The organism is Arthrobacter sp. TMP15, from assembly GCF_039529835.1.
GTDB lineage: Bacteria > Actinomycetota > Actinomycetes > Actinomycetales > Micrococcaceae > Specibacter.
In genome coordinates this window covers 1495944-1552315 of record NZ_CP154262.1, presented here as the reverse complement: position 1 = coordinate 1552315, position 56372 = coordinate 1495944, and the positions used below count along the sequence as shown (strand labels likewise).

Genomic DNA, 56372 nt, shown 5'->3' with positions numbered 1-56372 from the left:
AAACGACGCGAAACAACTACCTGGAAAACTTCACCTTCAACAATGGCTGCCTTGGCTAGGTCAAGGGCCTTCAAATAGTCGTTGCGGTCCCATTGTTCCTGCACACTCTGAGCAAAACTGGCTGCTGGGACGTCCACCACGGAAATGGGCTGAACTAGCGGTTTGCGTAGCTGATCCACCATGGCGTGAACACGGGACACGGCGTCATGCCACGCGCCGTCAACGTTGTCATCAGTGCCATTGGCGTTGATGGCATTGGCAATCAATAGCACCGTGCCCTCGTTATTGTCATGGACCGCCATGTCGGCCACAAGGTTCAAGGCAACCTCGGGCAGGTGCAGGTCATCAACTGCCGGATTGGGCAGCTTTTCCCAGTGTCGGACAGCTTCCCACCCAACAAACCCCACCAGGCCTGAAGTGAAGGGCGGGAGCCCAACAAATCGCTCGGTAGCAAGTAGTTTCAGAGTTGCTTCCATGGCGTCCACAGGGTTGCCTGTCAGGGGAACGCCCACCGGTGGCTCCCCTTGCCAGAACGCCACGCCGTCCTCCGTAGTCAAAGTGGCGCTTGAACGCACGCCAATGAACGAGTAGCGCGACCACACACCACCCACGGCGGCCGATTCCATCAAGAACGTACCGGGTGCCTCAGCGGCAAGTGACCGGTATAGGCCAATCGGCGTTTGCGCGTCGGCGAGGACCTTCAGATGGACAGGAACAACCCTGCGAGTCCGGGCAAGTTCCCGAAACTCCCCCAGAGTGGGGCTGATGACACCTAAATCTTGCATATAATGTATAGCTTTCTTGAGTCAGGCGAGAAGAAAAAGTACACCGTGTGCTGGCCTATTCTCCGCGGCTGCCCACAACTGCGCTGAGCTGTCGGGCATCGAAACATGTGTGCGTCCCTGTGTGGCAGGCTGCACCGACCTGGTCCACATTTATTAACAATGCGTCCCCATCACAGTCCAGGGCCACAGACTTCACATACTGAAAATGTCCTGAAGTGTCGCCCTTACGCCAATACTCTTGGCGTGAGCGGGAGTAAAAGGTGACCCTGCCTGAGCTGAGCGTGCGGCGAAGGGCCTCATTGTCCATCCATCCGAGCATCAGCACTTCTTGGGAGTCGAACTGCTGGATGATGGCGGCGACCAATCCGGCCCCATCATGAGTAAGTCTCGCGGCGATATCCGCCGGCAACTCAAGAGACGGCTCACCTGGGGAAGGCACTGGCGCGAACTGGGGTACTGGGCTTTGCTGCATCACAGCCAATTCTAGTGCCAGAAAAAAATCTAGGGGGCCACTGGACGTGTAGTGGCAGGGACATCATGTAACCCGAACTAACGTCTCCTGCTCCCTGAAGCAGGGAATCTGAGGGCAGCTAAGGCAATCTAATGCAATCTAATGCAATAAGGCGTCGACATGCGGCGGTTCCTGGTGACGCCCGCCAGGAATACATGCTAATTTCACAAGTGATGCAATTTGTAGAACCTTCCCGTGAATTTCTCGCCGAGACCCTGCTGGCAGCCGGTCCGGGAGCTGACACGCTTTGTGATGGATGGCGAACCCAGGAACTGGCTGCGCACCTCTACCTGCGTGAACATAATCCCGGCGTAGGCCTGGGGATGGTTCTCAAGCCTTGGAAAAAGGCCACAGACAAGGCCATCGCTAAGCTGGCGGAGGAATCAAGCAGCCCCGGAACTTTCGCAGCCCTCGTGGAGAAGTTTCGCGCTGGACCGCCCAAAATGTCACCCTTTGCGCTTAAGACAGTAGATAAAAATGCGAACCTGACCGAGTTCTTCGTGCACACCGAGGATGTCAGGCGCGCTACGGACCGGTGGGCTCCGAGGGCACTGGACGCAGGCTACTCCGAAGCGCTCTGGGCCGATCTCATTAAACGAGCAGCGATCATGTACCGCAGCGTGGATTTGGGGATAGTACTCGTCAACCCCAACGGCCCACGCCACGTGGCCAAGCGCGCGCCCGTCTCGGTGGCCATCATTGGAGCCCCTGGCGAACTGCTGATGCACGCCAATGGCCGCACAGGCCATGCCTTGGTTTCTTTTGAGGGCCAGCCCGACGCCGTCGCTCTGCTGCAAACCGCCGAAGTGGGACTCTAACCCCTCGAGAGTGTCGGGGGGTTAGCGGACCTCATAGCCGGCTTCGCGGATGGCCTTCTTTACGTCCGCAATGGCGCTGTCTGGCCCAAAGTGGAAAACAGATGCGGCCAGCACCGCGTTAGCTCCCGCCGCGACTGCCGGTGGGAAATGTTCGGGCTTCCCCGCCCCACCTGAAGCGATAATGGGGATACGCACAGCCGCACGCACAAGACGAATGAGTTCCAAGTCGAAGCCTTCCTTGGTGCCGTCGGCATCGATGGAGTTCAACAAGATCTCGCCCACGCCCCGATCCGCAGCCTCCCTGGCCCATTCAATGGCATCCATGCCGGTGCCATTGCGGCCACCATGGGTGGTCACTTCAAAGCCGGAGGGCGTGATTCCGCCCTGGGTGCGGCGTGCGTCAACGCTGAGCACCAGAACTTGTGAACCGAACCGGCGGGTGATCTCATCGATCACCGCCGGGCGCGCTATGGCCGCAGTATTAATGGAGGCCTTATCAGCACCGTAACGCAAGAGCTTATCTACATCAGATACCTCGCGGACTCCTCCACCTACTGTCAGTGGAATGAAAATCTGCTCGGCAGCCCGGGAAACAACATCAAAGGTTGTCTCCCGGTTTCCGGAAGAAGCAGTGACGTCCAGGAACGTCAGCTCATCTGCCCCGGCGCGGTCGTAACGCTGAGCCAACTCAACGGGATCTCCGGCGTCGCGCAGATTCTGGAACTTCACACCTTTGACCACCCTGCCGGCGTCAACGTCCAGGCAGGGAATTACTCTAATGGCAACACTCATGGCCTATACCTTCTTTGTCTTTAGTTTTGAAAGGCAGCCATGGATTAGATGCGGCAGGCGTGGATGCTGCTGACCAGGATTGCACGGGCACCGAGCTCATAGAGCTCATCCATGATGCGGTTGGTGTCCTTGGCAGCAACCATGGAGCGCACAGCTACCCAGTCGGTGTCACGCAGAGGGGAAACTGTGGGTGATTCCAGTCCCGGGGTCAGGGCGGTGGCCTCATCCATGAGTGTCTTGGGCACATCGTAATCAAGGAGTACGTATTGGCGTGCAACCAAAACGCTGTGCAGACGCCGAATCAATACTTCGACGCCGGGAGGTGGGGTGACCCCGCGGCGACCAATGAGCAGTGCTTCCGAGTTCAGAATAGGCTCACCGAAAATTTCCATGCCAGCAGCTTTGAGCGTGCTTCCGGTTTCCACGACGTCGGCAATAGCGTCAGCAACGCCTAAACGGACAGAGGATTCAACGGCGCCATCGAGCCGCACCACTTGGGCGTTAATGCCCAATTCAGCCAAATATTCGCGCAGCAACACATCGTAACTGGTTGCTAGGCGCTTGCCCTCAAGCTCGGCGGCACTGCTGAAGTGGCCCACCGGACCGGCGAAGCGGAAGGTTGAGATGGCAAAACCAAGGGGTAGGAGTTCATCGGCATCAACCTGGGCATCCATCAAAAGGTCTCGGCCTGTGATGCCCACATCCAAGGTGCCGGCGCCCACGTAAACAGCAATGTCACGGGGACGCAGGAAAAAGAATTCAACGTTGTTCTCAGGGTCAACCATGACCAGCTCACGCGAGTCACGGCGCTGACGGTAACCAGCCTCCGCCAACATCGCTGAAGCGGCTTCAGACAGGGCACCCTTGTTGGGGACGGCAACACGCAGCATAGGAAATATCCTTCAGATCAGATCAAAAACAGGTTTTCAGCATTGGACTCAATGCCATTTCAGGGACGAGCGAGCAGCCACGGCAGGTGGCTAGAGATGCTTGTAAACGTCCTGAAGACTCAAACCCTTGGCGATCATCATGACCTGCAGGTGGTAGAACAGCTGGGAAATCTCTTCGGCGCAGGCTTCATCCGACTCGTATTCGGCGGCCATCCACACCTCAGCAGCTTCCTCAACCACTTTCTTGCCGATACCGTGAATGCCAGACTCAAGTTCGGCTACGGTACGGGAGCCAGCGGGCCGGGCTGCGGCTTTCGCACTGAGCTCATCAAAAAGGGATTCGAAGGTCTTCACGGCTTACACCCTACTTGGTTCAAACTCTCTTCGCAGTTTCTCAGACGGAGTGTGTCCAGCATGTGAGCAAAAACTCTGCGGCAAACCTTCAGCGCACAACGGGAGCTAGACACCGAGTTGAGCCAGTGTCACTGCTGTGGCCAAGGCGGCTGTTACTGCCTCATGTCCTTTATCCTCAACCGAACCGGGTAATCCGGCGCGGGCAAGACCCTGCTCTTCGGTGTCGCAGGTGAGGACGCCGAAGCCAACAGGGACGCCCGTGCGAACGCTCACCTCGCTCAGGCCCATGGTCGCCGCCTGGCAGACGTACTCAAAATGCGGTGTGCCGCCGCGGATAACAACGCCCAACGCCACCACGGCGTCAAACTTAGCTGCCAGCCGGGCAACAGCTACGGGAAGCTCAAAACTTCCCGGCACTCGCACAAGCGTTGGGTTCGCTATGCCCGCATCCGATGCTCCACGCAAGGCACCGGCCACCAACCCAGCCATAATTTCGGTGTGCCAGCTGGCCGCTACAATGGCCAAACGCAGGGATCCTGTGTGTGCTTTTTCCTCAGAGTTAAAGGCAATGCTGGGTGCTCCGTGGCCGCTCATGTGGCGAGTCCTTCCGTCGTGGGGTTGCTGATGGAGAGCGCATGATGCATGCGATCCCGTTTGGTTTGCAGGTAGCGCAGGTTCTCGGCACGGGCAGGGACTTGCGTGGGTACCACGTGCACCACCTCAATGCCGCGTCGAGTTAGATCCTCGTGTTTGAGCGGGTTATTGCTCAGTAAGTCAATACGTACCAGCCCCAATGCATGCAAGATCCCTGCCGCGGCGCCGTAATCACGACCATCGACGGGCAGTCCCAGCTGTTCATTGGCTTCCACCGTGTCCGCGCCTGCTTCCTGGAGACTGTAGGCGCGCATTTTGTTCGCCAACCCAATCCCCCGCCCCTCATGACCACGCAGGTACACAAGTGTGCCGCCGCGCCGGTGAATCAGCTCCATTGCGTAGTCCAGTTGTTCACCACAATCGCAACGGTAGGAACCAAAAACATCACCTGTGAGACATTCCGAATGCAACCGCACAAGAGGTACGACGCGCTCACCTAAGTTCTGCGTCAAAACCTCACCTTGCGAGCTGGCCAAGGGTGCGCTGGCCAAGTGTGCGCTGTCGAATGGCATGCTGGCGAATGGCACGATGGCTAAGTCACCCGGTGCGCTAAGACTCAGGTGTTCGGCACCGGTTTCCCCATCCACCCATGCTTGCGCGGCGAAGGTCCCAAACCGGGTGGGCAGTGCCACTACCGGCCCACCGCTCACCAGTGACTGAGCCGCAGGCGCTTGCTCGTTACTCACGTCAGGCTTCCTTGCACGGCATCCGCACCGGGTTCGGCGGCACCAGCAAGCGCTAGGAACACCACCAGATCGGCGATCGAGATCAAAATAAGGTTATTCTGGTTGGCAAATTCACGCAGTCCGGTGAGTCTGACCATCTCTCCACCGTCATCAACAACCTCGGCAATGATGGCTACCGTTTCGCAGGCTGCCAGCCGGCACAACTCAACAGCAGCTTCAGTATGTCCTGGCCGCTGGCGCACTCCCCCAGCAACGGCGCGAAGGGGGAACATGTGCCCGGGCCGGGTGACGGCGTCGTGCATGGCAGTTGGATTGGCCAACACGGTGGCGGTCAGCGACCTGTCAGTGGCGCTAATCCCCGTGGAGACCCCCGCGGCCGCGTCACAACTGACGGTGTATGCGGTGCCCTTGGCGTCCTGGTTGTTGCGCACCATGGGCGGCAGGGCCAAACGGTCAGCGTGGGCAGTGTCCATCGGCACGCAGATGACACCAGAGCTGTGCCGAATGGTCCAGCCCATCAGTGCGGGTGTGCTGTGCTGAGCGGCAAAAATAATGTCGCCTTCGTTTTCACGGTCTTCGTCATCAACCACCAGCACAGCTTCGCCACGCGCGATGGCCGCGATTGCCAACGCCACCGGGTCCAAGAGAGTTACCGGATTTGTTGCCTCACTCATGATGTTGCTCCCTTGAACATGCTGAATTCAAGCAGGCGCTGGGCATACTTAGCCAGCACATCCACTTCCAGATTAACGGTGCCGCCCACCGTTTTCTTTCCTAATCCGGTGTTAGCCAATGTCACGGGGATAAGGCCCACCTCAAACCATTGCTCGAACACGCTGGCGGGGCTGACGGCGGTCACAGTGAGCGAAACACCGTCGATGGCAATGGAGCCTTTTTCTGCGATGTACTGGGAGAGCTCCCGCGGCACCGAAAAGCGCAATCTATCCCACTTGCCAAGACTCTCCCGCTCTAGCAGCGCGCCTACTCCATCAACATGGCCCTGGACAACATGCCCATCCAGACGCCCACCGGCAATCACGCAGCGCTCAAGATTCACCCGTTCGCCGCTTCGCAACCGCCCCGTTGTGGTGCGCAGCAGGGTCTCCCCCATCACATCAACTTCAACCGTGCCAGGGCCAAGCTGCACGGCTGTTAGACATACCCCGTTGATGGCGATCGAGCCGCCAAGATCCAAGCCAGCCAGTGCCTCTCCTGCTTCAATAACAAGCACTGCGCTGTCTGATTCTGGTCGTTGCTCCAGCGTGAGAACTATGCCGCGGCCTTCAATAATTCCTGTAAACATCTCACATTCCTTCATCGCTGGCGGCCGCTTTGGCTGGCATCAGCGTCAATTTCAAGTCGGGGCCAAGCACTTGGACGGGACCAGTGGTGGTGGCATCCCATTCCCAGCGCTGGGCCTCCCCGAGGGTGCCGATGCCCAGATCAGATAGTGCGGGTATGCCCGAGCCCAACAGGGTCGGAGCGAGGTACACGATGAGCTCGTCCACGAGTCCGCGAGCTAAGAAGGCCGCGTTAATTTTGGCACCGCCTTCGATCATGAGGTGACCAACCCCGCGCTCCTGTAGTTCACGGACCACGGCGGCAGGATCGTGGGTGTGCAGGGCCAGGAAACCTTCGTGGCCCAAGAAGTCGGGGCTGGTTTTGAGATTGTCTCCGGCTTTCAGCTCGGCACTAGTTTTCGGGCGAGTGCTGACCCGCGATGCGGAATCATCTGATGCTGTTGCTCGGCCCCGGACAGCGGCATCTTCCGGCACCTCGCGCATTCCCATGACAACACGCAGCGGCTGTTTGGCCGCATCAGTGTCGTCGGCTGCTCGGGCGGTTAGCCGCGGGTTATCTGCGATCACCGTTTCGGTGCCCACAACGATGGCATCTACCCTGGCCCGCAGCTCGTGCGAATCTTGGCGTGATTCCTGTGAAGTGATCCACTGGCTGGTGCCATCAATGGCAGCGATTCGCCCATCGACCGTCTGCGCCAACCTGGCAGTAATAAAGGGGCGGTTTTGACGCACAGCCACGAACCATTGCCGGTTGAGATCTTCGGCTTCCGCAGCCATCAGGCCCATTCGGACGTTGATGCCTTCCTTATGGAGCACATCGGCGCCGCCGGATGCGGGCTGGTGGGGGTCTCGGAGAGCAAAAACCACATTGCCAATACCGGCGTCCAGGATTGCTTGGGAGCATGGTCCGGTGAGGCCAACATGATTGCAGGGTTCGAGCGTAACGATGAGCGTAGCTGCTGACAAGTCCCGTTTCACGCCAGTGCCCAGAAGCCGGTTAATCACATCTGTTTCGGCGTGCGCAGTGCCCGCGCCACGGTGGTGGCCAATCGCTAAGAAGGTCCCATCAGCGTCAATAATCACCGCTCCCACTAGCGGATTCGCGCCACGTACGCCCTGCCGTGCAGCCGAGAGAGCCGTTTCCATGCCGAGAATTTCGGCACCGGTGAAGTGCTCCGGCTCTGTGATGTGGGGATCCTGGCTGAAGGAACCGCGGTTCAAATTACTGAAGTTCATGGTTTGGCCTCTCTGGTGCCCACAGTGATGTCGGGGAAGGTGGTGTCAACTGATACTTTGCGAGCTTGTGCATCACTGTTATGCCGCACCCTCCACCATACGAAGAATCCGGTCAGGGTGAATGCACCGTAGAAGATGTACATGAAAGCTGAGGCGTAGTAGCCGGCACTGAAAAGCAGTGGCACACCCACGAGGTCCACAACCACCCAGATGAGCCAAAACTCTACCCAGCCCTTGGCCATCCCGTAAGTGGCCAGTAGCGAACCCATAAAGATCCATGCGTCCGCCCAAACAGGCTCATAGGAGCCCATGGCTTTGAAGATGGGGGTCAGGATTGCGGTTCCTGCGATCATGGTGCCAACGAGTATCCATCGCACGCGCGTTCCGGCCCAGCGGGGCTCGACGGCTTCGCCAACGTGAGCTCCGGCGTCATTCTTCATGTCCTTGCTTTGTTGCCAGCGGCGCCAGCCATAAACGGAGACGGCGATGAACATGATTTGCCGGCCTGCCTGGCCCAAAAGATTCACGTGTTCTGGGGAGCCAAAGACTGAACCCATGAAGACAGTGAAGAGTAGGACGTTGCCGACAATGCCCACTGGCCATGCCCAGATTTTACGGCGCATACCGCCGAGGGCGCTGGCGAGCCCAAAAAGATTGCCTATGACTTCACGCCACAGCAGGAAACCGCCGCCGGCGAATTCAAGTTTGGCGTCAAAGAGCCACCGCAGAAAGTCCATCGTTACCTTGCCCTTTCGAGACCGCGATGGCTCCGGGGGTAACGCGCAGTTTGGCACACAGGTACAGGGACTGTGGCAGCTTTGAAAAAGCTACCAACACACCCCTGACCTGACGGCCAAAACTGTTCGTGCTTCTCCCATCCAGACTTTAACTGTCGGTTCCGGAATTTCACCAGATCAACCGTGCACTGCTTACTGTTGCCAGCTTGCGGCGCACGGGTCGCGGACTATAACCGCCGGTTCGGAATTACACCGACCCCGGAGCACGTAATTTTTCTTTAAATACCCACAAGTGTGGACATCTATAACCATTATGGCACTTTTCTGTGCCTCCTTGCCACAGGTGCAAGGCCTTGGTGATAAGTGTTGACGGTGCCCGTCTGTTCGCAAAAACTATGGGCTCCGCGCTAGCTCCAAGAGCTAGCCAAAAGCGAGTTGTCCCTTGGCCCGCAGAGAGTCGATGGCTTCAGCGGGTGAGGGCTGCCCGTAGACTGCCGAACCTGCCACGAAAATGTTCGCTCCAGCTTCAGCAGCACGGGTGATCGTCTCTTCCGTGATGCCCCCATCAACTTGGATGGCTACGTTGATGGAGCTGCCTTCCACAGCTGCCCGGGCGCGGCGGATCTTTGGCAATGTCAGCTCCAAAAAGGCTTGCCCACCAAATCCTGGCTCAACTGTCATGATCAGCAGCATGTCCAGCTCGCTCAGCATGTCCAGGTACGGTTCAACTGGAGTTGCCGGGCGCAGCGCCATGCCAGCTTTAGCTCCCCTGGCCCGCAGTTCGCGAGCCAGCTTAATGGGTGCAGCTGAGGCTTCCACGTGAAAAGTCACTGAATCTAGACCAGCATCCGCATACAGCGGCGCCCAGCGGTCAACCTCGGAAATCATCAGATGCGCATCAAGAGGAACAGTGCTGATCTGCTGGATCCGCTCAACCACGGGCAGCCCGATGGTTAGATTCGGGACAAAATGATTGTCCATGACGTCCACATGAACCGCGTCCGCATTGGAGATCCTGGCCAATTCAGCTTGGAGGTTAACGAAGTCGGCGGACAGGATGCTGGGGTTGATGCAACATTTCAGCGAACGGCTGCTCACGAAAGAACCTCATCTTCTGGGTAGGCACTGGTGCTGGCAGCACTGACATCAATCAGGCTGTTTCCGGTGGATTAGTTTTTACGGATTAATGCCAGGAACATGGCATCGCTTTGGTGGATGTGTGGCCATAGTTGGGCCATCTTTTGATGCGACGGCAGTGGTGAGCTTGAATTCCCTGCGCCCAGGTTGCCTCCCAAGCTGACAGCGTCAAGGGCGGCACCGGCGTCGAGAAGTTCAAGATCATCGCGTTTGCGCATGGCGTCCTCAACGACGGCGATAGTCTCAGCCATGTGGGGGGAACAGGTCACGTAGGCGACAACTCCCCCAGGCTTGACGGCCGCCAGTGCGGAATTTAGCAGCTCGCGCTGGAGCGGACCAAGCTCGGTGACATCGGAGAGCTTGCGACGCCAGCGCGATTCGGGTCGGCGACGCAGCGCACCCAAGCCTGTGCAGGGCGCATCAACGAGGATTCGATCGAATGCCTCCGGGTGTTCCTTCCCAATGTCGCGTCCATCACCAGTGCGCACAGTCCAGCTATCCTGCGGCACTGCTTCGAGTGCTTGGGAGACCAGTTTGGCCCGGTGCACAGACGGTTCATTGGCAAGTATCCAGGCATCTTTCTGACCAGCCAGGGCTGCTAACAAAGCTGCTTTTCCGCCCGGTCCGGCGCACATGTCAAGCCACCGTTCCTCGCCACCGCCCAGCTCGGAAGTGATCTGAACAGCTGCCAGCGCCCGGGCCACCAGCTGCGAGCCGGCGTCTTGGACGCGGACAGAACCATCCCGAACGCTGTCCAGACGGCTGAGATCCCCGCCGGATGACAGCGCGGAATCTACTACGAGTTCCCCTGGTGTGAAACCTGCGTCAAAGGCCTCGGACAGGTCTCCCAGACCTGGCAGCGCAACGAGGTTCACAACGGGGGCCGCATTATCAGCCTCCAGCAAGGCGGTGATCTCAGAAACGTCGCGCCCGTGTGCCACGAGCGCTTGTCGCATGGCCCGGACAATCCATTCGGGGTGGGAATGTTCAATCGAGGCGATCTTCACATCATCGCTGAGGCCCTTGGTGAGCTCGGTCAACCATTCGGGCAACTCCTTGGCCGCAACCTTGCGCAGGACAGCATTAACCAAACCGGATGGGCCTGCGCCAATGGCGGCGCGCGCCAAGCCCACGGTCTCATCCAGAGCCGCGTGTGTGGGTACCCGCATGGCCATCAGCTGGTGGGTGCCAATGCGCAGAGCATCCAAAATCGCCGGGTCCAGTTCACTCAGCGGACGGTCAACACACGTCGCAAGGATGGCGTCATACGTGCCCTGCGCTCGCAATGCGCCGTAAGTGAGTTCGGTGGCGAAACCGGCATCCCGGCGATCAAGACCGTGGCGGCGGATACGCGTTGGCAGTACCAGGTTCGCATAGGCATCGTCCGCAGAGACAGCGCGCAACACTTCAAAAGCCACCAGTCGGGCAGAATCGGCAACGCGTGTGCGCTGACCGGGTGCCGTTTCTGTTCGGTTGCGGGTGGTACTGCGGTTGCGTTCTCGCCCAGCGTCATCTCTACGTTTGACACCGCCGGAGCCTGATTGGCTGCCCTGCCCCGAACTGTTGTTGCGGTGGCTCGAACGTCCGCCTTGCTCGCTGGTCATTCAAACACCACATCTTCCTTGTTGGCCAGGCCTCGGGCCCAGTCGGTTGCTTTCATAAGTTTTTTCCCCGCAGGCTGTACATCCACAAGCTCCACAGCATGCGATCCGGTGCCGACAAGCACACACTTGGCTTCAATCCGCAACTGTGCCGGAGTCAAGTCTGTGACCTCCGGACGCAGCAGCACCGGGCCCACCTTGAAGCGCTGGCCGGACATCATGGTCCATGCACCAGGCTCGGTAGTGACACCACGGATTCGACGGCTGATGGCTAAAGCAGGATCGCCCCACACCACATGGCCATCTTCAAGCGTCAGTTTAGGCGCCAACGAAATTTCGCCCTGTTGTTCCACACCGCCAAGTACTCCGGCCGCAATCCCGTCCATGGTCTGCGCCAGCAGCATGGCACCGCTATGGGAGAGCCGCTCCAACAGCGCGGCGCTGGTATCTGTGGGTTTGATGGCTTCAGTCATAGTGCCATAAACGGGCCCGGTGTCTAGACCCTTTTCTAGTAGGAAAGTAGAGGCACCGGTCACCTCATCGCCGTTGATAACAGAGTGCTGTACGGGCGCCGCCCCGCGCCAGGCAGGGAGCAGGGAGAAGTGTAGATTGATCCAGCCGTGCTCTGGGATAACAAGCGCATGTTCCGGAATCAGTGCGCCGTAGGCAACAATCGCCGCCACCTCGGGTGCGGTCGCTGCGATGGCGGCGGCAGCCTCGGCGTCGATCTTGTCCGTCTTGATGACGGGCAGTCCCAGCTCTGCTGCTCGGGAGGCAACGGCCGACGGCGTCATGACCCGTTTGCGGCCAAGCGGGGCATCCGGGCGGGTCAACACGGCAACGATCTCATGCCCAGCACTGCGCAACGCTTCAAGGGAGGGCAACGCTACGGCTGGTGTCCCTGCAAAAAGTACTCTCATTCGGCAGCGCCTGCACCAAACGATGAGCCCACTGTGCGTGCACGGCTGGCAATGGTTTGCGCAGTCACCTCATGGTAGTTGGCCATACGGATAGCGCGGAGGGCTTCTTTACGGTCCTCACCTTCCAACCTGTCAACATAAAGTTTGCCGTCAAGGTGATCGCATTCATGCTGGAAGCACTTAGCCAAGGTACCTGTGGCTTCCAGGTCGATCGGTTGGCCATACATATCAACGCCGGTCACTCTTACCCAGCGGTGTCGGGCAACTGTGAAGCCTAAACCGGGCACAGACAAACAGCCTTCGGGTTCCGCCGGTGCCATGTCATCACTGGCAACAAGAACGGGGTTGATCACGTAGCCCTCTTCTCCGTCCACGGAGTAGGTGAAGATCCGCTTGTTCACACCGATCTGTGGTGCCGCTAGGCCTGCCCCGCGAACATCGATCATTGTCTGGCGCATATCCTCGATGAGTTTCTCCAGCTCAGGGCCGAAGGTGCTCACTTCTTCGGTGCTTGTCCTTAGGACAGGATCGCCAATGATGCGAATGCTCAGGATGGCCATGGGAGGGCACCTCACTTTGGAATTGATACGAACCGAGTCTGGTCCGGAAAGCGGCTAGTCTCTCCAGTCTAGTTGGCTGTTAGCACCCAGGTGGCGCAATATCGAGCAAAGGCTCACCGGCGGCCGCAGCATCCAATGAGGTTTGCCACACGCGTCGCAATGAGGCGAACTTAAACCAATGTGCCTTCAGAACCTCAGGGTTGGCGCGGAGTGTGCGAACCTCCGTCTCGCCAATGGCAACACCCAACAGGATGGGATCCGCAGAGTACTTCCATGCTTCCCAAGTGCCGGCAGCCTCGTCGATGATGGATTCCTCCGCTTTCATCCCTGCCACCAGCTGCATAACAACCTTTGCATCGAGACTCTTGACCTGGCCATTGCGGTCAGTGCCTTTTGTCTTGTAGTCAATGATGCACAATTTCCCGCCAATTGTGGCCACCAGATCAAGAGTGCCGGCGTAGCCTACGGTTTCATTCCACACAGTAATTTCAGGAGCCAACGGTTTAACTTCGTAGTCCTCCCACCACGCATCAAAACGTAGTGCAAAGTTTTCTTCGCCATTTTCACCCAGAGCTGCAAGCGCCTCAGCCACCTGATGCGGGCGGTCAAGGGCCCGCAACGCCACTTGCTCGCAATAGTTGTGCACACGATCTCCGCGGGCCGCGGCGGCATCGCGGAATTGTTCAGCTGCATTTGAACTGTCACGGACCACAGTGCGTAATTGTCCGGGATTGCCTACGGCTGTGCCTAAATCCGGGTGCTTCGCTACCGCTGTGGCAGCCATGTAACCGATCCACCCGTCAAGGGAGGTGGACTGCTGACCAATAACCGTGGTGATGGAGGGGACCTTGGGTGGGTCCTGCAGGGAACGGGCGTACATACGCCCCAATTCTGTGCTGTGTGCCAATGCTGGTGAGCTCATGCTTCTACTATTCCATGAGCACCCCACACTGTCCCGCACCCCGTGCCAATGCTGTGGATAAACCTCACCGGGAAACTCAACGCTCGGAGGGTGTTCTCGATTTTCGCCGGTGGTGTGCCACCCGCGAAAATCGAGGAGGCCCGCGGAATTCTAAATTGTGGTGGGCGATACTGGGATCGAACCAGTGACCTCTTCCGTGTCAGGGAAGCGCGCTACCGCTGCGCCAATCGCCCAAGTTTGTTCGCTGCCCCACACGCTGGGTCCGCAGATAACAACCCAGATTACACAAAACTGCCGGAACCCAAGGGTTCCGGCAGTTTTGTGTTTATTCCGAGCGGTCGACGAGATTCGAACTCGCGACATCCACCTTGGCAAGGTGGTGCTCTACCAGCTGAGCTACGACCGCACTTACTTTCATCCCAATTTTCACTGGGTGAATGAACATGTTCATTCGTGGGCGATACTGGGATCGAACCAGTGACCTCTTCCGTGTCAGGGAAGCGCGCTACCGCTGCGCCAATCGCCCAAATGCATCCCGCTGAACTATACAGCAAAATACTTTTGGTTCAGCCAAAATGGAGGTGGGAACGGGATTCGAACCCGTGTACACGGCTTTGCAGGCCGTTGCCTCGCCTCTCGGCCACCCCACCGTGAAAACTGAACGGTGTCATGCGAGCGGTTGACGAGATTCGAACTCGCGACATCCACCTTGGCAAGGTGGTGCTCTACCAGCTGAGCTACAACCGCAAAACCAACATTTTCGCACCGTTTGCGTTTCCGCTTCGGTAGTCCGTGTTGCTGCGGTGAAAACATTACCTGAGCCCTTTCCCAAACACCAAATCGGGAACCCCCTGGCAAACACAATTCAACTACCCAAGTATCCAGATCCTTGAATTAACGGCGTTTTTTACAAGATACTCGAATTACAAGCCTGTCATTCAATGGCACAACTTTGCCCTTTCCACGCCACTTTGCGCTCTATTTACGTTCCAGGATCCAGAAAACCCAGTGAGATGCTACTCACACTATTAACAACAGAACTCCCCAGGCTGAGACTCGCTGGCACTGAATCTGGCTTAGTTACGTGTTGCCACGAAGGGCAGTGAGCAAGATTATGAGCACGAGAAAGATTGGGCTATTGTTTTGAACGCACGAGGAACAACGAAGGAACCACTTGCTCGAACATGTTGGAACCTGTTGGACCAGGCTGTTGATTTTGGGCGATTGGCGCAGTGGTAGCGCGTTCCGTTCACACCGGAGAGGTCACTGGTTCGAACCCAGTATCGCCCACCAAAAGAAAAGCCCCTCTGACCAGGACAAACTCTGGTCTGAGGGGCTTTTTCGTGCCACAAAACTGGAATCAAAATACGCAACGTGCCACACGGGCAAGAACACTAGTGCGCGAGTTTCAAACCCACGATGCATCCCACCAGCCCCAACAGAAGCAGGACCTTGATAACTGAGACCGCCTCAGCTCCAGTGAACATGGCATATGCCACTGTCAGGGTTGCACCAACACCTACCCACACGGCATATGAGGTGCCCACCGGCAGAGTCCGCATGGCCCATGCCAAACCAGCCATGCTGGCGACCAGCGAGAGTATAAAAATAATGCTGGGGCCAAGTTTGGAAAAGCCTTCGCTCTTCCCAAGGGCGGTTGCCCAAACCGCTTCCAATACTCCAGAGAAGATTAAAATCAGCCACGCCATGGAACATCTCCTTGACGCCGTCTTGTCGCTGGCCGGGTACGGCGCACCTCGTCCGGGTGCCATCTGGCGAACCTATTTTGACACACACTCCCGCGCGAGCACCACTATCTGAACACGCGGCCATTGGCTAGCATCACAGCTCACTCAGCGGATAAAGCTTTGACAAAGTGTTGTAGCACACTAAAATGGAACGACTTGGGGCGCCAATGGCCCCTTAGAGCGAAGGAGGTGCCGATTGTCTATTTTTGACGATATGAAGGGCAAAGCTGATGGTCTGATCAGTGGCCACGAGGATGCTATCAAGGACGGCGTTGAGAAATCTGGCGACTTTGTCGACAGTAAGACCGGCGATAAGTTCAAAGATCACGTGGACACGGCTCAGAGGGCTGCATCCGACTACGTAGACGGATCAGATAAATAACCTAGGCTCTTCGCCCTTTACGTGGCGTCAAGGAAGGCGCCGGTTCCGTCGAGAGACGAGACCGGCGCTTTTTATTTTAAGAGACAGTTGCTTGCGAACAGTTACTCTGCACGGAGCAGGCAACCTCAGAGATGGCAGTAATGCTAGGAAACAGACTGCGGGGCGCTGGCTTCCTGTGCTTCCCGGGCCAAGGCCGTCAAACGTGAAACGGCGCGGAAATACTTCTTCTGGTACCCGCCTGTCATCATTTCGGGGGTGAACAGCTGATCCAAGCGTGCCCCGCTGGCCAGGATTGGCACATCCTTGTCATAGAGCCGGTCCGCGAGCACCACAAAACGCAAGGCCACCGACTGCTCGGTGATGGTGTGGACGTTGCGCCACACCACGGCGTCGATCCCTTCAAGCATTTGCCTATACCTTGACGGGTGCACCCCCGCTAGATGGTCAATGAGTGTGCCAAAGTCATCAAGAGCCACACTTTGACCGTCAAAGTCACGGCGCATGTGTGCGTCCAGGTCGCTGTTCGGGACGGGCTCCGGTGGGGTAGGCAGTCCCCGGTGGCGGAAGTCCTCGCCATCAATATGCAATATTTCGAACTGATCCGCCAGCACCTGAATCTCGCGCTGGAAATCAACGGCAGCAAAACGTCCGTCGCCTAGAGAACCCGGCAGGGTGTTGGAAGTTGCCGCCAACTTCACACCGGCGTCGGCCAATTCACGCATCAGCCGCGACATCAACACGGTGTCCCCCGGATCATCAAGCTCAAACTCGTCAATACAGACAAGCTTGTATTCACTCAGTGCCTCTACTGTTTTGCGGAAAGAAAGGGCTCCGACAAGGTTGGTGTACTCCACAAAGGTGCCAATAGCCTTTGGACCTTGAACCTCATGCCAAAGCGAAGACAAAAGGTGCGTCTTACCGACCCCAAAGCCTCCGTCAAGGTAAATACCGGCGCGCTTTCCCGCCCCGTTGGCGCCAGCGGCCTTGGGCTTGACGCCAAATAGTTTACGAAGGCCCGTGGCTGGCTTCACTGCGGCACCCGCGGCGAACTCCTTCAACAAAGTCACGGCTTGTGTTTGCGAAGGTTGCGCTGGATCCGGGCGGTAAGTGTCAAAGGAAACCTCACCAAATCTCGGTGACGGGACGAACCCCTTCAGCAGTTCCTCCACCGAAACTGCTGGACGGCGGGTGGAAAGTTGTTCAACTTGTACCAAGGACGATTCCGATCATCAAAAAAATTTCAGCCGACATGCTGTGCACGGGCCACGGCTCATGCCTACAAGAATACCCACCACATATTGCGTTTCGTTAACGCAGGGGAAGTAAACAGCGCGCTAACTGGTTACGGTTAGAAAGATCAATAGCTGCTGCACGCATGTTCGCAGTGGCACACTATTTAGTACCTCATGGCCACGGAACGGTTCCGGAATTTTCTGGGACGGCGCCGGCGTGAGCAGTTTATAAGAAGGGGCACCATGCCTGTTGCAGTTGAATCAAACGAGAAGTTCGCAAGCTATGCCCACCCGGAACGCCTAGTATCTACCGAGTGGCTTGCCAATGCCATGGCCAGTGCCGCCACGCAGGACGGCAGCCTTGTTGTGGTTGAATCCGACGAGGATGTACTCCTGTACGAGACCGGGCACATCCCCGGCGCCGTCAAGATTGACTGGCACACTGACCTGAACGACGACGTTACCCGCGACTACATCGATGGCAAGGCTTTCGCTGTGCTCGCCGCTGCTAAGGGAATCTCCCGCGACACAACAGTTGTTGTCTACGGCGATAACTCCAACTGGTGGGCGGCTTACGCTCTCTGGGTTTTCAGCTTGTTTGGCCACGAAGACGTTCGCCTGCTCGACGGCGGTCGCGATAAGTGGATTGCCGAGGGCCGTGAACTGACTACCGACGCCACGGCAGTCACCCCGTCCGCAGGCTACCCAGTTGTAGAGCGCAACGACGCTCCCATTCGCGCCTACAAGGATGACGTTCTGGCGCACCTGGGCAAGCCTTTGATAGATGTTCGGTCAACCGAGGAATACACCGGGGAACGCACTCACATGCCTGCCTACCCCCAGGAAGGAACACTGCGAGGTGGCCATATCCCTACAGCAGCGTCCATCCCGTGGTCACGTGCGGCCGCAGAGGATGGCACCTACCGAAGCCGTGAGGAGCTCGAAGCCCTTTATCTAGGTGAGGCAGGACTTGTGCCAGGGGATGACGTGGTTGCCTACTGCCGGATTGGCGAGCGTTCTAGCCATACTTGGTTTGCTTTGAAGTACCTATTAGGTTTTGAGACCGTGCGCAACTACGACGGTTCATGGACCGAGTGGGGCAATGCTGTCCGCGTTCCCATTGCCGTCGGTAAAGAGCGCGGTGAACTGCCAACTGCGATCTAATCAGTGGCGTTCCATGGTGTTGGCTCGTGACCGGGTCAACACCGTGGTGTACCAAGGCAGAGAATCGTCATTGATTTTTCACACTCACAAGAAAAGAAACGTACGCTTTAGTAGATGACTACTTCACAAGCACTTCCCCCAGCGTTGGCCGAGATCGTCACAGACTTCCAAGAATTGGAAGAACGCGATCGCCTCACGCTGCTTTTGGAATTCTCCCGAACCCTTCCGGCTTTGCCGGAACGCCTGCGCGACCATCCCGAGTTGTTGGAACAGGTGGTGGAATGCCAGTCGCCACTGTTTCTTACCGTTGAATCGGAGAAAACGGACAACGGCGACGTCATCCGTTTGTACTTCCAAGCTCCCCCGGAAGCTCCCACCACTCGTGGCTTTGCATCGGTCCTGTGCGAAGGCCTTGATGGGTTGACGGCCGAGGAGATCCTGGCTGTTCCAGATGACATGCCCGAACAGCTTGGTCTGACCCGAGCCATCTCCCCGCTGCGTATGCGCGGCATGTCCGCCATGTTGGGACGAGTCAAGCGCAAGATTCGCAACGGTGTGCGACCAGCCCTCTAGGCGCGTACCACCGAGAACCAAACACAGGAAATCTGCGCCCACAACCGTCTTGTCCGGGATGCTGAGTACACGGCTGGCATAATTGGCCTATGGCCAAGAAAACCTCCTCAACCAGCGCTGGCACCCTCGCGACTGTCGCCTTAAAGGCCGCCGGTGTGCCTTTTACTGCACACAGTTACACCCATGATCCGGAGAATACAAATTTCGGACTCGAAGCCGCGACCTTAATGGGTGTTGCACCAGAGCGCGTTTTTAAGACACTCATGGCGGAGGTTGGTGACAGCCTTGTGGTGGCGGTTGTACCCGTAAATGGCAGCTTGGACCTGAAAGCCCTCGCCCAAGCGCTGGGTCACAAGAAGGCCGCTATGGCCGATCCAGCCACGGCCCAACGTCGAAGCGGCTATGTCCTAGGCGGTATCTCACCCTTGGGCCAGCGCCACCATAGCCCCACCATAGTGGATGAATCAGCACTGCAGTACGCAACCATTTATGTTTCCGGCGGGCGCAGAGGTTTCGACGTTGAACTCTCACCCACGTGCCTCATCACGCTGACACAAGCTATAACAGCGAAGATCGGCCACCCCGTCTGAGCCAACAGCCCCCAGCCCGCGTGTGCGATTCGTGGTCGGCGATATCAAAGCAGACAGGACGGCCGCAAGTTTTTTTACGATCGTATGGACAGGCACGGTTGCCCACAGTGGAAAGAAACTTTTCAATGAAACAGTCCCAAGATATTTGGCATTGACCAATCGCATCCGATTGATAATATTCCCCATTTCTCAACCAACGCCGGGCCGCGTCCAAACACCTGTCACACACTTAGGCGGAAATTGATATGTTTCTTGAGGATACTGTCCATCAACATTCGTTGCAGCGGCGAGCGGCGCCCTCGTCATGGGTTCGGTGGTCTCGGCAGATATGCCTGCATCGGGGCGGCAACGGGAACCAACCTGAAGTTCCACCTCAGCCGCAGCATTGGACATGGATGTCGCATGCGATTCCCCCGGTCCAGTTGTCTTTCACATTGGGCCCGCGGACAACAATCTCGCCACCATTTGCACTGTAAATCAATTTGCAGATGTGCAATGGCAAACCGGAGCAAAACCGCATCATGTATAACCACTCGGCTTCTCTGCGTAAAGAGAAATCGTATTCTATAATTCGAGTGGAATCCAAGCCTGTTGCGATTATCGCAGTACGCCGATTTGTTGCAGTCAGGGGCACTGACCAATACCGCTGTGTAAATTTGTAAAGCTCTTGAGTACGAACAGCTCTTGGGTGAGCAGGAACGGCACGTCTCGATCGGCATGGGGATGTTCCGTGCGCACCCACGAAAGCTGTTGGCCGGTAGGAGTCCTGGGCGCATCCGTCAGCGGTGCCGGAGTTTCAGGCATGTCAGGAACGGGTTACAACTCTCGAGGCAGGGCGTGCTTGCCCAAACGCGGACGCAGCCAACTTTCAACAACGTTCTCCCAGCGTGCAGGGTCAACATTCCATTCTTTGGTGTGCAACGCCTTGCTGAATGGCTCAAAGGTGACCATCTCCGGATTCCGCCGCGCCAATTCCGCTGTGGGCTCGTAGGGCACAAAGTCATCGTCAATACTGTGCAGGATCAACGACGGTGTTCTGAGCTCAACGGCTCGACTGACCCAGTCCATGCTCTTGAAGTCCACCGGTGCCGCCAGCCCTGTCAGGCGCCTGCCCAGCGGATGCGTCAACATGAGTTCGGCATAGTTGCCAATGTAGTTGGGGATTCTATTTAGTGCAGCCTGATGCGCCAGCACGTTGACCCAGTTGATAACAGGGGCATCCAAAACCAAAGCTAGTATGTGTTTCCGGTTTCGGGCCACATCTGCAGTTTGCAAACTAATGGCCCCTCCCATTGAGTAGCCGAACAACACAACGTCCTTGGCACCCCGAGAGATGGCAAAATCAATGGCCACCTCAACATCCGCCCATTCCGTGACGCCCAGGCCATATCTGCCATCCGGAGCTTTGGGGGCGTCGCCGTCGTTCCTGTAAGACATCAGCAAAGCGTTCATGCCAAGTCGGTGCGCAGTGGGGACCGCACGCAGTCCCTCGTTGCGGGTGGCGCCACGTCCGTGCACCATGATGGCCCATGTGGGACCGGGATCAAGTGCGGGAAGGAGCCAGGCCGGTCCCGGTCCGCCGGGAAGGTCCAAGGTAACGTCCTCGCACTCCAACCCCATCTCCTCCGGGTGGGCGTGCAGGCTTCCTGACCACCAGCCCGACGTGGCACTGCGCAGTTCCCCGCCAAGGACAGCAATGACTTCGCGGGTGACACTGCCTTCGCGTGGCACATAAGAAATGATGGGGCCAATAATTGCGTGGGCGCGGCCCTTGTCAAAGAAAAGCCCATAGTTGCCTTCAACAATGGTGTCGGGCTGGGCTTCCAACACGACCTGCAGTGTGGGTCCGTCAGTAATCACAGCCAAGATGGCGACATCGTCAACTCGTTGTTTTTCGGGAGTAATGATGCGCCGGGCAAAGTAAGCGGCAAGTCCAGATGTAGCGGTGACAACCGTTACCGCTCCGATCCCTGCTGCAGCGGCGCCCAAGGCACCCCATTTAAGCCATGCACTTGACTGCTGTTCTGAGGTAGCCATGCCTCCATTCTGCCCACGGCCGCGGGGCTGCGTCGAGCGGCGCACCGTGAGCAAGCCCAACTTTCTTGGCACACGGCGGGCGCCCTGCATTGTTTATCCTGTGCGGAAGCCTAAGCTGGTGCAATGACCGAGACGATCATCATCCTGACCGAAGAACCACTAACTGCCGTGGACGTAGCGAACATCACCGATCTTTACAGCGCCGAGGACGACGTTGAACTGGTGCTGATAGTCCCTGCTGACACACGGCGTAATTTGTTTGTCGATGTCATCGACCAGCTGACAATGCTTGACCTTCCGGGCGCTCTGCGCGAGTTCCGCGAGAAGCCAGATGCAGAAACCGTCATGACCGAGGCCAAGGATATTCTTTCAATGTCCATGCATGCTCTGCACGCCGCCGGAGCCAAGGCAACAGGCAGTGTTGACGAGGGCGACGCCGTTGCCTCCTTGGTTGCCAAAGTCACCGAACTCGGTGCACGCCAAGCAGTGGTTGTCACCCGGCCACATGCGGTTGCCGACACCTTCCGGCAGGACTGGGCCAACCAGGCTCAGCGCAAATTGGGACTTCCCGTTTTGCATCTGTACTCCGGTTCGGGATTTATTGGCGACTCTTAAGCGTTGAGTCAAGTATGAGAACTTCCGAAAGCCCCGCCACGCCCACAGTCGTAAAAACTGATGCTCAATGGCGCAATGAACTTAGTCCAGCCGAGTATCAGGTCCTGCGCCAAGCCGGAACAGAACGGCCCTACACGGGCGAATACTGGGACTCCACCCAAGAAGGCGTGTATGAATGCCGCGCCTGTGGCGCCGAACTTTTCACATCTAAGGAAAAGTTCTCCTCCCACTGTGGTTGGCCATCGTTCTTTGCGCCACTGGCCGACGGAACTGTGCGCTACATTCACGATAATTCGATGGGCATGCAGCGAGTGGAAGTTCGCTGCAGCGCCTGTGAATCGCACTTGGGCCACCTCTTTGAAGGAGAGGGATATGACACGCCCACCGATGAGCGCTTCTGTATCAACTCCGTTTCGCTAAAACTACGCGAAGGTACACAAGAGCTTTCGCCCGAAGCGCCGTAAAGGCCCCGAGCATGAGACTCTCTTATGCTCGGGACTATTCAACATTAGTTCTGCTGTTCCATTGCTACGCTTTAAAAAATGCTCCACACGCATCGCGTAGCAAGGACGGCACCTATGAATATCACTCTTGAAAGCCCCGAGAATGTCAGCGCCTTTGATGACGGCAATTTGGCAAACCACTCAGCATGGCTAGATCTTAAACAGGCGGCTACAGAGCTGTCCGCAGTGCAGATCAAGGACGGCTCAGTTCCGGAACTCTCCGATCATGATGCTGCCCGCTCCTTGATTGAAACCATTAAAAACTCCATCCAGGAGCTTGCCCCCCACTTCCCCCACGATGCGCTGTACCTGGAGCTCTTGGTGAAAGACTTCACCACGTGGGTTGATAGTGGTTTGGGCATTCCAGACTTTCTTGATTCACTGCTGGCATTCAACCCCCAGGAGCACAGGATCAATGGGCTGCGCCACCTTGTGGTATTCCCCATGTACACGCAAAACGGGTCTACTTCACGCCACGTTGAAGCAGTTCTTGTGGAGGTAATCTGGCCCGAGTTCATAGACGAGCTTGAAGCCGGCAGCTACTCCAACAAGCTGTTTGTCCCTCTGCGCTTCATTGATTTCACTCCCGGCTATGACAGCAACTCCGCTGTCCTGTTCCCCGAAAGCGTCTCAGTGCGCGAAACACCAACCTTCACCTGGGGTGCCATCTTCCAGGACCGCGAAGCTGCACGTTTCCGGCGCGTGGTCCGGGAGGCCGCCGCGGTAACCCGACTGGAACTGCCAGCCGACGCCGTCGAACTTTTGGATGATCAGGCACTGACGCAGGAAACCTTCGTTATGTGGGATCTGATCCATGACAGGACCCACATGCGTGGGGATCTGCCCTTTGATCCGTTCATGATCAAACAACGCATGCCGTTTTTCCTGTACTCACTAGAGGAACTTCGTTGTGATTTGACCGCCTACCGTGAGTCAGTGGCTGTTGAGCACGATGAGAAAGCTTCACCGGAAGCGCGAAAGCACGCCAAACTTGTCCAGTACACAGTAATCTTTGACAGAATTTTCCGTTTCGCGATTACAGGTACACGGGTGCGCAACTATGACGGCGTGGGCGGCCAGCTACTCTTTGCCTGGCTGCATCAGCATCACGTACTGCACTGGACGGACACCAAGCTCACGATCGACTGGGCCGATGTTCCTGCTGTTGTGATAGCACTCGGACACGAGATTGAGGAACTGTACTGGCGCTCAATCGACAGGCCCAAGCTGGCGCACTGGTTGGCAGCTTACGAGCTTGTTTCCGCCACGCTAACGCCCAATCCCGCATCCACGTGGGCCAAGGGTCCGGACGCGCTGCCGTTGACCTCGCCCTTGCGTGAAATCACGGACCAGGTCATGGATGATGAATTCCCGCTCTCCATGTTCTACGAAGCGTTGGGCAAGAAAATGCGTGGTGTTATTGAGTCAACTTCAGGCATCACAGGCGCCGGGGAAGCCTGAGTGGGTAGTGTAAGTGGCATGAGAACTTCTCCACTTGTAGTGATCGCAGGCGGCAGCAGCCAGGCGGGTATCGCTGTTGCGGCTGCGCTGCTGGCGGCAGGGAACCGTGTAATCACCGTTGGTTCCAACGCTGAACGCATCACATCCGCCGCCGAAGCAGCCGGTGGCGCCATCCCCCTGGTGTGCGATCTCACGAACCCAGAGTCGGTCACCGCACTAGCAGCCCAGGTCCATAGCACTTTTGGATTAATTGACGGGCTCGTTCATCTTGTGGGTGGCTGGCGTGGTGGCAAGGGCATAGCAGAACAAAGCGACATGGACTGGGATTTCCTTCACACCTCGGTACTCACTACACTGCGAAACACAAGCCGGGCCTTCTATGACGATATTGCCGCTTCACCGGTAGGTCGCTTAGCCATAGTCTCCTCAACATCAGTCACAGCACCTACTCTCGGTAACGCCAACTACGCAGCTGTGAAGTCAGCAGCAGAAACGTGGGTTGGGGCGTTGGCACAGGGCTTCAGCCTGGCGGCCGGTGCGGAAATAACGGAAACTGGCCCTGCCGCCGTCGTACTTGTGGTGAAGGCCCTTGTTGACGACGGTATGCGGGCGCGCTCCCCTGAGCGTAAATTCCCTGGTTTCACGCACGTCTCTGTGCTGGCAGAGAATGTAACAGGGCTTTTTGCTACATCCGCCGCAGAACTCAACGGCGCACGCATTATTTTGTAGGCGCATTATTTTGCCCCTAATCAACGCATCGACAATCGAAGGTACATTGTGAGCATTGGCAGCACCGAATCTATCCAACTTCACGACACATCAGTGATTGGTTTCGCCTCGGATAACTACTCCGGCGTCCATCCAGAGGTGTTAGAGGCGTTGGCAGCAGCCAATGGCGGACACCAGGTGGCCTATGGGGAAGATGTTTATACCGCGCGGTTGCGCCGCGAGATGGGGGCACTCTTTGGCAAGGACGTTGATGTCTTCCCCGTTTTCAACGGCACTGGTGCCAACGTAGTGGCATTGCAGTCCCTGTTGCCGCGGTGGGGTGCTGTTGTGTGCGCCTCTACAGCTCACATCAATATGGATGAAAACGGTGCGCCAGAGCGTGTGGGCGGGATGAAACTCTTGGCCGTACCGACCCTTGACGGAAAGTTGACTCCCGAGCTGATCGATAAGGAAGCCTGGGGGTTCGGCGACGAACACCGGGCCCAGCCGCTTGCCGTTTCCATCACTCAGACCACAGAGTTGGGTACCTGTTACAGCCCCGATGAAGTGCGGGCCATCTGCGATCATGCCCATTCCTTGGGTATGAAGGTGCACATGGATGGTGCACGATTGGCCAATGCGGCTGCCTTCCTCGGTGTACCAGTGCGTGAATTCACCTCCGACGCCGGCGTAGACGTGCTCTCTTTTGGTGGCACTAAGAACGGGATGATGTACGGCGAAATCGTTGTGGCGCTCAATCCGGCAGCCACCGACGGCCTGATTTACCTGCGCAAAATGAACATGCAGCTCTCCTCCAAGATGCGCTTCATTTCAGCTCAACTGCTAGCTCTGCTCAGCGATGACCTATGGTTGGCGTCGGCCGGACACGCCAACGCGATGGCCGCTCGACTGCGTGCCGCCGTTGAGGACCTTCCAGAAGTGCAATGCACCCAAGCAACACAGTCCAATGGCGTATTTGCCATCCTGCCTGCTGGCGTTGCTGAGCGTCTGCGGGAAAAGTTCCGCTTCTACGACTGGGACGAGTCTGCGCGCGAAGTGCGCTGGATGTGTTCTTTCGACACTTCCGAGGCTGACGTTGACGCCTTCGTGTCCGCACTGCGCGCCGAGCTGGGGAGCTGACCTTCGCAACGGGGCTGGCTGGTGCGCGTTAGCACTAGCCTGCCCCACGCTGCGCTGCGGTACGCAACGTAGTGCCGGTGCCCGACGTGCTGCTTAAAGAGCTAGCAAGCTCCCCTCGCGGCGCGCCTGCACGGGTTCGGGCCGGTGCCGTCATAATCTGCCATTGTGAGCCTCTTGCCGCAGCTTCCAGCTGACTTTCAGATTGCCTTGGCATCGCTACGCGAAGTTCTCAGCCGCAGCGAGCTGACTCTGGCGGAAGTTCCGGCTCCTGCCCGGCTCGCCCCCTTTGGAGTAGCCGTGGGCGCGGAGGTTATTGTTGATGGGGAACAGCTCGCCACCGGCCGCTTCATTCTGCTCCACGACCCGCAAGGCAAAGCCCTGTGGGATGGCACCTTCAGGATCGTCAGCTATATCCGTGCGCAGTTGGAAGCTGACATAGGAAACGACTCACTTCTAGGAAACGTCGCGTGGGCCTGGCTGACCGAGGCGCTGGAGGAGCAGGACGCCCAATATTCCAGCGCCGGCGGCACGGCAACCCGCATTCTTTCTGAAAGCTACGGCACGCTAGCCGCACGCCCTGATTCGGTTGACATTGAGCTCAGAGCATCGTGGACTCCCACAGGCACCGCAATCACTCCGCATCTGCAAGCATGGGCAAACATTGTCTGCACCTTTGCAGGTTTGCCACCTGTGCCCGAGGGTGTAACTTTATTGCCCCGGCGCTCCAGCGAGCGGACCCGTCACCAGCCACGTCAACGGCCGCTAAAAAACAATTAATGGCCCGCAACCGAGGGTAGTCTTGACCATTCGCTAGACTAAGGTCATCATGACCAATCCAGAATCAAGCACACAGAGCCGCGCCGAAGAAGAAACGACAGCATTTTCTTCAGCTCAGGAAGGCTGTAGCTCGCCCACCAATAATGGCCGCAACCGTGATCAGGGTCCTGATGCCCGTGGCACAGCTACGGAAACTGCCCAGGCCCCGCTGACGTCGGTTGTTATTGACGGCCAAAGGATGGAACTTGGCAATCTTCCCGAATTAGTGGAACTGGATATGCCCAGCGATGGCATCCCCTCCGTGGTAGAAACTGACCCGGCGCTAAAAAGGTGCGCGGCGGCTTTGGCAGCAGGAACTGGCCCGGCTGCCGTTGATACGGAGAGGGCTTCCGGATTCCGCTACGGCCAACGTGCCATGTTGGTGCAGATCCGCCGCGAGGGTGCCGGTACGTGGCTCATCGATCCCGAGGCCTTTGATGACCTGAAGATCATTGACGAGGCACTGCGCGGTGTTGAGTGGATTCTGCATGCTGCCAGCCAGGATCTGCCCTGTCTTGCCGGCGTCGGTATGTGGCCGGATAAACTCTTCGACACCGAACTTGCAGCCCGTCTCGCCGGGTTGCCGCGTGTGGGGCTCGGGGCAGTGGTTGAATCCCTGCTCGGCTACCATTTGGCCAAAGAACACTCCGCCGCTGACTGGTCCAAACGGCCCCTGCCTGAGCCGTGGTTGCGGTACGCCGCATTGGATGTAGAGGTGCTGGTGGATCTTGAAGATGAGCTCGTTGCCTTGCTTGAAAATGACGGCAAACTTGATTATGCCGCTCAAGAATTCCAGCACCTGATCGACGCTGGCGTTCCCGCACCGCGCGTAGATCCCTGGCGGCGCACATCCGGCTCACACACTATCCGCAACCGGGTTCAGTTGGGGGCCGTACGCGAACTTTGGTACACACGTGAAAAGTTGGCCGAACACCGCGACATTGCCCCGACCCGGCTCATTCCAGACACCGCTATCATCGCTGCAGCCAAGGGCATGCCCACCACTGTTCCGGCGTTGCTGGCACTTTCAGGCTTTCATGGCCGCGCGGCCAAGCGGGACGCCCCCAAATGGCTACATGCCATCCAAACGGCCAAAAACAGCACCGATCAGCCCCCGTTGCAGGTTTCCGGTAATGCCCCGCCGCCGCCTCGCATGTGGGCCGAGCGTGATGTTGCGGCAGCTGCCCGTTACGCCACGGCGCGCCCACGCCTGGCTGATCTTGCAGATGCTGTTAACATTCCCGTTGAGAACATCCTTACCCCGGACTTTCTGCGCCGCGTGTGCTGGCGCCCGCCAACGCAGATTACTGTTGCCAGCGTTTCTGCCCAGTTAACGGAGCTTGGGGCACGTCAGTGGCAGATCGATTTATCAGTGGAGATCCTCACTGCCGCATTAGCGAACCCTGAGCCTCTGCCGCCCAAGGAACCGAAGACACCCAAGGGCCAGAAGGAACCAAAGAGCCAGATGGTACCGACGAACCAGCGTGAGACTGGCGCACACGAGGGCACGCCAAGCTCCGAGCAGTCCTGAGCTTGCTCCCCGGTGGGGTTGAGGTTGGAGATAATGACGCCTCTACGACTGACATTATTGACCTCTAAGTTACCCACTAGTAACATGAGGCATAACACAGTCGTTCCCTGATAGCTTGGGTTGAATGGCACCAGTTGTTTGTACCCGAGGAGCAAAATATGAGCCAAAATCGGCAAATTAGAGACGTCGTCTTTGTTGACGGAGTACGCACACCGTTTGGACGGGCCGGGGAAAAAGGCATCTACGCCAATACCCGCGCCGATGACCTGGTGGTCAAATGTATCCGCGACCTCATGCGCCGCAATCCTGGATTGCCGGCTGAACGCATTGACGAAGTTGCCATCGCCGCCACCACACAGACGGGCGATCAGGGCCTGACGATTGGCCGGACTGCAGCGCTGCTGGCCGGACTTCCCCAGTCAGTGCCAGGGTTCGCCATCGATCGGATGTGCGCTGGCGCCATGACTGCTGTCACCACAACAGCCTCCGCCATCGGGTTTGGCGCGTACGAGGTAGTGATCGCCGGAGGAGTAGAGCACATGGGCCACCACCCAATGGGCAAGGACTCTGACCCGAACCCGCGCTTCATGTCCGAACGCATCGTTGACCCGGCAGCCCTAAACATGGGCAACACAGCCGAGAACCTCCACGACAGATTCCCGTCCATCACCAAAGACCGCACGGATGCCTACGCCGTCGCCAGCCAAAACAAGCTGGCCGCCGCGTATGAGCGGGGCCAGATCCAGCCAGATTTGGTGCCCGTCGCGACCCTCAAACCGGGAGCTGGCTGGAACATCAACACAGTTGATGAGCCTCCTCGCCCCGGCACAACTCTTGAGAATCTCGCAGAGCTGCGGACGCCCTTCCGCGCCCACGGCCGCGTCAGCGCCGGTAACGCAGCAGGCCTGAACGACGGCGCAACCGCCGCAATCTTGGCGTCCTCAGAAGCCGCTGCAGAGCTGGGTTTGAGCGTTAAAATGCGTCTTGTCACGTACGCTTTCGCTGGTGTAGCACCTGAAGTCATGGGAATCGGTCCCGTCCCCGCCACGGAAAAAGCGCTGAAACTTGCAGGATTGACGATCGAGGACATTGGCCTCTTTGAGATAAACGAAGCTTTTGCCGTTCAAGTCCTGTCCTTCCTTGAGCACTACGGGATCGCAGACGATGACCCACGAGTGAACCGCTATGGCGGCGCCATAGCGGTGGGGCACCCCTTGGCCTCATCCGGAGTCCGGCTGATGAATCAGCTGGCCCGGCAATTCCAGGAAGATCATTCTGTGCAATACGGGCTCACCACCATGTGCGTTGGGCTAGGCATGGGAGCCACAGTTATTTGGGAAAACCCGCACTTCACCACAGCAACAGTCACAAACACCGAGGGGAGCGCAGCATGAGCGCCCGAGACTTCAACAAGCTTGCAGTGCTGTTCCCAGACGAGGTAGTAACCCACTCCTACGTTCAAGACATTGCCTTGCCGTGCGTGGACGGTGCGCCAAGCGCAGGAACGTTCGCCCTCATCACCCTAGATAACGGCCTCGATCACCGCCGCCCCAGCACACTTGGGCCGAACACTCTTATTGAATTTGGTGTGACATTGGAGGTCCAGCGTGAGCGTGCGGCCAAAGGCGAAATTGCTGGAGTTGGTGTAACCGGCAAACCATTCTTCCTCGCAGCAGGGGCCGACCTCTCAGCTGTCAAGGAACTCAAGGATAAAGAAGCCGGTCGATGGATGGCCCAGCTGGGTCATGACGTGTACTCCACGTTGAACAACTTGGGTGTGCCCAGCTTTGTGTTCATCAACGGTCTAGCTCTGGGCGGTGGGCTTGAAATTGGGCTCAACGCCAACTACCGCACAGTCTCCACCGGAGCTGGCGCCTTGGCACTGCCGGAAGCTTTCCTTGGCTTGGTACCTGGCTGGGGCGGGGTCTACCTACTCCCCCGGCTCATCGGACCAGCCAACGCCGTGAAGGTCATGCTTGAAAACGCTTTGAGTAACAACCGCACCCTCAGCGGTCCTGCTGCTTTCAAACTCGGCATCGCAGATGCCTTGTTTGAGCCCGCGGATTTCTTAGAACAGTCACTCAACTGGGCCGCCCGCGTACTAGCCGGCGCCGAAGACGTCAGCCGGCCCAACGCGGTGAGCGAACCGCTGAGCGAGGAAAACAGCGCAGCGTGGGATGCCGCCGTCGAACATGCAAAAGCTTTTGTGGAAGCCAAGACCTCCAATGCTGCCCCGGCACCGGCGAAGGTCATTGAGTTACTGGAAAAGGGTAAGCATTTCACCAAGGCGCAGTCTTTTGCTGCCGAGGATGAAGCGCTGGCGGAGCTTATGGGGACCCCGCAGTTCAAGGACACCGTCTACGCTTTCCTTGACTTGGTGCAAAAGCGTGCCAAACGTCCGGCAGGTGCTCCGGATCCCAAGCTGGCCCGTGCCATCACGAAGGTGGGTGTTGTTGGTGCTGGACTGATGGCCGGTCAGTTCGCGCTGCTGTTCGCCCGTCAGCTTAAGGTTCCGGTAGTCATGTCTGATATTGATCAGGCGCGCGTGGACAAGGGTGTGGGGTACGTACACGGTGAGGTGGACAAGCTCCTCGCCAAGGGCCGGATCAGTCCCGACGCAGCTAACCGTACCAAGGCGCTGGTGACGGGTTCAGTGTCCAAGGAAGTGTTCGCCGACGCCGATTTTGTTATCGAAGCGGTGTTTGAGGAACTCAACGTTAAGAAACAGGTGTTTGCTGAGGTGGAGGCGATCGTCTCTCCCGAATGTATTCTTGCCACCAACACGTCCTCGTTGTCAGTGACAGCCATGGCTGAGGACCTCAAACACCCGCAGCGGCTTGTTGGTTTCCACTTTTTCAATCCCGTGGCAGTGATGCCATTGCTGGAGATTGTCCGCGCACCCAAGACGGACGACGCCGTACTGGCCACCGCATTTGCCACGGCCAAGGCGCTGCGTAAGTCTGCTGTGCTGGTCAAGGATGCACCCGCCTTTGTGGTGAACCGCGTTCTGCTTCGGCTCATGGCCGAGGTGTCCAAGGCCTTCGATGAGGGTACCGATGCGCACACGGCAGATAATGCACTGCGTCCCATGGGCCTGCCGATGTCCCCGTTCACCCTCCTGGCAATGGTGGGAATCCCCGTGGCACAGCATGTCACACAGTCCCTGCACGCGGCTTTCGGTGACCGTTACCACCTCTCAGCCAACCAGCAGAAGCTCATCGAGGCTGGCAAAAAAGGGCTGTGGGAGAAAGCGGCCGATGGCAGCCTCTCTATTCCTGCTGACACCATGGCTCTGCTGAGCTTTGGCAACTCCCCCATCACGGGTGAGGAACTGCTGCGCCGAACTCAGGACGCACTGGCGCAAGAGATTGGCCTCATGCTCAAGGAAGAAGTTGTGGCCGGAGCCCAAGACATTGACCTCTGCATGATTCTCGGAGCAGGCTGGCCCATGCATCTAGGCGGCATCACGCCCTATCTGGACCGAGTAGGTGCCTCCCAGCGAGTCAACGGTCAGCTCTTCCACTAAGCGCACTGGTGCACTGCAGCCTTGGAACACCAGGCTGCAGTGCACGTTTCGCTTTCCTACTGCCACTGCTGAGATAATATTCTCATGAGCATAGATCCTTCACTATCCCGCCGCGCAGCACTTCTCGCGGGCACGGCAGCCTCTGGTACAGCATGCGCACTTGCTCTGGCAGGGTGTGCTCCGTCCGCCAACAATCTGCGCGACAAGGGGAAAGGCCCAGCTGAAATACCCAGCACTGGAACCCCATATCAAGTTGGCAAGCTCTCCGAGCTCCCTGTGGGTGGCACAGCAGCAGGCACGGCCAACGACGTTGAGGTCATGCTATTTCGTTCCGATGAAACCACCGTCTTGGCGTACACCGACATCTGTACCCATGCAGGCTGCAAGGTGTCCCCTGATGGAGAAAACTTCAAATGTCCGTGCCACGGCACAGTGTTCAACGGCAGCGACGGAACGGTACAGTCTGGTCCAGCCAAAGAGCCACTGCCGCGCTATGCAGCAGCCATAGACGGTGAGTGGATCACAGTTTCTCTTTAGCAGCGTGGCTTCAGAAGAGTGCTACTTTCGAGGTTTTCGGAAAGATCTTATCCAACTCGACGAGATCTTCGGCACTGGGTTTCCAGGACGCCGCCTTAGCGTTCTCACGCACCTGCTCTGCTTTCGTGGCGCCTGCAATCACGCTGGAAACCGCCGGCTGTGCCGCTAGCCAGCTGAAAGCCACTTGTACTTCAGTCAATCCGCGTTCAGCTGCAAAGGTGCCAAAATCCTTCAGCTGTTGGAGGTCCGCGCCGGAGAGCATATGTTGGCGGGTGTAGGTGAGCCGACTCCCCTGGGGTGCTTGACCCGAACTGTATTTACCTGTGAGCATCCCGTTTGCCAACGGAAAATAGGGGATCACGCCCAGACCGAACGCGTCAGCTGCGGGGAGAACCTCCAGCTCGGCTCGGCGGTCCATCAGGTTGTAGTGGTTTTGGCTGGCCGTGAAACGGTTCCCACCGGATATCCTGGCCGTGAATTCTGCCTCTGCAATCTGCCATCCGGCCATATTTGAATGCCCCAGGTACAGGACTTTGCCTGCCTGCACCAGATCATCCAAGGCCGCCAGAGTCTCATCGATGGGCGTGTACGTATCCGGGGAATGGTAATAGTAGAGGTCAATGTAGTCGGTATTCAACCGTCGCAAAGATGCCTCGAGCGCCTGTTTAATATATTTTCTGGAGCCGCGACGGTCCCAATCCACACCGTTGGCATTACCGGCAGGCAGACCAAACTTGGTGGCGAGCACAATATTTTCCCGCTCACTACCCAAAGATTTGGCTAGGATGCTCTCGCTTTGTCCGGGATGCGATCCGTAAATATCAGCAACATCAAATAATGTGATCCCTTCCTCCAACGCTGCATGGACGACGGCGTCACTGCCCTCCTGCGTTTCCGTCACCGACCCCGCCCGGCCCAAGTTATTACAGCCTAGGCCTACGGTGGAGACTGTTAATCCGGAACGGCCCAACTGGCGGTATTCAATGTGGTTCTGCGTCATACTTCAACAATAGCCAATGCCACAGCTCTGCCCCACCAGCCCTCCCTTAGCTCGATGACGCTCGCTCACCGTTTAGTGAGCGAGCGCCGGAAGAAAGGGGACGTGAAGTGCGCGAGCGCCGGAAGAAAGGGGACGTGAAGTGAGCGAGCGTTGATCGGGGGCTAGAGGCTAAATGCTGTCCCACCCGTGGCGCTGTGTTTGGCCCGCAGAGCGCTGGGATCATCAATAGGGCCTGTTGCCACCGTTAACTTCGTGAAGTCAAGCTTTTCCTCACGGATGCACACTTTGATGTTGGCAACCGCTCGGGCAGCATCGGGGGCCGCTATGTAGATATTTAGCTTACCGAGCCCGTGCCCTGCAGCAGTAAATTCTATTTTTTCCAGCACACCACTGCCACGCCAGGCCAAGTGCGGAGTCAAGGTGTCCTTAACTCGCTTAGCCAAATGTTTATCGCGATCAGAGACACGATCGCTCTTCAAAGCGAACTGGGCTACCACGAGCGTTTGTTCCTCACGGCTAAGCAGTGCGTAGCCGTCCTCTTCACATTGTGCAGCAAATGCGGCGAGCATCGCCTCGGCTTCCTCCACCGACTTCACGAGAACATCCTTGGACGTACTGATGTGCCCCACAGTGCCGTGGTTAACCACAAAAAACACTTCGGATACTTCAGCTGCATCGTTAGCAATCTCACCGTCATCGTTTCCTCCGGCATCAACCCAGGCTTCACGGAAAACAAGTATACCGGCGTCGTCCTTCTTGTACATGCGCACAATGTTCGGATCTAGCCCGGCCAATACGGTTTGATTGCCCTGCTCTGTCATGCTTGGCTCTGTCATGCTTTGTTCTGTGCCATTCATGGCGATGTCCTTCCTACGGCGAACCAGGCCGCAGCGCGGCCGTCGAATGGTGCGTTTCCAGCCGCTACAGCCGTGCGTAACGCAGAACAAGCTGTCTCTACGCGTAGACACAGCTCCTCTGGATACGCCAGGGTCACGCGATGATCGGCAAATTCATCTTGATCGTCAATATAAAGTCCGCGGTCCCTGGTTCGGATGACGTCAAGATCCATATCGATCATGTGGAATTCTACAACACCGTCCCGGATGCGATGCCACCCCATTTCCACTGCCAAATCTATGTAGAGTTCCACTCCGGCAGGGTGGGAATCATCAAAAAAGGTGGCAACCCAGTCACCAGTGTGCGGTATCAGTAAAATGGCATCCGACTCGGTATAAAGCGCCGCTCCTGGCCTGGAAATGAACTCACCAGTTCCTTGAAAAACCCAGTGCCCGTGCTCGTCGGAGCCCAAATGATGCCCTGGCACGACCCAGTGGGCGGAACCGTCGTATTTCCGGTTCCTGGCAACAATAATGTCTCCCGGGACCGGCATATCTCGTGATTGGGCCACTAGCCCAGGGAGAGTTTCACTCACAAACATCACAGAACAGGCATCTGCCCCGTGCGCGGAGCCGGCTGCCCTGGCAGCGAACGGGCAAAGGGAACCTTCGTTCCCAGGACCTGATCAACTACATCCTGAGCCACACGCTGAGCTGTCAAACCAACCCGCTCCAGTACCTGGGCGCGAGAGCCATGGTCCAGGAATTCCACCGGCAGTCCAACCTCATTCAGCGCCGTATCAATGCCAGCGGCACGAAGTTCTTGGCGGATACGTGAGCCAACCCCACCTACACGCACGCCATCTTCAACCACAATGACAATCCGGTGCTGGGATGCCAAGGCCACGATTGAATGCGGTACCGGCAACACCCACCGAGGGTCAACAACAGTGGAGGTGATGCCTTGATCGCCGATGCGTTGAGCCACTTCAAGGCAGAGCTCACTCATGGCACCCACGCTGACAATAAGCACGTCCATTTGCGGGTCCGTACCTGCACTTGGCATGTCATGGTGCGTTCGTTTCAGGACGTCTACACCGTCGCGGAGCCGTTCGAGAGCTACAACCTCCGGGCCCACTTTGCCTTTGGAATAGCGCACAACCGTTGGGGCATCAGAGATTACGACTGCTTCACGCAGTTCCTCGCGTAGCCGCTCAGCATCGCGTGGGGCTGCAAGGTGCAGGCCGGGAACAATTTGAAGCATTGAAAGATCCCACATACCGTGGTGGCTTGCACCGTCAGGACCAGTCACACCTGCCCGGTCCAAAACGATAGTGACCCCTGCTTTATGCAGGGCCACATCCATCAAGAGCTGATCGAAGGCCCGGTTGAGGAAGGTCGCGTAAATGGCGATTACAGGATGCAGACCACCGAAGGCCATACCTGCGGCCATCGTCAGCGCATGTTGTTCGGCTATGCCTACGTCAATGACACGGTCCGGAAACTGTTCAGCAAATTTGGCTAGCCCCACGGGAAGAAGCATGGCACCGGTGACTGCCACGATGTCAGATCTCTCCTGAGCAATTTTGGCGATCTCATCCCCAAACACTGCTGTCCAGGACTCACCGCTAGGCGCTTCAACAGATGCGCCGGTCTCGGGATTAATAACTCCCACGGCATGAAACTGGTCATTGATGTCCGCGCGGGCGGGCGCGTAGCCCCGTCCTTTCTCAGTGAAAGCATGGACAATCACAGGACCGCCATAGTTCTTCGCAGCCGTCAGAGCAGCTTCCATGGCCTTCTCATCGTGACCGTCAACAGGGCCAACATATTTCATTCCCAGATCATCAAAAAGACCCTGCGGGGCCCACCAGTCTTTGACACCTTCTTTGGCTGCATGCAAGCTCTTGTACACTAACCGGCCTGCGGCATTGCCGTCCTGCAGTCGTTTTTTTCCCCACGACATGGAGGCTTCATATTTTTTGTGGGTCCGCACATGATCGATCGCTGGACGCAGCGAAGCCAAATAGTCGGCTACTCCGCCCACAGTGGGTGCGTAGGAGCGACCGTTGTCGTTGACAACAATAATCAGCTTGCGATTCTTATCGGCAGCTATGTTGTTGATTGCTTCCCAGGTCATACCACCGGTTAGAGCGCCGTCACCAATAACAGCCACTACATAGCGGTCGTTTTCACCGTTAAGCTGACGGGCCCGGGCTATGCCGTCGGCCCAGGAAAGGGAGGAAGATGCGTGCGAGCTTTCAACAATGTCATGCTCAGATTCAGCTCGATCTGGGTAGCCGGAGAGGCCACCTTGCTGGCGCAGAGTGGAGAAATCTTGGCGGCCGGTGACAAGTTTATGCACATAGGACTGATGGCCGGTGTCAAAAACGATGCTGTCACGGGGCGAGTCGAAAACTCTATGGATCGCCAACGTGAGCTCCACAACACCCAGATTTGGTCCTAGATGTCCCCCTGTTTGGGACACGTTCTCGATCAGGAAGTCTCGGACTTCCTGGGCAAGGGTTTCCATCTGGGTTTCACTGAGCTTACTCAGGTCACGCGGATGCTTAATGGTTTCTAAAAGTCCCAACTGGTACCTCCTTGGGTCCACGTTCAACGTCTAAGGATATCGCGTCCAGTGTGCAGACGCGCGCAGACCGAGCATTTTTGCCGGACTTTATTGACGCTATTTCGGCTCTTAGGTCCCGAACGTGGTCCGAAACAGCGCAAACCGGGCCAGAAGGCACATTAAAGCTGAAAGGCGAGCACCCGGTTTTTCGAGTGCTCGCCTTACGGCTTTCTCACCAATCCCTGCCCCGAAGAGAGGGCTTGACGGCCCACAAGCCCGCGGGCCCCGAGTTCAAGACGCGCCAGCGGCTTGGACTGGGGAGGACCTTGACGGCCCCCAACGCCGCTCTTAGAACAGCTGGGCCCACAAGCCCGCGGGCCCCAAGTTCAAGACGCGCCAGCGGCTTGGACTGGGGAGGGCTTGGGGATTACGAGGCTGCTGAGATCTGGCGCAGCACGTACTGCAGGATGCCACCGTTGCGGTAGTAGTCTGCTTCACCGGGGGTATCGATGCGCAAAACGGCATCGAAGCTCACGGTGGTGCCGTCTTGCGCAACTGCCGTGACCTTGAGGGTCTTGGGCGTGGTGCCGTTGTTCAGCTCGATGACTCCGTCAACAGAGAACGTCTCGGTGCCTTTTAAGCCCAAGGTCTCCGCATTTTGACCCGCTGGGTACTGCAGCGGAAGAACGCCCATTCCGATGAGGTTGGAGCGGTGGATGCGCTCATAGCTCTCGGCAACAACAGCTTTAACACCCAGCAGTGCGGTGCCCTTGGCAGCCCAGTCACGTGAGGAGCCTGAACCATATTCTTTGCCTGCCAAGACCACGAGCGGTGTGCCGGCAGCCTCGTAGTTTACGGAAGCGTCGTAGACGAATGCCTGCGGTCCGCCCTCCTGGGAGAAGTCGCGGGTGAATCCACCTTCAACGTTGTCCAGGAGCTGGTTGCGGATACGGATGTTCGCGAAGGTGCCGCGAATCATGACCTCGTGGTTTCCACGGCGTGAACCGTAGGAGTTGAAGTCTTTACGCTCCACACCGTTGGCCAGAAGGTACTGTCCGGCCGGGGTGTCCGACTTAAAGGATCCAGCGGGGCTGATGTGGTCGGTGGTGACGGAATCGCCGAGTTTGAGCAGTACGCGCGCACCGGCGATGTTCTCCACAGGATCAGCCGCAGCCTTCATACCATCAAAGTATGGGGGCTTGCGAACGTAGGTGGATTTGGGATCCCATTCGAAGGTGTTGCCCTCAGGGGTTTCCAGTGCCTTCCAGCGATCGTCGCCATCGAAGATGGTTGCATAGGAGTTCGTGAACATCTCACGGTCAATCGAGGCATCCATGACTTCCTGGACCTCAACCGGGTTGGGCCAGATGTCCTTCAGGAACACGTCATTGCCTGCATCGTCCTGGCCCAGAGCGTCTACTTCGAAGTCGAAGTCCATGGTGCCAGCCAGGGCGTAGGCGATGACCAATGGCGGTGACGCCAAGTAGTTCATCTTCACGTCCGGGTTAATACGGCCTTCAAAGTTACGGTTTCCGGAAAGAACAGCGGCAACGGAAAGGTCGTTCTCGGCGATGGCCGCTGAGATTTCGGAGTCCAACGGACCGGAGTTGCCGATACAGGTGGCGCAACCGTATCCAACGGTGAAGAAACCGAGCTTCTCAAGGTACGGTACCAGACCGGACTTTTCGTAGTAGTCCGTGACAACTTTCGATCCTGGAGCTACAGAAGTCTTTACCCACGGCTTGGACATCAGGCCTTTGTTGACAGCGTTGCGGGCCAAAACGGCCGCAGCGAGCATCACCGAAGGGTTGGAGGTGTTGGTGCAAGAAGTGATCGAGGCGATCGACACTGCACCGTGGTCAAGCTCAAAATTGACCCCTGATTCATTTTTGACGTGAATTGGGTTTGAGTGACGGCCCTTGGCGCCCGCAGCAGCGGATACCAGCGTGCGATCAGTGTCTTCCTGATGCCCACCCGGGTGTGTGAAGGACGGGGCGTCCGAGGCCGGGAAGGTCTCTTCTAGCGACTCGTCAATCGTGTTACCTGCCGCATCAACATCACCGGCAACGTAGTTCTTCAGGTCAGAGCGGAACTGTGACTTGGCGTTGGTCAGTTCAATGCGGTCCTGCGGACGCTTAGGACCGGAGATCGAGGGAACCACTGTGGAGAGGTCCAGCTCGAGGTACTCGGAGAACTGAATCTCAACTGACGGATCGTGCCAGAGGCCCTGCTCCTTGGCATAAGCCTCAACTAGTGCAACCTGCTCGTCACTGCGACCTGTCAAGCGCAAGTAATCAATAGTGACGTCATCGATCGGGAACATGGCCGCCGTGGAGCCGAACTCCGGGCTCATGTTACCGATGGTTGCACGGTTAGCCAGGGGCACACCGGCAACACCTTCGCCGTAGAACTCAACGAACTTGCCAACAACGCCGTGCTTGCGCAACTGCTCGGTGATGGTCAGAACAACGTCTGTTGCTGTGGCCCCTGCCGGGATGGTACCTGTCAGCTTGAAGCCCACAACGCGTGGGATCAACATGGAGACGGGCTGGCCAAGCATGGCTGCTTCTGCCTCGATGCCGCCAACGCCCCAGCCAAGCACACCCAGGCCATTGACCATAGTGGTATGCGAGTCGGTGCCGACAAGGGTGTCGGGGTAGGCGCGCAGCACCGGCGCTTCCCCGTTAACGGAGACCTCACGGGTCATAACGGTGCGTGCCAGGTACTCAATGTTGACCTGGTGCACAATTCCCATGCCCGGGGGGACAACTTTGAAGTCCTCAAAAGCGCTCTGGCCCCACCGCAGGAACTGGTAACGCTCATGGTTGCGCTGGTATTCGATGTCCATGTTGCGCTCAATGGCCCCTGAGTTGCCAAAGACGTCAATCTGCACTGAGTGGTCAATGACCATCTCGGCGGGAGCCAAGGGGTTAACGCGGGTGGGATCCCCACCGAGTTCCTTGACGGCCTCACGCATGGTGGCCAAGTCAACGATGCAGGGAACTCCAGTGAAGTCCTGCATGATGACACGGGCCGGGGTGAACTGAATTTCAGTGTTGGGCTCCGACGTCGGATCCCATTGTGCCAACGCTCGCACGTGGTCGGCTGTAATATTTGCACCATCTTCGGTGCGCAGAAGGTTCTCCAGCAATACCTTGAGGCTGAACGGAAGGCTCTTGGCGCCTTCTACCGAGTTCAGTCGGAAAATCTCGTAATCGGTTCCGGCTACATTAAGTACGCCCTTGGAACCAAAACTGTCCACATTAGTCATCGATGGACTCCTCTCGCCACTGCTTTTATCTTGGTCACGCAGGGACACGGATTCCAGTTAGGCACGCCTTACTCGCGTTCGGATACTGCGCCCCGTTTTTTGAGAAAACGGTAAAGCAGCTCGATCGCCAAGCACCCTGCGACAGTTACGCCTATAGTAACCGCTAACAGGCCTCCGCTTGGGATATCGAGCGCAAAGAACTTGCGGGCGAACGGTACCGCCATCACTAATGACAGACCTGCGACCATGGCGGCAACCAGCAGCGCACGCCATTTATCGAAGGGCCGAGCCAAAGCTCCAAGCACCCACAGTGCCACCAGCAGCACTGTCATAGTCGCAGCGGTTTGTGCTTCACGAACTGCGAATTCTTCACCCAACGGGTTTGTCGGGAAGGCCATAGCATAGGAATAAACCGCCATGATGCAGGCCGCAATGATGGTACCGGAGGGGATCGCGAACATTAAAGTTCTACGTAAGAATCCAGGTTGATAGCGGCGGGCATTGGGTAACAAAGCCAAGAAAAACGCGGGGATGCCGATTGTCATGGAGCTCACAATGGAGAGCTGTCGAGGCAGGAACGGGTAGCGCCACATGATGATCCCAATGGCGATGGAAATGAGAATCGCATAGGTGGTTTTAGTGAGGAATAAATTTGCCACGCGCTCAACATTGGCAATAACACGGCGCCCCTCGGCTACCACCGAGGGTAGGTGCGAGAACTGGCCATCAAGTAGGACAAGTCGCGAGACAGCCTTGGTGGCCGCCGCGCCGCTGCCCATGGCGATGCCAATGTCGGCATGCTTGAGGGCAAGAGCATCATTGACGCCGTCGCCTGTCATGGCAACAACGTGGCCACGACTTTGCAAGGCAAGGACAATGGCTTTCTTTTGCTCTGGAGAAACCCGGCCCAACACACTTTCTCGCTCAAGAACCTCGGCCATGGCCTCAGGATCGTCAGGCAGAGTGCGTGCGTCATATCCATCACCGCTGAAATCGAAGCCCACATCCCTAGCCACCGCAGCCACAGTGCGCGGGTTGTCACCAGAAATAATTTTCAGTGCCACACCCTGCTCGCGGAAGAACTCCAACGTCTCGCCCGCATCGGGGCGCACCTTTTCTCGAAACACGAGAAGCGCCACCGAGCTGAGGCCCGCAAGGGAAAAGTCGCCATCACTTTGTGTTGCCCTGTGTGCCAGTACCACAGCTCGCAGGCCGCCCCCTGACGCCTCATGTGCGGCTTCCAACGCCTCAGGGTGGGTTCCTGCCGCCAGAACTACTTCGGGGGCACCCAGAACCCATTCACCGGTGAGCGCGCCTGGGCCAAACGTGGCAGCACTGAATTTGCGGGCACTGCTGAAGTGAACTTGCCCTGTTGGTTCCTCTGTGGGTCTCTGGGTGTAGTGAGCCGCCAGGGCTGTGGCCGTACTGTTGGCATTGGGGTGGGCTCCTTGCCAGGCCAGGACCTGCTCCCAGCCGGCAACGGGATCAAACACTGTTGTCTCAGCCAGTTCCATCCGGCCTTCGGTAAGCGTCCCGGTCTTATCCAGGCAAAACATGTCAACGCGGGCAAGTCCCTCCACTGCGGGTAATTCCTGTACCAGCACCTGAGCTCGGGCCAAGGTGACAGCCGCCATCCCAAACGAGATGCTCGTGAGCAGTACCAAGCCTTCGGGGATCATGGCGACGATGCTGGCCACGGCGCTAACCACTGCAACGCGCCACTGCCCCGAAGCGATGGCTGCCGCCCAGCCGCCATGAGCGCTCATCTGGCCATTGATCACCAACACAATGATCGGTATCAACGCCCATGCAATGTACAAAATGATGCGGTTAATTGAGTTGCGGATCTCTGAATTCACCAGAGAGAAACGCCGGGCTTCCGCCGTGAGCGCCGAAGCATAAGATTCAGCACCCACCCGGTGCACCCTCGCGGTGCCATAGCCAGCCACCACGGCCGCCCCGGACAAGGCCAGATCCGCTGGCACTTTTACCACGGGCTCAGACTCCCCCGTCAGCAAGGACTCATCAACTTCCAACGCATCGGAGGCCAACACCATGGCATCAGCCGGGACTTGGTCTCCGGTGCGCAGCAGCAAGACATCATCTTGTACAACGTCGGCAACGGCAATTTCGCACTCGTGTCCATCACGGAGCACCCGGGCTTTGGGCGTATTGAGCACCGCAAGCCTGTCAAGAGTTCGTTTTGCCCGGTACTCCTGAATCACACCAATGGCGGAGTTGGCGATCACAATGAAACCAAACAACGCATCCCGGGGGTCACCAACCACAAGCACAAGCACCAGACAAGTACCCAGCACAGTGTTGAAGAGCGTGAATACGTTTGCCCGGACAATGGCCCAAATGCTGCGACTGCTTTCATGCGCCAAGGCATTGGTCAGTTCTGCTGTGCGACGCTCGTGCACCTGCGCTGCACTTAGGCCCGAGCGTTCCAGGGCCACCTCATCCACCGGTGCCAGCTTGGCCCGTGCGGATTCCATGGCCGAGCGGCGATGGTCATCGCGCCGCTCGGCCAGCACTGTGCCTTTGGGTTTGTTGCGGGTCAAATCACGTCTGGGTGGGCGGACCTGTGCTGCACTCTGATTCAAGGGCATTCCTAGTCCGTGCTGGATGCTTCCGCAGCGGGTGTTGGCGTGCCCGGAACGAGGATGGCTACCGTTTCCACATGGTGCGTGTGCGGGTACAGGTCAAAGGCACGCAATTTTTCAATCTGCCAGCCGGCGTTGGCGAAGTACTTCACGTCTCTGGCGAACGCTGCCGGGTCGCAGGATACGTAAGCAATGGCCGACGGCGATGTGGCCACCAGCGCCCGCACTACAGCTTTTCCTGCTCCCGCTCGGGGCGGATCAAGCACGACGGCGTTAAAGCGGCGCCGCTGTCCGGCTGCGGTTTGAGAGGAGCGAGAGGCGGTGCCAAGAATTTTTTCCACCCGCCCTTGCAGGATTTCAACCTGCTCGCTTGCATGCAGGTTCTTGCGCGCGTCACGGCTGGTTCCCATGGAACCTTCCACCGACAGGACACTGCCTTCGGGGCCTACAGCATCAGCCAGCGGTGCTGTGAACAGCCCGGCCCCTGCGTAGAGATCCGCCACGTCAGCGCCATCGTTCAGATGACCGCCTTGCAAAAGTGCGCCCAGGACTGCGTCGGTCAAAACTTTTGGGGCGTTGCGGTGGATCTGCCAGAAGCCATCACCGGTAACCCGGAATTCATGGTCATCAGTAGTCTCTTTGACCCAACCGCGGCCGTTGATCACCTCTATGGCACTGTTTTCAGGATTCCAGCGCGCCACCGACGGCGGTGTTTCCAGCGCTGCCAGAACACGGGCCACGCGTTTAACTGCGGCACCGGAGGCTTTATCGCTCAGACCAAAAACGGGTGCCAAGAGAACCAAAACACCCGAGTTGTTTGCAGGAGCCGCAACTTCCACACGCTCAATACCCGTGAAGTCGATCTCCCACAGGCGCAGCGCATTCACAGCCGGCACTGCGAGGGGCATTTCCTGGATGGGCACGATGGTGTGCGAGCGGTGGGCGTGCATGCCCAGCTTTCCTGATGGCGTCACGGCAAAGCCAACACGGGTGCGCCAATCAAGTCCGGCCCGCTCTGACTGTGTGCCCTTCTGATCAACGTCTTCAACTCCGGCACCAAAGAGGGCATCAAGTCTCTGCGCGGGCACCCCGCCTAAGCGTTCAAGCTGCTCGCGGACAACCGCGGTCTTCATTTTAAGTTGGCCAGCGCGAGTTATGTGCCCAAATTCGGCGCCGCCCACTGGTGCTGTGTGGCGGGTTGCCGTCTTCAGCGAATCAGCTTCGTCCCAGAAATGCTCCACACGCTCTGGGGATGCTTCCACGACGCCAGTGACATCGGCACGCCAGAACTTGGCGTCGTCCTCGTGCTCCGTGAGAGAAATTTCCACTGTTTCCCCAGGGATGGCATGGCGAACAAAAATGACGCGGCCGTCATGTCGGGCAACGCAGTGCCCGCCGTGTGCAACAGGCCCCACGCTCACAACGAGGCGGGGGGTGGCGCCGGGACGGGAGATGCTGATTGGCTCGTTCATATGCTCTATTCCTGGTATTTCTTCGCGTCAGTGGAGGACTTTAGCTGCCAAGGTACACTGGCAACCACTACTCCGGGTTCAAAATGCAGCCGCGTCTTAATGCGCAGGGCCGTCTGGTTGTGCACCAGCTGCTCCCACCATTTGCCCACCACGTATTCCGGGATGTACACCACAATCAAGTCACGTGGGGAGTCCCTACGCATAGCCTTGATGTGGTTGATCAGCGGTGTCAACGTTTCCCTGTACGGACTCGCTAACACAGTCAACGGTACCGGGATGCTCAGCCTCTCCCAATCCGCAAGGGTTTGCTGCGTCTCTGCTGAGTCCAGATCAACTGTGATTGCTTCCAGCGTTGACGGCCGGGACGCCCGCGCAAAGGCGATGGCGCGCATAACTGGCTTGCGCACGTGGGAGACCAAGATCACGGCGTGGATGCGGGCAGGCAGAGCCTTGACAGCCGAATCGGTCTCCACGGCCAGTTCTTTTGCAACGTTGTCATAGTGGGAACGGATTCCCCACATGATGACGAAAAGCACTGCCATGGCGAGCAACGCAATCCAGGCTCCCTGCTCAAATTTAGTGACCAGCACAATCAGTAGCACCGTCAGGGTCATGCAGAAGCCCACCGTGTTGATGACCCGAGAACGCATCATGCGGAACCGTAAGGGCTTGTCCTTTACCTTGAGCAGTTCCCGGCTCCAGTGCCGCACCATCCCCAGCTGGCTTGCCGTGAAGGAGATAAATACTCCCACAATGTAGAGCTGGATCAGGCGGGTGACATCGGCGTCGAAGGCAATGATCAGCACCAAGGCTCCTGCCGCCAGCAACAGGACCCCGTTACTGAAAGCCAGCCGGTCTCCGCGGGTGCGCAGCTGGCGTGGCAAATAGCCATCTTTAGCCAAGATGGAGGCCAGCACTGGGAAGCCATTGAAGGCTGTGTTTGAGGCAAACACCAAGATGGTTCCGGTGGCGGCCACAATGATGAAAAACGGGATCGAACCCGCACCAAAAATTGTTGAGGCTATCTGACTAATCGACGGATTTTGTACGTAATCGGCAGGTGGCGCAACACCGTTGACAAGGAATTCGGTGTGCGGGTCAGCCACAATGTGTACACCCGTGGCGTTGGCAAGGAAAAGGATGCTTGCCATCATGCCGGCGGCGATGGCGCCCAGTAGCAGCAGGGTTGTGGCGGCATTCTTGCTCTTGGGTTTGCGGAAGTTCGGCACTCCGTTGCTGATGGCCTCAACACCTGTCAGCGCGGCCGCTCCAGAGGAGAACGCGCGCAGGAGTAGGAAAGCCCCTGCCAAGCCCACCAGACCCTGATTAAAGGCCGCCTCGGGAACAATCTCAAAGTCTGCCGACGGAGCCCGTCCCAAGTTCCCGGAAGCTGCCTGAAATATCCCGGCGGCTGTCATAGCGAAGATCGCGAACATGAAAATGTAGGTGGGCACAGCAAACACCGTGCCAGCTTCCTTGATGCCGCGCAGGTTCACAAGAGCCAAGATAATGACACCGACGACGGCGATCACAGCTTGGGCGCCATGCCAACCGGGAATGGCTGTGGCCAGGTAATTGGCTGCCGAAGACATGGACACTGCCACGGTCAGAACGTAGTCAACCATCAGGGCTGAAGCCACTGTCAACCCAGCACTCTTGCCCAGGTTCACCGTGGCAATCTCATAGTCGCCACCACCTGAGGGGTACGCATGCACGTTCTGGCGGTAGGAGGCCACCACTGTGAGCAGTACAACCATGACGGCCAGACCCACCCAAGGCGAAAGCGACACAGCTGCAACACCTGCCAGGGCCAGCGTCAGCAGGATCTCATCAGGAGCATAGGCCACTGACGACAAGGCATCTGAGGCGAAGACCGGCAAAGCGATACGTTTAGGCAGCAGCGTATGGGCAAGTTTGTCGGTACGGAACGGACGCCCCACTAGGACGCGCTTAAACGCGTTGAAGAAATTCAGCACGCGGGTAACGCTAGCACCACCGGGTCCTACACGTGTGGTGCACGGTTCTGAGGTGCGTTCTCGAGTGCTGCTTTCTGAACTGCGGCATGGACTGTGTTCGGCAGTGTGTGCTGGCGTGTGCTGGCGTGTGCTGGCCCGGAATGCAGCGCACGTGCCATTGCTGGGACGCCTCTTCTGCGTGGCACACTGGAGGCAAGCACTTTCAGGGCCCGCAATCGGTCACGACTTGACCTTTGGCACCTTGACAACGTCAAATTAGTACCCGCACCGCATGCCAAAGCATGCGGCACCAGTTGCGGCACCGGTGCTCTTGCCGCCGGGCCGGGAGGATGAGGAGCATCAGTGGCACATTTTGTGATCATGGGCTGCGGCCGTGTTGGCGCAACATTGGCTCACACCTTAGAGGACTCCGGACACTCGGTGGCAATTATTGACCAGGACGAGCGAGCCTTCAGGCGACTGCGTACTGGTTTTGGTGGGCGGAAGATCACCGGAGTGGGTTTCGATCAAGATACGTTGAAGCAGGCCGACATTGAACATGCGTATGCTTTCGCTGCTGTCTCCAGTGGGGACAACTCCAATATTCTTGCCACCAGGGTGGCACGCGAAACTTTCCATGTTGAGCACGTCGTTGCACGAATTTACGATCCCGGCCGAGCAGAAATCTACCAGCGTTTAGGTATCCCCACAGTGGCCGCAGTGCGTTGGAGTGCCGATCAGGTACTGCGACGCATCCTCCCCGAAACAGCTATCAAGGGAGACTTCCGGGAACCGTCGGGGCGTCTGCTCTTAAGCGAGCTCACTTTGCATCAGGGGTGGATTGGGCATCACATTTTGGATATTGAACGTGCTGCCCGCGTGCGGGTGGCTTACTTGACCCGTTTTGGTGAAGGCATGCTGCCGGGAGCAGATACAAGCTACCAACAAGGCGATATTGTGCACGCCATGATTGTCAGTGCGCAGTCAAGCGAAGTGACGCGAGTTCTCGCTGCCGCACCTGTAAAGGAGATTTAGCATGCTGGTAGTCATTGTCGGAGCAGGCAGTGTGGGTTGTTCAATTGCCAAGGAGTTGCTCTCCAACGGGCACGAAACGCTTCTGATCGACCCCAATCCGGAAGTTATCGGAAAGAGCGGTCTGCGCGGTGCCCGATGGCTGGTGGGTGATGCTTGTGAGATCAGTACATTACGTGAAGCAAAACTAGAAGAGGCCGATGTGGTTGTCTCAGCCACGGGTGATGACAAGGTCAATCTGGTGGTCTCACTGCTAGCGAAGTCAGAGTTTGGTGTAGGGCGCACAGTTGGCCGGGTGAACAATCCCAAGAATGACTGGATGTTTGATGACTCCTGGGGCGTGGACGTTGCTGTCAACACACCACGACTCATGACGGCCCTGGTTGAAGAGGCCGTTGAGATCGGTGATCTGATCCGCCTGCTGACTCTACAAGCTGGGGCGGCATCTTTGGTGGGATTCACGGTGCCTTCAGAAGCGCATGTCATTGGCCAAACAGTGGGCGTTATCGGCTGGCCGCAAGACGCAACACTCGTTGCTATTTTGCGTGACGAGGCACCTATCACACCCAGTCCTGATGACGTCATTGAGGCCGGTGACGAGCTCTTCTTCATCACAACAATTGCCGCGGAGCATAATTTGCGCAGTCTGCTCTGCCCCAACAAACCCCTTTCGGATAACCCCGTCTAGGGGAACTTCCCAGCCGTGCGCTCTCGGCTGGCCGGAGTATCCCAACTACAAGTTTTGGGGGTCTTCAGCCCTCTGGAGGTCCTGTACGGGACGGCTAACGAGCCAGGCAATCCACAGCCCGAAAGCATAAAGCGGCACACCCATAATCAGGCGCATAGCGCCCAATGCATCAACCTGCTCGCTCAGGTACAGCGGCAACTGCACCAGCAACCGGGCAGCCATGACACCCACCAGAATCCATGTGGCAACCCGGTAAGCACGCATCCGCTCAGGCTGGACCCGCCAGCGCACACCTTCGTTCCGGGCATATCCAAACAGTAATCCCAAGACGGGCCAACGCACAGCGATCGAGACAACCATGGCCAAAATATAGGCGGCATTGGTCAGGAACCCGATGAGATAAAAGTTCTCAGCTTTCCCTGTTTGCATCGCCAGAAACGCTGACAGCGCGACCCCGGCAATCCCGGCCAGCGCCTGGGTCAACGGTGTGCGCTGGATGAGCCGAAGAATCAAAAAAACCGCAGCCATGACAACGGAACCCACCAGGGCGATGCTCAGGTTTCGGGTGAGTGTGAACGCAACTAAGAAGACCAGCCCGGGCAGAATGCTCTCGGCAATGCCGCGTACTCCCCCGGCGGCGGCCAACAGGTCAATGTGACCATTTTCTTTGCGAACAAGAGGATTCTTGGCAGCCATTTCGTGGGCTATCTGAGAAAAATTTCCGTTGGGTTTTTCCGCAGGCACGTTTTCTTCGGGGCTCAATTAGCTCTCCTGGGTTCCAATGATCTCGTAACGAGGGTTGTACATGGTAGGTAGTCCATCACGGAGCGAGACCATGCCTTCTACGCGCAAGCGGGTGCCGGCAACGATGCCGGGCACCCGCCGTCGTCCAATCCAGACCAGTCGCAAACGATGGTTGCCATCATTGTGCGGGCCGCGGTGCCACTCCCTATCCGTGAGAATAGCCGTGTAAGACGGGGCCACCGATGCCGGTAAAATCGTGACGGCATCAATGGCCCCGGCGCACACTGCCCGGCCCCGCGGGGACAACTCGCTGATGGCCACGGGCTCATGCCAATCGCCTTGCTGCATGGCTCCCAAGGTTAACCTATCGCGGTAATTTCAGGGCCTCGACTAAACGGTTCCCCACCTTGGGCTGGCGCCCCTTGATCGGCAGCTACTCCACCTTCAGGGCCAGTAACCGCATCCTTGGGCAGGCGCAGCAGCAGCAAGTCTCGTGGTGGTAACGGCGTTTCGCCGCGAAGCACCACCACACCGCGGAACAAATCCTCTAGTTCAGCCGCAGCTTCCGCGTCAACAGCGGCGTTACCGCCCAACACACCGCGCAAGAACCACCGCGGGCCGTCAATGCCAATGAACCTAGCAACCCGGAAGCCCTTGCTGCCATCGGCACCCTGGGCTGGAACCTTGGCAAGAACTTCCTTGCCGAACGTGCCGTCAACAATCTCGATCTCGCCGCCTTGAGAGCCCACGGACAGGCCGATCTGCTCACGGATGTCACGCCACAGCTGTTCCGAGCGGGACGCTGCAAACGCCTGCAACTGCAAGCTTGAGCCATTGAGGTCAAGCGTTACAGCTATGACGCGTGAGGTGCTTTCCTCAACCTCCAGGCGCAAGGACAATCCTTCGCGTGGAGTGATCAAAAGCGCACCCAAGTCAACGTAGCCATCGGTGTTTTCTATCTCAGAATCATCCAAAGGACCATGGAGCGCGCGGTCGTAGACGGTATCTGCGGGATCTGGTGGCAGGCTCAACAAGGCTGAGCCTTGCGACACTGCGCCGGCGTCGTCAATATCAACACTGCCGCTTGTACTTGCAACTGGCTCATCTGAGCCGTTCTTCTTTTTCTTACCGAACCCAAAAGCCATGGGATTAAAAACTCCTTATAGATGATGAAACGGTAGGTGTTGGAGGCCATGTTTAGTCCGTGCAGTACTTAATCTTTGCCGTGCCCTGGTGTGGCGCCCGCAGGTGTAGGCGAAGAAAAACCGCCGGTGGAACCAAAGCCACCCGTTCCGCGCACCGAGTCAGGTAACTGATCCACCACAACGAACTCAGCGCATTCAACGCGCTGAATCACCATTTGCGCAATTCTATCGCCTCGGGACAAAGAGATGGAATGGCGGGAGTCGGTGTTCAGTAGCGTCACGGAAAGCTCACCGCGGTATCCGGCGTCAACTGTGCCGGGGCTATTGACAATGGTCAGGCCAGCCTTGGTCGCCAGACCGGAGCGCGGATGGATCAGCGCCACGAACCCAAACGGCAAGGCGATGCTCACCCCCGTGGGTACAAGTGCGCGCTCCCCCGGGGCCAACACAAGGTCAATACGTGTACGCAGGTCTGCTCCAGCATCGCCAGGGTGGGCGTAGCTGGGCGGTTCAATCCCGGCGTCGAGCATGCACAGCTGCACGCTCAGGGTTACTTGCCCATGCTCGGGAAGTTGATTCAGCGGATCTGCGGGAAAAGTCTGTTGGCTCACAACAGCACACTCTATCGCGAACCTTGGTTCAGTGCTTTCATAGCTTTCATACTCACCAGCAGGCCCCAAGGTGAAATGCTGGACAAAAGATGAAAAGCTGTTCCCATGTCAACACCATCGCCCCAGGGCGCAACGTCCCCCTCGACGGCCAACTACACCGAGAAGCTCTGGCCCAATTTTTGGGGATGGGTGATTGTGCTTGGTCTCTCAGGAGCTGGGATCCTGATTTTTATTCCCATCAGTCCCACCGCCGGCTACATCGCCTTTTTTGTTCTGCTCATAGCCCAGTCGGCACTGCTGATTGCTTCCACTCCCACCATTCGGGTGACTGATGAAACGTTACAAGTGGGCCGGGCACAGATTGAACGCCAGTACATTGGCGCAGTGAGCTACTACCACGGCGAGCAGGCAACCGAACAGCGCGGCATCAAGCTCAATGGGCTTGCCTACCTGTGTATTCGCGGCTGGATCGGACCTGTTGTGAAGATTGAAATCACCGACTCAACGGACAGGACCCCGTACTGGCTCACGTCCTCACGCAATCCTGAGCATTTGAGCGCAGCCCTGGGCGGGGCGGTGCACAAGAACGCTTCCACGATTGAGGATGCAAACCCGGATCTCTGACCGCCACTATGATTCCTTGCGGCTAGTTCTCGCAATCGCTGCAGTAACCCAGCGAGTTTGTTTCCCGCACCAGCTGGGAACGGTGGCGGACAAGAAAGCATGAACCGCAGGTAAATTCATCAACCTGTTCGCTGAGAATTTCCACGGCCAACTCATCAAGGGGCAATTGCCCGCCCGGCAGTTCATAGCCCTCGGCACGCTCAGTGTCCGCCAAGTCAATGAGCGCGTCCTTGAACACTCCTGGCACCTGTTTGCCAACAACATTGCTGGCAAGTGCAACCCCCGAAGACGTGGGTGCGGTTCGGGTGCGGTGATAGCCGGAACTCATTAGTTACATCCTTAAAATCGCTGCCTTACACGGGCGAGTTGTAATACTGCCAACACCATAAAGCGCAAACCACTGTGCTGCGGAATAGCGAGCGTCAAGTTCGCAACAGGCTTAAGCTAGGGGAACACAATGGTGCCCGCTTCGCTACTGCCCACACCTCCGTTCCGTGCTTCCCTGCCGGAGCAGAGTGAGAATAGCAACTTTTTCCAACCCATCTCACGCCACGCCTACGTGGGTAGTAGGAAAACGTGGGTATCGGTGGCAAAGTTTCGAAGTGAACTAGAAGACCTTTTGGGAGGACGGCATGGCTGATCTGCGGCTGGTGGGTGTCCACGACGACGGCGGACACTTGCTTCTCAGTGGTCCCGATGGAAATAACTACCTGCTTCCCCTTGATGAGGCACTGCGTACTGCTGTGGGCAAAACCCCGCATCGTTCAACCAGGACTGCCCAACCATCGGGAACCCGGATGTCACCACGGGAAATTCAATCCATGATTCGGGCCGGCTCCAACGCTGCCGAAGTTGTTGAGCAATCAGGCCTGAGCCTGGAACAGGTTCGCAGGTACGAGGGACCGGTTCTTGCTGAGCGCGAATACATCGCCAGCCAGGCTCGCAAAGTACAAGTTGGAACAGAGAGCCCCCACACCGAAGGCTACAAGTCAGCCTTCGGGAACAGTGCCGCAACGCTGGAGGAGATGGTCAGGCACCGCTTGACCGCTTTTGGTATTGATACTAAGTCACTGCGTTGGGACGCGTGGCGTGAACACGCAGGCGCCTGGACCATCAGCGCCACTTTTGAGCCCGGCACTCATTGGGCTGCGAACAGTATTGGTGAAGCTCCCCCGGCCTTATGGCGTTTCCATGCAAGCCGTAAAGACCTGCACAACGCTAACCGTTGGGCACAACAACTCAGTGAACTTGAGCCTCTTGACAGTCCCGTTCCGGAACGCCGGCTCAGCGCGGTTATAGACAAACCTTTTGATGTTGAAGCGGACACCGCTGGTGAAATTCCGAACGAAGCTGCAGCTGATGAGCAGCGTTCCGGTGATGGTGAGCAGGCAAGCGCGCACGAGGCACCTGAAGAAGATCAGTTCCCGGGCCGCGGCATTCTTGACATGCTCCGTTCACGCCGTGGCGTACGTTTGGGCCTGGATGAAGATGGTGACGACGAACTAGCAGCAATGCTCGGCACGCACGTACCAGGTGCCCACCCCCGTGATGAGTCTCTGTATGGCGCCGGGTCTGAGGAAACTGAGACCGAAGAGAACGCTGCTAACGAAGACCACAGCGATGCGGAACCCGCTGATCCGCAGAAGTCAGCAGGAGCCAGGGACCGGCTTCGTGGCATCCCTTTTTTGAAATTGGCTCCCCGTCTGGCCGATCACGACGAGCACCACTTGGATACGGTGGGCAGTGTTTCTGAAGTTTCCAGTGAAACTCGGGAAGTGGTTCTCTCTGGGGAGCCACTCACTGCTACTCCTGCCGCACCCAGCACGGCCAGGCCGGTGACAGAACCAGCTCCAGGGCCGGACGCTCCAGGGCCGGACAGCGACTCCAGCGGATCCAACAACCCCAATACGGACAGCAGCAATCCACACGATGACAACGGTCCAAGCGACAGTGAAGTAGCAGAGCGCCTGGAGCGGAAAGCAGCGGCCAAGCCCAAACGCTCAAGCGTGCCCAGCTGGGATGAAATAGTCTTCGGCACCAAAGGAGACTAATACTCGCCGCAGTCTCCAGGGGTTCACCCAGATAAAGTGGGACTTAGTGTCGCGAAGCGGCGTTGCAGCCAGTGCTTGATTTAGCGCCGTTTAGCTTTGGGGCTCTTCGCCGTCACGGGGATCCGCAATAGTGGGACTTCTCGTTCAGCTTTAGTGATGGAGCCGTGTTGGCCAACCACATCCATGGCTTGTGCGCGCACGCGGCGCAGGTCGTAGAATGCCACCGACTCCCTTGCCAGAATCAGTACGTCACCGATGCGGGGACGCACTGATTCGCTGACTTCACCAAAGTAGCCAGCAGCAATAGCCTGTTCACGACTCAGAACCCAGGCCTTCTTACCAAATCTCTCAAGCCACGCAGACATCAGGTCCGCGCGAGTGCTCGCACTGGCATCGGGCTCCAAATACAGGTGGACCATCCGCGGTTCACCACCGGTGTGCCTGACCCCTGCAATCAGTTCCGGAAAAACGGAGAAATCTATGCGGGCAGAACGCGGAATATCCACCATCCCGTGGTCTGCTGTCAGCAGGATCAAGGTGTTCGATGGTGCTGTTGCAGCCAGCCGCTTCATGCCGGCGTCGAGCTCCTCTAACTGCCGTTCCCACTGTGCGGAGTCTGATCCATGGCTATGCCCGGCCTTGTCCAGTTCGCTCCAGTACAGGTAGACAAGCGATGTGGGAGAGGCCCCCAAAGCGGCAACCGCTTGTTCCACGCGCGCATGAACAGAGACCGCTGGCCTGAACTCGCTGCCTCGAAGGGCAGCACGGGTCATCGCCGAGTTGGCAAATTGTGGCAGGCTCACAGTTGTTGTTGGTACCGTGTCCGCGAGCCGTTCAAACACTGTGGGACAGGTTTGCCACTTCAGCGGGTCGACACCGCCGTCCCAATTCCCCAGCAGATTCACCACCTTGTCCTGCCGTGGATCTAGCACGTCATAACCCACCATGCCGTGTTGCCCGGGTACCGCACCTGTCCCCAACGAGGTGAGGGAGGTTGCCGTGGTGCTGGGGAAGGCTGCGTGAAGTGTGCGCGGATGGTCCCCTTGCGAATCGTTGGCCATCACTGAACGTAAGAACGGCGCGTGAGCGGACCGCTGCTTGAGTAGCGCCTTGCCCAGTCCATCAACAAGGACAATACAAATCCGTGGTGCAGCCGGCAAGTTCAGGACGTTGGAAAAACCCGTTGCCCCGAGCGCCGCGGCTGCACTGCCAAATACATCACCAATGCTTGACTTGCCGTATGCCGGCGCCGCAGGCAAAGCAGGTGCCAGTGCGGCTGGCTCCCGTCGCCCTTCGCTTGAGGCTGTGAGGTTATCGGCGGTAATGGGAGCGTCCCAACCGTGCACCGAAGGCCGGAAACTTCGTGGCACCCAACTCGGTGTGAGTGGCGGGAATTGTTCCCGTGTTGGCCGCACGCAGGGCACGAGCGAAGGCCTTGGCATCAACAACTGCCTGCAACCCTTCCGCCTCTGCGCTAATACGCAAGGCAATGTCTTCTTGGGCGATCGTTCCGGAGTAGCCGTGGTCGGCATCGCAGCTGGGGTCCCCGCACGACGCCGGACCCATCTCCACGCGCTGCCCACCAGACCAGGCGATGGACAAGGTGAGTTCACGGGCCGGATCGGAAGGCTTGTAATCCTGAGGTTGGGAGAACATATAGCTGAGCACTACTGACTTGATCTGGCTGACGGGAACAGATTCTGTGGACACCTGCGCCACCATCTGCTCGCCCGTCTCATCTAGCTGATGATCGTCAACATGGGTGATCACCAGCATCTCTGAGGTCAGCACAAGCACAGTGATGTGCCGCTGGACCTCAGTGCGGTCAAAGTGTGTTTCGAGGTGCACAAGATGGGACAGGCTCTCTTGGCCATCCAAGGCATCGTTAACCACATCGGCAACAAGACGGGGATAAAAACCTGACCGCTGGAGTGCAGATTCCAAATCACGGCCCTTGGTGTTGGCCGAGGCACCGGCTCCGAAGCTGTTCATGGACACCATTTTCGCACTTTGGCGGCAGTGTTGCCAATCAAGAGATCATGGCGCGCCGCGCGCTGTCGGTTCGTTGAGCGGGGTTACCGATGCGCAGATCCACGGCAAGCACAGTCACGGTTGTGGGGCCCACAAGAATTGGTTTGAATTCAATGAAAGCCACTTCAGGGTGTTCATCCTTGAGCATGGCGACTCTGGCCACCAAATCCTCAAGCGCACTGACGTTGCCGGGCGGCAGGCCTTCATAGCCAAAGAGCTTCACTGCGGCCCTCGGGGAGCGCACCAATTCAGCGGTGTCACCCAAGGACAACGGTGGCACCCGGTGCGCCCAGTCATCCAGTAGGTTCACCGCATCACCGGAGAGGCCGAAGGAGACAACCGGTCCCAGGAGCGGATCTTCAATGGCCCGCAAGGTGCATGAGGGGCCCACCTCGGCCATGGACTGCACTTCTAGTTCTTTGTCACCATACGGTTTGAGGAACTTTCGCATTTGGATAATATTGCGTCGCAGGGAGTCCGCATTTTCTATATTGATACGGACACCACCTAGATCCAGGCGGTGACGCAAACTTGGGTCAATGGTTTTAATGGCTACCGGCCAACCCAGACGTTGCCCCGCAGCCACGGCTTCGTCATCACTGCCAAATGCCACTGACTCCAAAACCTCGATGCCGTAATGTCCCAGCACCTCCCGGGCCCGGGCCGGAGTGAGGGTGACAAGAGAGTCACCCTCTACATCTTCTAGCCACGTGTCAAGTAATTTTTCCACCGCTTTCGGGTTGACCCCTGTCGGTGCCTCAAAGACAGGGGACTCAAGTGTGAGCCAGTGCGCGTAACGTGTCACTGCCGCCAACGCCGCGATCGCAGCCCCCGCACTTGAAAATGCCGGCAGGTCGTGGGACATTTGTCGATTCACGTGAACGCTCAATTCAACAATCCCGGTAAAGACTGCCAGGACGGGCTTGCCGGTCTCCTTGGAACACGCCTGCAAAGTCTTGGCAATGTTCTCAACTGTGAGCCCAACCACCGGCAGCAACGTCACAATGGCAGAGTCCACCCCCACTTCACCCAGTGCCGCCAGAACAGTGCGCTTGAGCAGCGGCAGCGCCTTGGACTGTCCTGTGTCTAGGAACAGGTTCGAGGCCATGGCCGCCACTCTCAATCCATGCTGTTCTGCGGCGTCCGCCACCACGGAACCCATGGCATCAGAGTTGCCGATGATAGCCAGGCCCGGACCCTTGGGCAGTGGTTGCCCCACAACAATTTGGGCTACGTCGGAAAGCTCTTCAATGGTATTCACACGGAG

Annotated in this window: 54 protein-coding genes, 6 tRNA genes and 2 riboswitches (2 of these 62 cut by a window edge); of the genes, 20 read left to right on the top strand and 40 right to left on the bottom strand. The window is 57.8% G+C overall.

All coding sequences use genetic code 11. The features are described 5' to 3' along the window. On the bottom strand, nt 1–785 hold the 5' portion of the coding sequence (locus AAFM46_RS06800) for an anthranilate synthase component I (protein ID WP_283531468.1). 766 nt of this gene lie to the left of the window's left edge; only the first 785 of its 1551 coding nucleotides appear in the window; it begins with the start codon at nt 783–785; its stop codon lies beyond the left edge, outside the window. 55 nt (nt 786–840) lie between these two features. Continuing rightward, nucleotides 841–1257, bottom strand: a complete 417-nt coding sequence (hisI, locus tag AAFM46_RS06795) for a phosphoribosyl-AMP cyclohydrolase (protein ID WP_283531469.1) — start codon at nt 1255–1257, stop codon at nt 841–843. Between the two features lie 212 nt (nt 1258–1469). Here hisI and AAFM46_RS06790 point away from each other — a divergent pair, with 212 nt between their 5' ends. Next, complete coding sequence (locus AAFM46_RS06790; RefSeq protein WP_343320401.1) at nt 1470–2114, top strand: TIGR03085 family metal-binding protein; 645 nt, start codon at nt 1470–1472, stop codon at nt 2112–2114. Between the two features lie 21 nt (nt 2115–2135). Here AAFM46_RS06790 and hisF read toward each other — a convergent pair whose 3' ends face one another. The 19 genes from hisF to AAFM46_RS06695 all read right to left on the bottom strand — a co-directional run bounded on the left by hisF (nt 2136) and on the right by AAFM46_RS06695 (nt 14651). After that, on the bottom strand, nt 2136–2906 hold the full coding sequence (gene hisF, locus AAFM46_RS06785) for an imidazole glycerol phosphate synthase subunit HisF (protein ID WP_343320121.1): 771 nt from the start codon (nt 2904–2906) through the stop codon (nt 2136–2138). Between the two features lie 44 nt (nt 2907–2950). Continuing rightward, a complete protein-coding gene (hisG, locus tag AAFM46_RS06780; protein ID WP_283531471.1) occupies nt 2951–3796 on the bottom strand; it encodes an ATP phosphoribosyltransferase in 846 nt (281 codons plus the stop codon). 90 nt (nt 3797–3886) lie between these two features. After that, nucleotides 3887–4150 (bottom strand): phosphoribosyl-ATP diphosphatase, encoded by a 264-nt coding sequence (locus AAFM46_RS06775; RefSeq protein ID WP_283531472.1) that lies wholly within the window; start codon nt 4148–4150, stop codon nt 3887–3889. A gap of 105 nt (nt 4151–4255) precedes the next feature. Beyond that, nucleotides 4256–4744: a 6,7-dimethyl-8-ribityllumazine synthase gene (gene ribH, locus AAFM46_RS06770; protein WP_343320119.1), complete on the bottom strand. Its 489-nt coding sequence runs from the start codon at nt 4742–4744 to the stop codon at nt 4256–4258. Beyond that, nucleotides 4741–5490: a GTP cyclohydrolase II gene (locus AAFM46_RS06765; protein WP_283531474.1), complete on the bottom strand. Its 750-nt coding sequence runs from the start codon at nt 5488–5490 to the stop codon at nt 4741–4743. The genes ribH and AAFM46_RS06765 overlap by 4 nt, the downstream gene beginning before the upstream one ends. Beyond that, nucleotides 5487–6164 (bottom strand): 3,4-dihydroxy-2-butanone-4-phosphate synthase, encoded by a 678-nt coding sequence (ribB, locus tag AAFM46_RS06760; protein ID WP_343320117.1) that lies wholly within the window; start codon nt 6162–6164, stop codon nt 5487–5489. The genes AAFM46_RS06765 and ribB overlap by 4 nt, the downstream gene beginning before the upstream one ends. Beyond that, entirely contained in the window at nt 6161–6793 is a 633-nt protein-coding gene (locus AAFM46_RS06755) for a riboflavin synthase (protein ID WP_343320116.1), read from the bottom strand. Before AAFM46_RS06755 ends, ribB begins: the two co-directional genes overlap by 4 nt. 1 nt (nt 6794) lies before the next feature. Continuing rightward, nucleotides 6795–8027, bottom strand: a complete 1233-nt coding sequence (ribD, locus tag AAFM46_RS06750; RefSeq protein ID WP_343320115.1) for a bifunctional diaminohydroxyphosphoribosylaminopyrimidine deaminase/5-amino-6-(5-phosphoribosylamino)uracil reductase RibD — start codon at nt 8025–8027, stop codon at nt 6795–6797. Further along, the gene (pnuC, locus tag AAFM46_RS06745; RefSeq protein ID WP_343320113.1) at nt 8024–8764 is read right to left on the bottom strand and encodes a nicotinamide riboside transporter PnuC; all 741 of its coding nucleotides are present in this window, start codon (nt 8762–8764) and stop codon (nt 8024–8026) included. Before pnuC ends, ribD begins: the two co-directional genes overlap by 4 nt. 125 nt (nt 8765–8889) lie before the next feature. After that, a riboswitch (FMN riboswitch) is annotated at nt 8890–9034 on the bottom strand. A 150-nt stretch (nt 9035–9184) separates the two neighbouring features. Next, nucleotides 9185–9862: a ribulose-phosphate 3-epimerase gene (rpe, locus tag AAFM46_RS06740; protein WP_283531479.1), complete on the bottom strand. Its 678-nt coding sequence runs from the start codon at nt 9860–9862 to the stop codon at nt 9185–9187. A gap of 71 nt (nt 9863–9933) precedes the next feature. Continuing rightward, nucleotides 9934–11505, bottom strand: coding sequence for a transcription antitermination factor NusB (locus tag AAFM46_RS06735; RefSeq protein WP_343320112.1), 1572 nt, complete (start codon nt 11503–11505; stop codon nt 9934–9936). Beyond that, nucleotides 11502–12422, bottom strand: a complete 921-nt coding sequence (locus AAFM46_RS06730) for a methionyl-tRNA formyltransferase (protein ID WP_343320111.1) — start codon at nt 12420–12422, stop codon at nt 11502–11504. Before AAFM46_RS06730 ends, AAFM46_RS06735 begins: the two co-directional genes overlap by 4 nt. Further along, the gene (gene def, locus AAFM46_RS06725; protein WP_343320110.1) at nt 12419–12982 is read right to left on the bottom strand and encodes a peptide deformylase; all 564 of its coding nucleotides are present in this window, start codon (nt 12980–12982) and stop codon (nt 12419–12421) included. Before def ends, AAFM46_RS06730 begins: the two co-directional genes overlap by 4 nt. 79 nt (nt 12983–13061) lie before the next feature. After that, nucleotides 13062–13904 carry a cytochrome gene (locus AAFM46_RS06720; RefSeq protein WP_283531483.1) on the bottom strand — a complete coding sequence of 281 codons (843 nt, stop codon included), beginning with the start codon at nt 13902–13904 and terminating at the stop codon, nt 13062–13064. A 158-nt stretch (nt 13905–14062) separates the two neighbouring features. After that, nucleotides 14063–14137 (bottom strand) — tRNA-Val (locus AAFM46_RS06715). A gap of 100 nt (nt 14138–14237) precedes the next feature. Beyond that, nucleotides 14238–14310: transfer RNA gene (locus AAFM46_RS06710), tRNA-Gly, on the bottom strand. A 48-nt stretch (nt 14311–14358) separates the two neighbouring features. Continuing rightward, nucleotides 14359–14430: transfer RNA gene (locus tag AAFM46_RS06705), tRNA-Val, on the bottom strand. A gap of 50 nt (nt 14431–14480) precedes the next feature. Beyond that, a tRNA-Cys gene (locus AAFM46_RS06700) sits at nt 14481–14554 on the bottom strand. Nucleotides 14555–14578: 24 nt separating this feature from the next. Then, nucleotides 14579–14651 (bottom strand) — tRNA-Gly (locus AAFM46_RS06695). A gap of 471 nt (nt 14652–15122) precedes the next feature. On the opposite strand from AAFM46_RS06695, the gene AAFM46_RS06690 reads away from it, so the two are divergent. After that, nucleotides 15123–15197, top strand: a tRNA-Val gene (locus tag AAFM46_RS06690). A gap of 101 nt (nt 15198–15298) precedes the next feature. On the opposite strand, the gene AAFM46_RS06685 is transcribed toward AAFM46_RS06690, so the two are convergent. Next, nucleotides 15299–15613 carry a multidrug efflux SMR transporter gene (locus AAFM46_RS06685; RefSeq protein WP_283531484.1) on the bottom strand — a complete coding sequence of 105 codons (315 nt, stop codon included), beginning with the start codon at nt 15611–15613 and terminating at the stop codon, nt 15299–15301. 11 nt (nt 15614–15624) lie between these two features. Continuing rightward, a riboswitch (guanidine-III (ykkC-III) riboswitch) is annotated at nt 15625–15686 on the bottom strand. 162 nt (nt 15687–15848) lie between these two features. Here AAFM46_RS06685 and AAFM46_RS06680 point away from each other — a divergent pair. Continuing rightward, nucleotides 15849–16034 (top strand): antitoxin, encoded by a 186-nt coding sequence (locus tag AAFM46_RS06680; RefSeq protein WP_343320109.1) that lies wholly within the window; start codon nt 15849–15851, stop codon nt 16032–16034. A 143-nt stretch (nt 16035–16177) separates the two neighbouring features. Here AAFM46_RS06680 and zapE read toward each other — a convergent pair whose 3' ends face one another. Beyond that, nucleotides 16178–17248, bottom strand: a complete 1071-nt coding sequence (gene zapE / locus AAFM46_RS06675; protein ID WP_283531486.1) for a cell division protein ZapE — start codon at nt 17246–17248, stop codon at nt 16178–16180. A gap of 261 nt (nt 17249–17509) precedes the next feature. Here zapE and AAFM46_RS06670 point away from each other — a divergent pair, with 261 nt between their 5' ends. From AAFM46_RS06670 to ybaK, 3 genes are all read left to right on the top strand, one after another. After that, nucleotides 17510–18430: a sulfurtransferase gene (locus tag AAFM46_RS06670; protein WP_283531487.1), complete on the top strand. Its 921-nt coding sequence runs from the start codon at nt 17510–17512 to the stop codon at nt 18428–18430. A 114-nt stretch (nt 18431–18544) separates the two neighbouring features. Then, nucleotides 18545–19003: a SufE family protein gene (locus AAFM46_RS06665; RefSeq protein ID WP_343320106.1), complete on the top strand. Its 459-nt coding sequence runs from the start codon at nt 18545–18547 to the stop codon at nt 19001–19003. Between the two features lie 89 nt (nt 19004–19092). Then, a complete protein-coding gene (gene ybaK, locus AAFM46_RS06660; RefSeq protein ID WP_343320104.1) occupies nt 19093–19593 on the top strand; it encodes a Cys-tRNA(Pro) deacylase in 501 nt (166 codons plus the stop codon). Nucleotides 19594–20409: 816 nt separating this feature from the next. On the opposite strand, the gene AAFM46_RS06655 is transcribed toward ybaK, so the two are convergent. Next, nucleotides 20410–21630: a lipase gene (locus tag AAFM46_RS06655; RefSeq protein ID WP_343320103.1), complete on the bottom strand. Its 1221-nt coding sequence runs from the start codon at nt 21628–21630 to the stop codon at nt 20410–20412. 123 nt (nt 21631–21753) lie between these two features. Here AAFM46_RS06655 and AAFM46_RS06650 point away from each other — a divergent pair, with 123 nt between their 5' ends. From AAFM46_RS06650 to AAFM46_RS06605, 10 genes are all read left to right on the top strand, one after another. Then, complete coding sequence (locus AAFM46_RS06650) at nt 21754–22245, top strand: hypothetical protein (RefSeq protein WP_283531491.1); 492 nt, start codon at nt 21754–21756, stop codon at nt 22243–22245. A 14-nt stretch (nt 22246–22259) separates the two neighbouring features. Beyond that, nucleotides 22260–22709: a peptide-methionine (R)-S-oxide reductase MsrB gene (msrB, locus tag AAFM46_RS06645; protein WP_343320101.1), complete on the top strand. Its 450-nt coding sequence runs from the start codon at nt 22260–22262 to the stop codon at nt 22707–22709. 114 nt (nt 22710–22823) lie between these two features. After that, nucleotides 22824–24209, top strand: coding sequence for a DUF6421 family protein (locus tag AAFM46_RS06640; RefSeq protein ID WP_343320099.1), 1386 nt, complete (start codon nt 22824–22826; stop codon nt 24207–24209). A gap of 18 nt (nt 24210–24227) precedes the next feature. Further along, on the top strand, nt 24228–24938 hold the full coding sequence (locus AAFM46_RS06635; RefSeq protein WP_343320098.1) for an SDR family oxidoreductase: 711 nt from the start codon (nt 24228–24230) through the stop codon (nt 24936–24938). Between the two features lie 45 nt (nt 24939–24983). Next, complete coding sequence (locus tag AAFM46_RS06630; protein WP_343320399.1) at nt 24984–26057, top strand: low specificity L-threonine aldolase; 1074 nt, start codon at nt 24984–24986, stop codon at nt 26055–26057. A 162-nt stretch (nt 26058–26219) separates the two neighbouring features. Beyond that, nucleotides 26220–26834: a DUF3000 domain-containing protein gene (locus AAFM46_RS06625; RefSeq protein ID WP_343320397.1), complete on the top strand. Its 615-nt coding sequence runs from the start codon at nt 26220–26222 to the stop codon at nt 26832–26834. Between the two features lie 49 nt (nt 26835–26883). Further along, a complete protein-coding gene (locus AAFM46_RS06620; protein ID WP_343320097.1) occupies nt 26884–28404 on the top strand; it encodes a ribonuclease D in 1521 nt (506 codons plus the stop codon). 158 nt (nt 28405–28562) lie between these two features. Continuing rightward, on the top strand, nt 28563–29798 hold the full coding sequence (locus tag AAFM46_RS06615) for an acetyl-CoA C-acyltransferase (protein ID WP_343320095.1): 1236 nt from the start codon (nt 28563–28565) through the stop codon (nt 29796–29798). Continuing rightward, nucleotides 29795–31930 carry a 3-hydroxyacyl-CoA dehydrogenase NAD-binding domain-containing protein gene (locus AAFM46_RS06610; protein WP_343320094.1) on the top strand — a complete coding sequence of 712 codons (2136 nt, stop codon included), beginning with the start codon at nt 29795–29797 and terminating at the stop codon, nt 31928–31930. The genes AAFM46_RS06615 and AAFM46_RS06610 overlap by 4 nt, the downstream gene beginning before the upstream one ends. An 84-nt stretch (nt 31931–32014) precedes the next feature. Then, nucleotides 32015–32467 (top strand): Rieske (2Fe-2S) protein, encoded by a 453-nt coding sequence (locus AAFM46_RS06605; RefSeq protein ID WP_283531498.1) that lies wholly within the window; start codon nt 32015–32017, stop codon nt 32465–32467. 10 nt (nt 32468–32477) lie between these two features. On the opposite strand, the gene AAFM46_RS06600 is transcribed toward AAFM46_RS06605, so the two are convergent. The 8 genes from AAFM46_RS06600 to AAFM46_RS06565 form a co-directional block, all read right to left on the bottom strand. Next, nucleotides 32478–33467: an aldo/keto reductase gene (locus AAFM46_RS06600; RefSeq protein ID WP_283531499.1), complete on the bottom strand. Its 990-nt coding sequence runs from the start codon at nt 33465–33467 to the stop codon at nt 32478–32480. A gap of 161 nt (nt 33468–33628) precedes the next feature. After that, nucleotides 33629–34324: a hypothetical protein gene (locus tag AAFM46_RS06595; protein WP_343320093.1), complete on the bottom strand. Its 696-nt coding sequence runs from the start codon at nt 34322–34324 to the stop codon at nt 33629–33631. After that, the gene (locus AAFM46_RS06590) at nt 34321–34905 is read right to left on the bottom strand and encodes a DUF402 domain-containing protein (protein ID WP_343320396.1); all 585 of its coding nucleotides are present in this window, start codon (nt 34903–34905) and stop codon (nt 34321–34323) included. The genes AAFM46_RS06595 and AAFM46_RS06590 overlap by 4 nt, the downstream gene beginning before the upstream one ends. Then, nucleotides 34905–36896, bottom strand: coding sequence for a 1-deoxy-D-xylulose-5-phosphate synthase (gene dxs / locus AAFM46_RS06585; RefSeq protein WP_283531500.1), 1992 nt, complete (start codon nt 36894–36896; stop codon nt 34905–34907). The genes AAFM46_RS06590 and dxs overlap by 1 nt, the downstream gene beginning before the upstream one ends. Nucleotides 36897–37302: 406 nt before the next feature. Further along, nucleotides 37303–40146, bottom strand: coding sequence for an aconitate hydratase (locus tag AAFM46_RS06580; protein ID WP_343320092.1), 2844 nt, complete (start codon nt 40144–40146; stop codon nt 37303–37305). A gap of 68 nt (nt 40147–40214) precedes the next feature. Next, nucleotides 40215–42752, bottom strand: a complete 2538-nt coding sequence (locus AAFM46_RS06575; protein ID WP_343320091.1) for an HAD-IC family P-type ATPase — start codon at nt 42750–42752, stop codon at nt 40215–40217. A gap of 8 nt (nt 42753–42760) precedes the next feature. Beyond that, nucleotides 42761–44224 carry a TRAM domain-containing protein gene (locus tag AAFM46_RS06570; RefSeq protein ID WP_283531503.1) on the bottom strand — a complete coding sequence of 488 codons (1464 nt, stop codon included), beginning with the start codon at nt 44222–44224 and terminating at the stop codon, nt 42761–42763. Between the two features lie 5 nt (nt 44225–44229). After that, nucleotides 44230–46200, bottom strand: coding sequence for an APC family permease (locus AAFM46_RS06565; protein ID WP_283531505.1), 1971 nt, complete (start codon nt 46198–46200; stop codon nt 44230–44232). A 342-nt stretch (nt 46201–46542) separates the two neighbouring features. Between AAFM46_RS06565 and AAFM46_RS06560 the strand changes: the two genes are divergently transcribed. Continuing rightward, complete coding sequence (locus AAFM46_RS06560; protein WP_283531506.1) at nt 46543–47214, top strand: TrkA family potassium uptake protein; 672 nt, start codon at nt 46543–46545, stop codon at nt 47212–47214. A gap of 1 nt (nt 47215) precedes the next feature. Further along, the gene (locus tag AAFM46_RS06555; protein WP_283531507.1) at nt 47216–47899 is read left to right on the top strand and encodes a TrkA family potassium uptake protein; all 684 of its coding nucleotides are present in this window, start codon (nt 47216–47218) and stop codon (nt 47897–47899) included. 45 nt (nt 47900–47944) lie between these two features. Here AAFM46_RS06555 and AAFM46_RS06550 read toward each other — a convergent pair whose 3' ends face one another. The 4 genes from AAFM46_RS06550 to dut form a co-directional block, all read right to left on the bottom strand. After that, nucleotides 47945–48595, bottom strand: coding sequence for a DUF3159 domain-containing protein (locus AAFM46_RS06550; RefSeq protein WP_343320394.1), 651 nt, complete (start codon nt 48593–48595; stop codon nt 47945–47947). Nucleotides 48596–48661: 66 nt separating this feature from the next. Beyond that, nucleotides 48662–48991: a hypothetical protein gene (locus AAFM46_RS06545; RefSeq protein WP_343320089.1), complete on the bottom strand. Its 330-nt coding sequence runs from the start codon at nt 48989–48991 to the stop codon at nt 48662–48664. Between the two features lie 11 nt (nt 48992–49002). Then, nucleotides 49003–49788: a DUF3710 domain-containing protein gene (locus tag AAFM46_RS06540; protein ID WP_283531509.1), complete on the bottom strand. Its 786-nt coding sequence runs from the start codon at nt 49786–49788 to the stop codon at nt 49003–49005. Nucleotides 49789–49856: 68 nt separating this feature from the next. Continuing rightward, nucleotides 49857–50399, bottom strand: a complete 543-nt coding sequence (dut, locus tag AAFM46_RS06535; protein ID WP_283531510.1) for a dUTP diphosphatase — start codon at nt 50397–50399, stop codon at nt 49857–49859. Between the two features lie 105 nt (nt 50400–50504). On the opposite strand from dut, the gene AAFM46_RS06530 reads away from it, so the two are divergent. Further along, nucleotides 50505–51023: a DUF3093 domain-containing protein gene (locus AAFM46_RS06530; RefSeq protein ID WP_283531511.1), complete on the top strand. Its 519-nt coding sequence runs from the start codon at nt 50505–50507 to the stop codon at nt 51021–51023. A gap of 22 nt (nt 51024–51045) precedes the next feature. On the opposite strand, the gene AAFM46_RS06525 is transcribed toward AAFM46_RS06530, so the two are convergent. Continuing rightward, complete coding sequence (locus AAFM46_RS06525) at nt 51046–51351, bottom strand: DUF4193 family protein (RefSeq protein WP_343320088.1); 306 nt, start codon at nt 51349–51351, stop codon at nt 51046–51048. A 304-nt stretch (nt 51352–51655) separates the two neighbouring features. Here AAFM46_RS06525 and sepH point away from each other — a divergent pair, with 304 nt between their 5' ends. Further along, complete coding sequence (gene sepH / locus AAFM46_RS06520; RefSeq protein WP_343320087.1) at nt 51656–53074, top strand: septation protein SepH; 1419 nt, start codon at nt 51656–51658, stop codon at nt 53072–53074. Nucleotides 53075–53154: 80 nt separating this feature from the next. On the opposite strand, the gene AAFM46_RS06515 is transcribed toward sepH, so the two are convergent. The 3 genes in view from AAFM46_RS06515 to AAFM46_RS06505 are tightly spaced (at most 52 nt apart) and all read right to left on the bottom strand, a layout consistent with a single transcriptional unit that may run on beyond the window. Continuing rightward, nucleotides 53155–54333 carry a nucleotide pyrophosphatase/phosphodiesterase family protein gene (locus AAFM46_RS06515; RefSeq protein WP_343320392.1) on the bottom strand — a complete coding sequence of 393 codons (1179 nt, stop codon included), beginning with the start codon at nt 54331–54333 and terminating at the stop codon, nt 53155–53157. 52 nt (nt 54334–54385) lie between these two features. Continuing rightward, the gene (locus AAFM46_RS06510) at nt 54386–55075 is read right to left on the bottom strand and encodes a DUF5998 family protein (RefSeq protein WP_283531514.1); all 690 of its coding nucleotides are present in this window, start codon (nt 55073–55075) and stop codon (nt 54386–54388) included. A gap of 28 nt (nt 55076–55103) precedes the next feature. Then, nucleotides 55104–56372, bottom strand: the 3' end of a protein-coding gene (locus AAFM46_RS06505; RefSeq protein WP_343320086.1) for a GNAT family N-acetyltransferase. 1407 nt of this gene lie beyond the right edge of the window; only the last 1269 of its 2676 coding nucleotides appear in the window; its start codon lies beyond the right edge, outside the window; it ends in the stop codon at nt 55104–55106.

What these genes read in the sequence shown, in the direction of transcription:
- hisI (WP_283531469.1), bottom strand. Translation starts at nt 1,257, where the DNA reads ATGCAGCAAAGCCCAGTACCCCAGTTCGCGCCAGTGCCTTCCCCAGGT.
- AAFM46_RS06790 (WP_343320401.1), top strand. Translation starts at nt 1,470, where the DNA reads ATGCAATTTGTAGAACCTTCCCGTGAATTTCTCGCCGAGACCCTGCTG.
- hisF (WP_343320121.1), bottom strand. Translation starts at nt 2,906, where the DNA reads ATGAGTGTTGCCATTAGAGTAATTCCCTGCCTGGACGTTGACGCCGGC.
- hisG (WP_283531471.1), bottom strand. Translation starts at nt 3,796, where the DNA reads ATGCTGCGTGTTGCCGTCCCCAACAAGGGTGCCCTGTCTGAAGCCGCT.
- ribH (WP_343320119.1), bottom strand. Translation starts at nt 4,744, where the DNA reads ATGAGCGGCCACGGAGCACCCAGCATTGCCTTTAACTCTGAGGAAAAA.
- ribB (WP_343320117.1), bottom strand. Translation starts at nt 6,164, where the DNA reads ATGAGTGAGGCAACAAATCCGGTAACTCTCTTGGACCCGGTGGCGTTG.
- AAFM46_RS06755 (WP_343320116.1), bottom strand. Translation starts at nt 6,793, where the DNA reads ATGTTTACAGGAATTATTGAAGGCCGCGGCATAGTTCTCACGCTGGAG.
- ribD (WP_343320115.1), bottom strand. Translation starts at nt 8,027, where the DNA reads ATGAACTTCAGTAATTTGAACCGCGGTTCCTTCAGCCAGGATCCCCAC.
- pnuC (WP_343320113.1), bottom strand. Translation starts at nt 8,764, where the DNA reads ATGGACTTTCTGCGGTGGCTCTTTGACGCCAAACTTGAATTCGCCGGC.
- AAFM46_RS06735 (WP_343320112.1), bottom strand. Translation starts at nt 11,505, where the DNA reads ATGACCAGCGAGCAAGGCGGACGTTCGAGCCACCGCAACAACAGTTCG.
- AAFM46_RS06730 (WP_343320111.1), bottom strand. Translation starts at nt 12,422, where the DNA reads ATGAGAGTACTTTTTGCAGGGACACCAGCCGTAGCGTTGCCCTCCCTT.
- def (WP_343320110.1), bottom strand. Translation starts at nt 12,982, where the DNA reads ATGGCCATCCTGAGCATTCGCATCATTGGCGATCCTGTCCTAAGGACA.
- AAFM46_RS06720 (WP_283531483.1), bottom strand. Translation starts at nt 13,904, where the DNA reads ATGAGCTCACCAGCATTGGCACACAGCACAGAATTGGGGCGTATGTAC.
- AAFM46_RS06685 (WP_283531484.1), bottom strand. Translation starts at nt 15,613, where the DNA reads ATGGCGTGGCTGATTTTAATCTTCTCTGGAGTATTGGAAGCGGTTTGG.
- AAFM46_RS06670 (WP_283531487.1), top strand. Translation starts at nt 17,510, where the DNA reads ATGCCTGTTGCAGTTGAATCAAACGAGAAGTTCGCAAGCTATGCCCAC.
- AAFM46_RS06665 (WP_343320106.1), top strand. Translation starts at nt 18,545, where the DNA reads ATGACTACTTCACAAGCACTTCCCCCAGCGTTGGCCGAGATCGTCACA.
- ybaK (WP_343320104.1), top strand. Translation starts at nt 19,093, where the DNA reads ATGGCCAAGAAAACCTCCTCAACCAGCGCTGGCACCCTCGCGACTGTC.
- AAFM46_RS06655 (WP_343320103.1), bottom strand. Translation starts at nt 21,630, where the DNA reads ATGGCTACCTCAGAACAGCAGTCAAGTGCATGGCTTAAATGGGGTGCC.
- AAFM46_RS06650 (WP_283531491.1), top strand. Translation starts at nt 21,754, where the DNA reads ATGACCGAGACGATCATCATCCTGACCGAAGAACCACTAACTGCCGTG.
- msrB (WP_343320101.1), top strand. Translation starts at nt 22,260, where the DNA reads ATGAGAACTTCCGAAAGCCCCGCCACGCCCACAGTCGTAAAAACTGAT.
- AAFM46_RS06640 (WP_343320099.1), top strand. Translation starts at nt 22,824, where the DNA reads ATGAATATCACTCTTGAAAGCCCCGAGAATGTCAGCGCCTTTGATGAC.
- AAFM46_RS06635 (WP_343320098.1), top strand. Translation starts at nt 24,228, where the DNA reads ATGAGAACTTCTCCACTTGTAGTGATCGCAGGCGGCAGCAGCCAGGCG.
- AAFM46_RS06620 (WP_343320097.1), top strand. Translation starts at nt 26,884, where the DNA reads ATGACCAATCCAGAATCAAGCACACAGAGCCGCGCCGAAGAAGAAACG.
- AAFM46_RS06615 (WP_343320095.1), top strand. Translation starts at nt 28,563, where the DNA reads ATGAGCCAAAATCGGCAAATTAGAGACGTCGTCTTTGTTGACGGAGTA.
- AAFM46_RS06610 (WP_343320094.1), top strand. Translation starts at nt 29,795, where the DNA reads ATGAGCGCCCGAGACTTCAACAAGCTTGCAGTGCTGTTCCCAGACGAG.
- AAFM46_RS06605 (WP_283531498.1), top strand. Translation starts at nt 32,015, where the DNA reads ATGAGCATAGATCCTTCACTATCCCGCCGCGCAGCACTTCTCGCGGGC.
- AAFM46_RS06600 (WP_283531499.1), bottom strand. Translation starts at nt 33,467, where the DNA reads ATGACGCAGAACCACATTGAATACCGCCAGTTGGGCCGTTCCGGATTA.
- AAFM46_RS06595 (WP_343320093.1), bottom strand. Translation starts at nt 34,324, where the DNA reads ATGAATGGCACAGAACAAAGCATGACAGAGCCAAGCATGACAGAGCAG.
- AAFM46_RS06590 (WP_343320396.1), bottom strand. Translation starts at nt 34,905, where the DNA reads ATGTTTGTGAGTGAAACTCTCCCTGGGCTAGTGGCCCAATCACGAGAT.
- AAFM46_RS06580 (WP_343320092.1), bottom strand. Translation starts at nt 40,146, where the DNA reads ATGACTAATGTGGACAGTTTTGGTTCCAAGGGCGTACTTAATGTAGCC.
- AAFM46_RS06570 (WP_283531503.1), bottom strand. Translation starts at nt 44,224, where the DNA reads ATGAACGAGCCAATCAGCATCTCCCGTCCCGGCGCCACCCCCCGCCTC.
- AAFM46_RS06555 (WP_283531507.1), top strand. Translation starts at nt 47,216, where the DNA reads ATGCTGGTAGTCATTGTCGGAGCAGGCAGTGTGGGTTGTTCAATTGCC.
- AAFM46_RS06550 (WP_343320394.1), bottom strand. Translation starts at nt 48,595, where the DNA reads ATGGCTGCCAAGAATCCTCTTGTTCGCAAAGAAAATGGTCACATTGAC.
- AAFM46_RS06545 (WP_343320089.1), bottom strand. Translation starts at nt 48,991, where the DNA reads ATGCAGCAAGGCGATTGGCATGAGCCCGTGGCCATCAGCGAGTTGTCC.
- AAFM46_RS06540 (WP_283531509.1), bottom strand. Translation starts at nt 49,788, where the DNA reads ATGGCTTTTGGGTTCGGTAAGAAAAAGAAGAACGGCTCAGATGAGCCA.
- AAFM46_RS06530 (WP_283531511.1), top strand. Translation starts at nt 50,505, where the DNA reads ATGTCAACACCATCGCCCCAGGGCGCAACGTCCCCCTCGACGGCCAAC.
- AAFM46_RS06525 (WP_343320088.1), bottom strand. Translation starts at nt 51,351, where the DNA reads ATGAGTTCCGGCTATCACCGCACCCGAACCGCACCCACGTCTTCGGGG.
- sepH (WP_343320087.1), top strand. Translation starts at nt 51,656, where the DNA reads ATGGCTGATCTGCGGCTGGTGGGTGTCCACGACGACGGCGGACACTTG.
- AAFM46_RS06510 (WP_283531514.1), bottom strand. Translation starts at nt 55,075, where the DNA reads ATGGTGTCCATGAACAGCTTCGGAGCCGGTGCCTCGGCCAACACCAAG.